Source organism: Shouchella lonarensis (assembly GCF_900096965.1).
Taxonomy (GTDB): Bacteria; Bacillota; Bacilli; order Bacillales; family Bacillaceae_D; genus Shouchella; species Shouchella lonarensis.
The window spans coordinates 1-57,671 of record NZ_FMYM01000013.1 but is presented as its reverse complement, the minus strand read 5'-3'; the positions used below and the strand labels follow the sequence as shown (position 1 = coordinate 57,671).

At 42.0% G+C, this 57,671-nt stretch carries 57 protein-coding genes, 1 tRNA gene, 1 rRNA gene, 1 pseudogene and 1 other annotated feature (1 of these 61 running past the window's edge); of the genes and pseudogenes, 19 read left to right on the top strand and 41 right to left on the bottom strand.

All coding sequences use genetic code 11. From position 1 onward, the window contains the following. The 7 genes from spoIIE to BLT29_RS12270 all read right to left on the bottom strand — a co-directional run. Positions 1-1,837 carry the 5' portion of a stage II sporulation protein E gene (spoIIE, locus tag BLT29_RS12300; RefSeq protein WP_437182651.1) on the bottom strand. 680 nt of this gene lie to the left of the window's left edge, so 1,837 of the gene's 2,517 nt are visible here — the first part of the coding sequence; the start codon lies at positions 1,835-1,837; its stop codon lies beyond the left edge, outside the window. Positions 1,838-2,100: 263 nt separating this feature from the next. Then, positions 2,101-2,174 (bottom strand) — tRNA-Met (locus tag BLT29_RS12295). A gap of 190 nt (positions 2,175-2,364) precedes the next feature. Then, complete coding sequence (locus tag BLT29_RS12290) at positions 2,365-2,811, bottom strand: S1 domain-containing RNA-binding protein (protein ID WP_090776612.1); 447 nt, start codon at positions 2,809-2,811, stop codon at positions 2,365-2,367. 77 nt (positions 2,812-2,888) lie between these two features. Continuing rightward, the gene (locus BLT29_RS13415; protein WP_245701282.1) at positions 2,889-3,266 is read right to left on the bottom strand and encodes a septum formation initiator family protein; all 378 of its coding nucleotides are present in this window, start codon (positions 3,264-3,266) and stop codon (positions 2,889-2,891) included. 14 nt (positions 3,267-3,280) lie between these two features. Then, positions 3,281-3,856 carry a spore cortex biosynthesis protein YabQ gene (gene yabQ / locus BLT29_RS12280; RefSeq protein WP_090776610.1) on the bottom strand — a complete coding sequence of 192 codons (576 nt, stop codon included), beginning with the start codon at positions 3,854-3,856 and terminating at the stop codon, positions 3,281-3,283. Beyond that, on the bottom strand, positions 3,853-4,134 hold the full coding sequence (gene yabP / locus BLT29_RS12275; RefSeq protein WP_437182650.1) for a sporulation protein YabP: 282 nt from the start codon (positions 4,132-4,134) through the stop codon (positions 3,853-3,855). The genes yabQ and yabP overlap by 4 nt, the downstream gene beginning before the upstream one ends. 133 nt (positions 4,135-4,267) lie before the next feature. Next, positions 4,268-4,771 carry a GNAT family N-acetyltransferase gene (locus BLT29_RS12270; protein WP_090776608.1) on the bottom strand — a complete coding sequence of 168 codons (504 nt, stop codon included), beginning with the start codon at positions 4,769-4,771 and terminating at the stop codon, positions 4,268-4,270. A 107-nt stretch (positions 4,772-4,878) separates the two neighbouring features. Between BLT29_RS12270 and BLT29_RS12265 the strand changes: the two genes are divergently transcribed. Then, positions 4,879-5,847, top strand: coding sequence for a 2-hydroxyacid dehydrogenase (locus BLT29_RS12265; RefSeq protein ID WP_090776607.1), 969 nt, complete (start codon positions 4,879-4,881; stop codon positions 5,845-5,847). Positions 5,848-5,869: 22 nt separating this feature from the next. On the opposite strand, the gene BLT29_RS12260 is transcribed toward BLT29_RS12265, so the two are convergent. Then, positions 5,870-6,238, bottom strand: a complete 369-nt coding sequence (locus BLT29_RS12260; protein WP_245701275.1) for a winged helix-turn-helix transcriptional regulator — start codon at positions 6,236-6,238, stop codon at positions 5,870-5,872. Between the two features lie 126 nt (positions 6,239-6,364). Between BLT29_RS12260 and BLT29_RS12255 the strand changes: the two genes are divergently transcribed. Beyond that, complete coding sequence (locus tag BLT29_RS12255; protein ID WP_090776606.1) at positions 6,365-6,967, top strand: nitroreductase family protein; 603 nt, start codon at positions 6,365-6,367, stop codon at positions 6,965-6,967. Between the two features lie 64 nt (positions 6,968-7,031). On the opposite strand, the gene BLT29_RS12250 is transcribed toward BLT29_RS12255, so the two are convergent. The 4 genes from BLT29_RS12250 to BLT29_RS12235 all read right to left on the bottom strand — a co-directional run bounded on the left by BLT29_RS12250 (position 7,032) and on the right by BLT29_RS12235 (position 10,791). Continuing rightward, a complete protein-coding gene (locus BLT29_RS12250; protein ID WP_090776605.1) occupies positions 7,032-8,495 on the bottom strand; it encodes a catalase in 1,464 nt (487 codons plus the stop codon). Positions 8,496-8,623: 128 nt separating this feature from the next. Further along, on the bottom strand, positions 8,624-8,935 hold the full coding sequence (locus tag BLT29_RS12245) for a hypothetical protein (RefSeq protein ID WP_090776604.1): 312 nt from the start codon (positions 8,933-8,935) through the stop codon (positions 8,624-8,626). A gap of 137 nt (positions 8,936-9,072) precedes the next feature. After that, positions 9,073-9,447: a hypothetical protein gene (locus BLT29_RS12240; protein ID WP_090776603.1), complete on the bottom strand. Its 375-nt coding sequence runs from the start codon at positions 9,445-9,447 to the stop codon at positions 9,073-9,075. A gap of 120 nt (positions 9,448-9,567) precedes the next feature. Then, entirely contained in the window at positions 9,568-10,791 is a 1,224-nt protein-coding gene (locus BLT29_RS12235) for an RtcB family protein (protein ID WP_090776602.1), read from the bottom strand. Between the two features lie 164 nt (positions 10,792-10,955). On the opposite strand from BLT29_RS12235, the gene BLT29_RS12230 reads away from it, so the two are divergent. Together BLT29_RS12230 and trpS are read left to right on the top strand one after the other, a co-directional pair. Beyond that, entirely contained in the window at positions 10,956-11,738 is a 783-nt protein-coding gene (locus BLT29_RS12230; protein ID WP_090776601.1) for a nucleoside triphosphate pyrophosphohydrolase family protein, read from the top strand. 119 nt (positions 11,739-11,857) lie between these two features. Then, positions 11,858-12,058: a binding site (T-box leader), on the top strand. A gap of 76 nt (positions 12,059-12,134) precedes the next feature. Then, positions 12,135-13,124 (top strand): tryptophan--tRNA ligase, encoded by a 990-nt coding sequence (trpS, locus tag BLT29_RS12225; RefSeq protein ID WP_090776600.1) that lies wholly within the window; start codon positions 12,135-12,137, stop codon positions 13,122-13,124. 34 nt (positions 13,125-13,158) lie between these two features. On the opposite strand, the gene BLT29_RS12220 is transcribed toward trpS, so the two are convergent. Then, positions 13,159-13,422 (bottom strand): RNA-binding S4 domain-containing protein, encoded by a 264-nt coding sequence (locus BLT29_RS12220; RefSeq protein ID WP_090776599.1) that lies wholly within the window; start codon positions 13,420-13,422, stop codon positions 13,159-13,161. A gap of 46 nt (positions 13,423-13,468) precedes the next feature. After that, positions 13,469-14,761: pseudogene (gene yabN / locus BLT29_RS12215) on the bottom strand (bifunctional methyltransferase/pyrophosphohydrolase YabN); the annotation flags it as partial. Positions 14,762-14,932: 171 nt separating this feature from the next. Between yabN and BLT29_RS12210 the strand changes: the two are divergent. Together BLT29_RS12210 and murG are read left to right on the top strand one after the other, a co-directional pair. Continuing rightward, positions 14,933-15,541, top strand: a complete 609-nt coding sequence (locus BLT29_RS12210) for a YIP1 family protein (protein ID WP_090776597.1) — start codon at positions 14,933-14,935, stop codon at positions 15,539-15,541. Between the two features lie 34 nt (positions 15,542-15,575). Next, the gene (gene murG, locus BLT29_RS12205; RefSeq protein ID WP_090776596.1) at positions 15,576-16,640 is read left to right on the top strand and encodes an undecaprenyldiphospho-muramoylpentapeptide beta-N-acetylglucosaminyltransferase; all 1,065 of its coding nucleotides are present in this window, start codon (positions 15,576-15,578) and stop codon (positions 16,638-16,640) included. Between the two features lie 44 nt (positions 16,641-16,684). On the opposite strand, the gene BLT29_RS12200 is transcribed toward murG, so the two are convergent. The 4 genes from BLT29_RS12200 to BLT29_RS12185 form a co-directional block, all read right to left on the bottom strand. After that, positions 16,685-16,882, bottom strand: a complete 198-nt coding sequence (locus BLT29_RS12200; RefSeq protein ID WP_090776595.1) for a helix-turn-helix transcriptional regulator — start codon at positions 16,880-16,882, stop codon at positions 16,685-16,687. Positions 16,883-16,885: 3 nt separating this feature from the next. Continuing rightward, the gene (locus BLT29_RS12195) at positions 16,886-18,463 is read right to left on the bottom strand and encodes a glutathione ABC transporter substrate-binding protein (protein WP_090776632.1); all 1,578 of its coding nucleotides are present in this window, start codon (positions 18,461-18,463) and stop codon (positions 16,886-16,888) included. A 185-nt stretch (positions 18,464-18,648) separates the two neighbouring features. Further along, entirely contained in the window at positions 18,649-20,253 is a 1,605-nt protein-coding gene (locus BLT29_RS12190) for a glutathione ABC transporter substrate-binding protein (protein ID WP_090776594.1), read from the bottom strand. Between the two features lie 214 nt (positions 20,254-20,467). Next, the gene (locus tag BLT29_RS12185) at positions 20,468-22,069 is read right to left on the bottom strand and encodes a glutathione ABC transporter substrate-binding protein (RefSeq protein WP_090776631.1); all 1,602 of its coding nucleotides are present in this window, start codon (positions 22,067-22,069) and stop codon (positions 20,468-20,470) included. Between the two features lie 342 nt (positions 22,070-22,411). Between BLT29_RS12185 and BLT29_RS12180 the strand changes: the two genes are divergently transcribed. The 4 genes from BLT29_RS12180 to BLT29_RS12165 are packed head-to-tail and all read left to right on the top strand — an operon-like array spanning position 22,412 to position 26,324. Next, positions 22,412-23,305 (top strand): ABC transporter permease, encoded by an 894-nt coding sequence (locus tag BLT29_RS12180; protein WP_090776593.1) that lies wholly within the window; start codon positions 22,412-22,414, stop codon positions 23,303-23,305. A gap of 15 nt (positions 23,306-23,320) precedes the next feature. Next, entirely contained in the window at positions 23,321-24,277 is a 957-nt protein-coding gene (locus BLT29_RS12175; protein WP_090776592.1) for an ABC transporter permease, read from the top strand. 30 nt (positions 24,278-24,307) lie between these two features. Continuing rightward, positions 24,308-25,339: an ABC transporter ATP-binding protein gene (locus BLT29_RS12170; protein ID WP_090776591.1), complete on the top strand. Its 1,032-nt coding sequence runs from the start codon at positions 24,308-24,310 to the stop codon at positions 25,337-25,339. Beyond that, entirely contained in the window at positions 25,308-26,324 is a 1,017-nt protein-coding gene (locus tag BLT29_RS12165) for an ABC transporter ATP-binding protein (protein WP_090776590.1), read from the top strand. Before BLT29_RS12170 ends, BLT29_RS12165 begins: the two co-directional genes overlap by 32 nt. An 86-nt stretch (positions 26,325-26,410) precedes the next feature. On the opposite strand, the gene serS is transcribed toward BLT29_RS12165, so the two are convergent. The 12 genes from serS to BLT29_RS12105 all read right to left on the bottom strand — a co-directional run bounded on the left by serS (position 26,411) and on the right by BLT29_RS12105 (position 36,922). Continuing rightward, entirely contained in the window at positions 26,411-27,694 is a 1,284-nt protein-coding gene (gene serS / locus BLT29_RS12160; protein WP_090776589.1) for a serine--tRNA ligase, read from the bottom strand. A 49-nt stretch (positions 27,695-27,743) separates the two neighbouring features. Continuing rightward, positions 27,744-29,108, bottom strand: coding sequence for a replicative DNA helicase (gene dnaB / locus BLT29_RS12155; protein WP_090776588.1), 1,365 nt, complete (start codon positions 29,106-29,108; stop codon positions 27,744-27,746). Between the two features lie 67 nt (positions 29,109-29,175). Further along, the gene (gene rplI, locus BLT29_RS12150) at positions 29,176-29,619 is read right to left on the bottom strand and encodes a 50S ribosomal protein L9 (RefSeq protein WP_090776587.1); all 444 of its coding nucleotides are present in this window, start codon (positions 29,617-29,619) and stop codon (positions 29,176-29,178) included. Then, positions 29,616-31,583: a DHH family phosphoesterase gene (locus BLT29_RS12145; RefSeq protein ID WP_090776586.1), complete on the bottom strand. Its 1,968-nt coding sequence runs from the start codon at positions 31,581-31,583 to the stop codon at positions 29,616-29,618. The genes rplI and BLT29_RS12145 overlap by 4 nt, the downstream gene beginning before the upstream one ends. A 30-nt stretch (positions 31,584-31,613) precedes the next feature. Then, a complete protein-coding gene (locus BLT29_RS12140; protein ID WP_090776585.1) occupies positions 31,614-32,537 on the bottom strand; it encodes a DUF2232 domain-containing protein in 924 nt (307 codons plus the stop codon). Between the two features lie 216 nt (positions 32,538-32,753). Next, positions 32,754-32,987: a 30S ribosomal protein S18 gene (rpsR, locus tag BLT29_RS12135; protein WP_090776584.1), complete on the bottom strand. Its 234-nt coding sequence runs from the start codon at positions 32,985-32,987 to the stop codon at positions 32,754-32,756. 27 nt (positions 32,988-33,014) lie between these two features. After that, positions 33,015-33,524: a single-stranded DNA-binding protein gene (ssb, locus tag BLT29_RS12130; protein ID WP_090776583.1), complete on the bottom strand. Its 510-nt coding sequence runs from the start codon at positions 33,522-33,524 to the stop codon at positions 33,015-33,017. 28 nt (positions 33,525-33,552) lie between these two features. After that, on the bottom strand, positions 33,553-33,840 hold the full coding sequence (gene rpsF, locus BLT29_RS12125; protein ID WP_090776582.1) for a 30S ribosomal protein S6: 288 nt from the start codon (positions 33,838-33,840) through the stop codon (positions 33,553-33,555). A gap of 257 nt (positions 33,841-34,097) precedes the next feature. After that, positions 34,098-34,418, bottom strand: a complete 321-nt coding sequence (locus BLT29_RS12120; protein ID WP_245701273.1) for a DUF2651 family protein — start codon at positions 34,416-34,418, stop codon at positions 34,098-34,100. 79 nt (positions 34,419-34,497) lie between these two features. Further along, the gene (ychF, locus tag BLT29_RS12115; protein WP_090776581.1) at positions 34,498-35,598 is read right to left on the bottom strand and encodes a redox-regulated ATPase YchF; all 1,101 of its coding nucleotides are present in this window, start codon (positions 35,596-35,598) and stop codon (positions 34,498-34,500) included. A gap of 38 nt (positions 35,599-35,636) precedes the next feature. Next, positions 35,637-35,825 (bottom strand): DUF951 domain-containing protein, encoded by a 189-nt coding sequence (locus BLT29_RS12110; protein ID WP_090776580.1) that lies wholly within the window; start codon positions 35,823-35,825, stop codon positions 35,637-35,639. Positions 35,826-35,893: 68 nt separating this feature from the next. Beyond that, positions 35,894-36,922, bottom strand: a complete 1,029-nt coding sequence (locus BLT29_RS12105) for a YkvI family membrane protein (protein WP_090776579.1) — start codon at positions 36,920-36,922, stop codon at positions 35,894-35,896. 88 nt (positions 36,923-37,010) lie between these two features. On the opposite strand from BLT29_RS12105, the gene yyaC reads away from it, so the two are divergent. After that, positions 37,011-37,658 carry a spore protease YyaC gene (yyaC, locus tag BLT29_RS12100; protein ID WP_090776578.1) on the top strand — a complete coding sequence of 216 codons (648 nt, stop codon included), beginning with the start codon at positions 37,011-37,013 and terminating at the stop codon, positions 37,656-37,658. On the opposite strand, the gene BLT29_RS12095 is transcribed toward yyaC, so the two are convergent. The 11 genes from BLT29_RS12095 to rpmH form a co-directional block, all read right to left on the bottom strand. Next, on the bottom strand, positions 37,655-38,803 hold the full coding sequence (locus BLT29_RS12095; RefSeq protein WP_090776577.1) for an aminotransferase class V-fold PLP-dependent enzyme: 1,149 nt from the start codon (positions 38,801-38,803) through the stop codon (positions 37,655-37,657). The two genes, yyaC and BLT29_RS12095, sit on opposite strands and share 4 nt — an antisense overlap. Before the next feature lie 18 nt (positions 38,804-38,821). Beyond that, complete coding sequence (locus tag BLT29_RS12090; RefSeq protein ID WP_090776576.1) at positions 38,822-39,691, bottom strand: ParB/RepB/Spo0J family partition protein; 870 nt, start codon at positions 39,689-39,691, stop codon at positions 38,822-38,824. Next, positions 39,684-40,445 carry a ParA family protein gene (locus BLT29_RS12085; RefSeq protein WP_090776575.1) on the bottom strand — a complete coding sequence of 254 codons (762 nt, stop codon included), beginning with the start codon at positions 40,443-40,445 and terminating at the stop codon, positions 39,684-39,686. Before BLT29_RS12085 ends, BLT29_RS12090 begins: the two co-directional genes overlap by 8 nt. A gap of 119 nt (positions 40,446-40,564) precedes the next feature. Continuing rightward, positions 40,565-41,419, bottom strand: coding sequence for a nucleoid occlusion protein (gene noc, locus BLT29_RS12080; protein ID WP_090776574.1), 855 nt, complete (start codon positions 41,417-41,419; stop codon positions 40,565-40,567). A gap of 95 nt (positions 41,420-41,514) precedes the next feature. Then, positions 41,515-42,228: a 16S rRNA (guanine(527)-N(7))-methyltransferase RsmG gene (gene rsmG, locus BLT29_RS12075; RefSeq protein ID WP_090776573.1), complete on the bottom strand. Its 714-nt coding sequence runs from the start codon at positions 42,226-42,228 to the stop codon at positions 41,515-41,517. A gap of 30 nt (positions 42,229-42,258) precedes the next feature. Next, positions 42,259-44,169 carry a tRNA uridine-5-carboxymethylaminomethyl(34) synthesis enzyme MnmG gene (gene mnmG / locus BLT29_RS12070; RefSeq protein WP_090776572.1) on the bottom strand — a complete coding sequence of 637 codons (1,911 nt, stop codon included), beginning with the start codon at positions 44,167-44,169 and terminating at the stop codon, positions 42,259-42,261. A gap of 75 nt (positions 44,170-44,244) precedes the next feature. Then, positions 44,245-45,621 carry a tRNA uridine-5-carboxymethylaminomethyl(34) synthesis GTPase MnmE gene (gene mnmE, locus BLT29_RS12065; RefSeq protein ID WP_090776571.1) on the bottom strand — a complete coding sequence of 459 codons (1,377 nt, stop codon included), beginning with the start codon at positions 45,619-45,621 and terminating at the stop codon, positions 44,245-44,247. Positions 45,622-45,779: 158 nt separating this feature from the next. Next, entirely contained in the window at positions 45,780-46,409 is a 630-nt protein-coding gene (gene jag, locus BLT29_RS12060; protein WP_245701271.1) for an RNA-binding cell elongation regulator Jag/EloR, read from the bottom strand. A gap of 17 nt (positions 46,410-46,426) precedes the next feature. Next, entirely contained in the window at positions 46,427-47,248 is an 822-nt protein-coding gene (gene yidC / locus BLT29_RS12055; protein WP_245701269.1) for a membrane protein insertase YidC, read from the bottom strand. Between the two features lie 35 nt (positions 47,249-47,283). Beyond that, positions 47,284-47,622 carry a ribonuclease P protein component gene (gene rnpA / locus BLT29_RS12050; RefSeq protein WP_090776570.1) on the bottom strand — a complete coding sequence of 113 codons (339 nt, stop codon included), beginning with the start codon at positions 47,620-47,622 and terminating at the stop codon, positions 47,284-47,286. A gap of 100 nt (positions 47,623-47,722) precedes the next feature. Continuing rightward, positions 47,723-47,860 (bottom strand): 50S ribosomal protein L34, encoded by a 138-nt coding sequence (gene rpmH, locus BLT29_RS12045; protein WP_090776569.1) that lies wholly within the window; start codon positions 47,858-47,860, stop codon positions 47,723-47,725. Positions 47,861-48,337: 477 nt separating this feature from the next. Here rpmH and dnaA point away from each other — a divergent pair, with 477 nt between their 5' ends. From dnaA to BLT29_RS12005, 8 genes are all read left to right on the top strand, one after another. Then, a complete protein-coding gene (dnaA, locus tag BLT29_RS12040) occupies positions 48,338-49,696 on the top strand; it encodes a chromosomal replication initiator protein DnaA (protein WP_090776568.1) in 1,359 nt (452 codons plus the stop codon). A gap of 211 nt (positions 49,697-49,907) precedes the next feature. Continuing rightward, positions 49,908-51,056, top strand: coding sequence for a DNA polymerase III subunit beta (gene dnaN / locus BLT29_RS12035; RefSeq protein WP_090776567.1), 1,149 nt, complete (start codon positions 49,908-49,910; stop codon positions 51,054-51,056). Between the two features lie 169 nt (positions 51,057-51,225). Then, complete coding sequence (yaaA, locus tag BLT29_RS12030; RefSeq protein ID WP_437182649.1) at positions 51,226-51,444, top strand: S4 domain-containing protein YaaA; 219 nt, start codon at positions 51,226-51,228, stop codon at positions 51,442-51,444. 2 nt (positions 51,445-51,446) lie between these two features. Continuing rightward, positions 51,447-52,571, top strand: a complete 1,125-nt coding sequence (gene recF, locus BLT29_RS12025) for a DNA replication/repair protein RecF (RefSeq protein ID WP_090776566.1) — start codon at positions 51,447-51,449, stop codon at positions 52,569-52,571. A 7-nt stretch (positions 52,572-52,578) separates the two neighbouring features. Next, a complete protein-coding gene (gene remB, locus BLT29_RS12020; protein WP_090776565.1) occupies positions 52,579-52,830 on the top strand; it encodes an extracellular matrix regulator RemB in 252 nt (83 codons plus the stop codon). Positions 52,831-52,892: 62 nt separating this feature from the next. Then, positions 52,893-54,815: a DNA topoisomerase (ATP-hydrolyzing) subunit B gene (gyrB, locus tag BLT29_RS12015; protein WP_090776564.1), complete on the top strand. Its 1,923-nt coding sequence runs from the start codon at positions 52,893-52,895 to the stop codon at positions 54,813-54,815. Between the two features lie 30 nt (positions 54,816-54,845). Then, a complete protein-coding gene (gyrA, locus tag BLT29_RS12010) occupies positions 54,846-57,305 on the top strand; it encodes a DNA gyrase subunit A (protein WP_090776563.1) in 2,460 nt (819 codons plus the stop codon). A gap of 290 nt (positions 57,306-57,595) precedes the next feature. After that, positions 57,596-57,671: ribosomal RNA gene (locus tag BLT29_RS12005) — 16S ribosomal RNA — on the top strand; the annotation flags it as partial.

The following is a 57,671-nucleotide window of genomic DNA, read 5'->3' as shown; positions in this document are numbered from 1 at the left end:
AATTATCACCAGAGAGCCATTCTCCACCTTTCGCCACTTTTGCCACACCTGTTTGCGCAACATAAGGATTGGTCGATCCGAGCGACATATGACTGTAGCCATTTGAATAAAAACCCGGTTCCTCTCTCTTCAACACAATCGTTTCATTCAGTAAGTCTGATAACATCGGCGCAATGATCTTTTCTGCTTGACCTGCCCCAGGCTCACAATACACGCTCATCTCAATCTCAATTCTCCCGCTTGCAACACTACAAACATCGATATGCCCAACCTCTAAACCAGCATCTCGAAGCGCATCGATCATAAACTCTTCTTCTATCACATGTGGCTCTCGTTCTTTCTGGATTTCGCTTGCAAAGTTACCCATGACTTTTGCCACGCCCAGTAACTGATCTGACACTAACCGTCTACTTTCTATTACTTGCCGTTTCAACGTTTGATTTGCTTGGTACTGACCTACCTCTATATTCATTGCGGTAATCACTTGATCCGGTTTCCGACAATAGCTCCGCCACTGTCGCTTCAAACGCATATCGACAACTGCGCCATTGCTCTCAATATCACAAACCATCTTTTGCATCATGTCATAGGTGCGTTCTATATGAGCTACCCAACACTTTTCTTTCATCGGACACGTCTGGCACGTTTTCTCAGTTACATGGCTTAACATCAAATCTATTTCACGTACCTTCTTCTCTTCCTCATCGTCTTGTTCTACTTTAAAACTATGTGCAAGCGTCTGAAATAACGAAGAAAAGCGCTCTACACGCCCAGCCGTCGCATCACGTACTTTTCGCAAATATTGTTGCTGCTCTTGGGCATGGTGGGTCGTTCCAGGAATGTAGCTAGCAACACGAACGAGCCAAGATTTCGGTGTCAACAAAAATATACCAATGGCTAGCACAGATTCGATTACCGTCCCTGCTAATCCCGTTCCTCCCTCTGCATACATTCCAATCAACAACGTACCTACAAGCAACCCTGTTGCAACACCAATTCGCTTTCCTTCCTTCATTAAACCGCCTAGTAAACCAGCAAAAGCTAATAAACTCATTTGATACAAACTAGCCACACTTGCTAAACTTAAGATCAGTCCTGTAACAACACCAACAGTAGCGCCAATTGTAGCTCCACCAACAAAAGCAAAGATCAGTACCAAATACCGCGCAACACTATGTTGTGCGACAACATCGTACATAACCCATCCGACTGTGCCAGTCATGACAGACGCAAGCAAGATAATGAGGCAAATAATCTCTTCATTCTTTAATGCTTGTCCACTACGCTTCCCAGTCACAAGCGGAATGCTTTGCAAAAAAATCATTGTTAATAAGAAACTTAGCCCCGCTTCGACGGTAGCCATCATCCACGCATACTGTCCAAGCTCACCTTCCACTGCAAAAACAATCCCTAAACGCGTCAACATTGTTGCGACAAACACAACATAAGGAAGGGTTGTCATCGACTGCGTCCAAAACCGCTTGGCGACTTTATAGAGTAATAAAAAACAAACCATTCCAATTACAGCAAACATCCATTGCCCATGATAACTAAATAAACTTCCGCCCAACAGTGACAACGCCGCAATGGCTGCATGTGTATGACGCAAAACAAGTACCGCTGCTAAAAAAGGAAGTATAAATGGGGTTAACTCTCCTAAAATCATTGCGCGTCCAAGCAACAAACCAATCACAGCAATGAATACTCCCCAATCATACACGACGGTTTTTATCCCTTTAGAAACTTTAAACGTCCTATGAACGAGTTGCTGCCGTAACCGATGTGGCAACCACCCAACTACTGTGCCATCTGCCGTCTTCGCCATTTTCTTCAACATCATCGTCACCACCCTATTGGTATCGTGACCCCACTATACCAATAGATCAATCTAGCAATTTGTCATAATGTCACATAGGGAGAAAAAAAGATTTCGACCACGTTCGTTGTAAAAAGTAAAAACCACCTACAAAGAGAGTTGAATTTCCACATTGTGGCTGCACATACACAAGTCTTTTCTCTACAATTGACTAATACTGGCTAACGATTTTGTACATAAAAAAAGCACCCTGCTCAAAAAAATTGAACAAAATGCTTGAATGATAGCGGCGGAGGGGATCGAACCCCCGACCTCACGGGTATGAACCGTACGCTCTAGCCAGCTGAGCTACACCGCCCCATGTCCTATTAACACGACCTTCACTAGTATAAACGGCAACAGGCAAGCTGTCAACATATTTTTCCTCGACACGCCGAATCCACTCTATCGGACTACTTTATAGTTGTAATCTACAGAATGCGAAAGAAGGCAGACTGTCTCCTGCCTTCATGATAAACGAACAGAATATACGTTTAGCAAGCAACAAGCTAACCTCGCTTGGCGCCGCGACCACCTCGCTTGGACTCTGTTTGTCTTTTAATCGTCGTCAAGCGTTCTTCACTATCTTTTAAAAACCGATTCATTTTATCTTCAAAAGAGATGGTTGCACGAGGTTTATTACCACCACGATGGCTACCGTTTCCTGAGCGCTGAAACGAACGTGCTCGCTGTGGACGCGCTGTTTCTTCTCGTTCAGGGCGGTCAACCGCCTTTCGGATAGACAAGCCTACTTTTCCATCTTTCTCTACATTGACAACTTTTACTGTGACTTCATCGCCAACTTTTAGTAGCTCGTTAATATCTTTGACATAATGATCGGCAACCTCACTAATATGGACAAGACCAGTTGATCCGCCTGGGAGCTCTACAAATGCTCCGAAATGCGTAATACCAGTTACCTTGCCTTGGAGCTTGCTGCCTGCTTCTATGGACATGAAAACGTACATCCTCCTTAAGTTTGTATAAACAAGTATAGACTCCTATACATTATAACTGATGAGAAATTTCGCTGTCAATCATCAGATTCTTTCGGGACATTTATTCTCGTTTCACCTGGGAAAGTTAAAAAGTAGTCGCGCCTAGCAATCTCTGCAATAAACGCATCGTCCTGATAATTTTCAATTTCTTTTAGTAGATGTTTTTCTTCCTCCAATACAACGCGCTTGTCTTTTTCTAATAAACGTATCGTATCTTCACGCGCACTCATGCTTGTATGTTGCGAAAATAGCGTAATAAGCGCGGAGGATACCAACAACAAAAACACCACTGACAAGAGCGTGAGGCGCCGGTATAAACCTTTTTTATGCTGTTGTTTTTGTATCAATTGCTCAGTGTGCTCCTCAATACGCTTCGGATTTAGTTTTGTGACATTTTGATATTTAGATACCATTCTACTCACCGACATCACTCCTCTCTGTCTTTTTTCAACAGTCGCCTGCAAAAGTCCTTTATAAGATTGTAAAAAGGCAACAATTTTCGCAATTGGGTTGTTAAACCCGTCCGATTCGCAAGCCATAGAAAAGGTGCGCCCGCGATCCGCAAAATAAACACGAGTGTTGTGCGAACGATCGTTATCACTATCATACTCAAGCGGTATAGAATGTGCAACACCCATTTTAGTGGTGTCCCAAGAAATACCTTAATAAAAGACGTACAGAAACGATACAAAGCAGTCATCACTTTGATGGTCCATTCCAATAAAGTTCGGTACAACCGTTTAAATAACGCCTGATAAGCAGCGTAACCGCAAAGGAGCGCAAGAAAAATATATATTCTTATTTCACCATGATTCAATTTCAGCAATACATAAAAAACAATAAGTGCCTGCAAAATCCAGAAAAAGAGGTCACGCACAGCTATCAGCAAGCGGAAGCGATTCTGTTTCACAGTAAACCGCTCATACGTGTCTAGTGATGCACCAAGCCACACCCCCATCCCTATCATTGCTGTCAGCGTATAAAATTGGAGCGTCGCTGTCACTTAAATAACTTCCCTAAAAAACCTTTAGATTTGCCTGCTTGGTTTTGATCGACGTAGACAAGATCATAAATCTTCCCTTCAATTGATACGTCGCCCCGCTCGACATCTAAATTTTTCATATGGAGATTTTGACCACGTACTGCTAAAAAGCCCATATCTGTTTCAAGTAGAAACTCTTCAATGTCAAAGCTCTCCACTTGTTTCACACCGGTAATATCTAGTTGTTTACGACCACGTAACGTAATATTATGATCTTTACCTTTGTCATCTCGTCCCATTGATGCGCCAAATTCATACGGCGTTTGGTCCATATCCAACCCCTCCTCCTCACATCTTCATTCCATCTTATGTCCTTCAGACAAAAGGTAGAACAAGCCATCGTTCCGGAGTAAAGAAATCAAATACCAGAGGTCAGAATGATAGTATTTTCGCCATTGTCCATTCGTCGACACAATTACCGTCAATGCGGAGAGAACATGTCTTTTCTCCTTCAATTTGATACCCAACACTTTTATACAACGCGAGCGCGCGCTTGTTATGCTTCATCACGGTTAATTCCAAACGTAGCAACCCTGCTTGCTTTGCAAATATTTCAGCCTCCTGTAACAGTCGTCTGCCAATCCCTTGTCCATGATAAGCGGCTACTACTCCAATTACAATTTGACCCACATGACGCTTACGTTTTAAAGGAGAACCAAGCACACCGATATACGCTACGAGCTTTCTCATACTTTCAGCACCGAGCATCGCTGAGTTCGACGCTTTATGAATGGTTTGTAACATCTTCTGTTGCTCACTTACAGTCATTGTTCGTTCTCCTGGCTCGTACAACATATAGGATGTTTCTTTGTCTATCTGCTTTTGTAATACTAAGAAAGCAGCTGCATCGACCTCTTTTATCTCACGTATATTCATTTTTCTCCCCCAAATTTAACTTTTTAAATAAGCCGCGCCTCACAACGTGACAAGCATTCCTTTCCTTGATACCATATACATATGCTTGATCTATAGGAGGCTTACCGATGTCAAAACCGTATGTTTTTATTGATGAAGCACTTCCTTTGTCAGTGGAAAAATATCTTACCAAATACTGCACGTACACAATGTGGTCAAAATCGCAGCCCGTTCCCACACATACACTGCAAAACGAACTGAAAAAAGCCGCTGGGGCCATGCTGACCCAATCTCGTCCACGTGCCGCAGACATTGCTCATGCACCCCATTTAAAAGTAATCAGTACCGCTACAGTTGGCTACGATCATTTAGATGTATCTATGCTTGCAGCGCACGGCATTACAGTGACAAATACGCCTTACGTCCTTGATGAAACTGTCGCCGATCTCATTTTCGGTCTCATCCTATCTGGCTGCCGCCGCATCGCCGAACTACATACATGGGTACGTGCCGGCAGTTGGAATCAAGCGGTGCCGCTTGAGCTTTACGGGCAAGACGTTTACAACAAGACGCTTGGTATTATCGGAATGGGGCGCATCGGTGAAAAAATTGCCCACCGCGCCAAACACGGTTTTAACATGTCGATTCTTTACCACAACCGCTCCCGACGCCCCGAGGCAGAAAAATTATACGATGCAAAAAAAGTTGATTTAACCACACTGCTAGAAACAGCTGATGTTGTCGTCATCATGGTTCCACTTACAAAAGAAACGACACACCTCATTGGTGCAAAAGAGCTAGCAAAAATGAAACCGACGGCGGTCCTTGTTAACGGCGCCCGCGGTGCAGTCATTGATGAGGATGCGTTAATTGCGGCGCTCAAACAACAACAAATTTGGGGTGCAGCCCTCGACGTGTTTGAGCAAGAGCCACTGCCGTCAGGGCATCCGTTCCTCACACTAGAAAATGTCACATTGACTCCCCATATTGGCTCTGCTACGGCAGCGACACGTGAGGCAATGGCACAACGCGCGGCGGAAAACCTCGTTGCTGGTCTCAACGGCCAACAGCCGCAAGATATTGTAGAAAACGAATGACGGTGACTCGTGGATGATCACATCAAATCCAGTCATTGCTCTCCGGAGGCCGCTGCACTTGCTTATTCGTATCTCGACTCTGCAAGTACTGAACATGTTTCTCACCCCATTCATGCATCGCAGCTAACACCGGTTGTAAACTTTCACCGTATGCCGTCATCATGTATTCTACCTTTGGCGGCACTTGTGCGTAGACTTTACGATCAACAATCCCGTTTGCTTCTAACTCTCGCAACTGTGAGGTTAACATTTTCTGGGTGATCCCGGGAATCGCGCGTTTTAGCTCACTAAAGCGCATCACGTCATGTTTCATCAGTTGAAATAAAATATGATGCTTCCATTTCCCGACAAGAATTTCAAGTGCTGTATCTACACGACAATCATGGCTCACGGCATTCCGCCTCCTATAGTTTCAAACGTGATACTAACAAACGAAAAAGTGCGTACTATCCAATACGCTTTCTACCGATTATACTAAAAAAGAACAATGAATCATACGAAAAAAGGAGAGATATACATGCGCACCGATTTTTACACTGCAATCGAAAAACGCCGTTCTTATTACGCTTTAGGCAAGGAGGCTGTCACTTCTGACACACGCATTCAAGAAGTGGTAGAGCATGCGGTAAAACACGTCCCTTCGGCTTTTAATTCCCAGTCTACACGCGTATGCATCTTGCTCGGCAGTCAACACGACACGCTGTGGGAAATGACAACCAACATTTTAAAAGAAACCGTTGGACCTGATGCTGACTTTACAGCAACACAACAAAGAATGGATGGATTTAAAGCAGCGTATGGTACGATTCTTTTCTTTGAAGACGAAGAAGTTGTCAAGCAATTGCAAGAAAGATTCCCACTCTATGCCGACAACTTTCCACTCTGGTCTGAACAAACATCTGGTATGCATCAATTCGCCATTTGGACGGGGTTAGAAGCGGAAGGTTACGGGGCATCCTTGCAACACTACAACCCCCTAATTGACGTGGCGGTCGCACAAAAATGGGCGATCCCGAACACATGGAAACTTCGTGCACAAATGCCGTTTGGCAACCCTCTTGCCGAACCAAACGAAAAAACGTTTCAACCACTTGATACACGAGTAAAGATCTATAAATAATTAAAGAAGCGAGACGCCCGCACACCCGCGACGTCTCGCTTCATTTGTTCTCCTCATAAAACTGCTAGTTACTAACTTTTTCTAACTCGTGAATAGCCGCAAGATCAATCGACAACTGTTCTGCTAACCGTTGTCCAAGAGATTGATCTGCCTGATAGAAGTGACATATTGCTCGGAGCACCGTTTCTTTTTCCACTTGCTTTAAATCAGCAACTAAGTTTTTCACAAGCGCATCCTGAACTTCTTTCTCATAGCTACGATAGATCTTTCCTGCCTGACCAAAATGGTTTGTCTTCTCAATTACTTGACGACCCGTTTTACCGGCTAGTGGAGCACGGTAATCGGTATATCCTTCCGCTTCCTTCGGCGTTTGTTGATAACGGTTCGGCTCATAGTTTATTTGATTTGTTTGCTGTCCAACAGGCATCGCACCGTCACGCTGATTGTTGGCTTTTTTTGCAAATGGGCAGTTGACGGGTAAGTCTAAGTAATTGGCACCGACACGATAGCGCTGCGTGTCAGCATAAGAGAAAATTCGCCCTTGCAACAATTTGTCCTCTGAAAGCTCGAATCCAGGAACGAGATTACCAGGATTAAAACTAGCTTGTTCTGTTTCAGCAAAAACATTTTCAGGGTTCCGATTTAATGTCATCGTTCCAACCAATTGGTACGGAACATCTTCTTCTAGCCAGTCTTTTGTTGCATCCAAAGGATGGAAATCAAATTGGTCAAACTCATTCGGGTGGAGGACTTGCACATATAGATCCCACTCTGGGAAATCTCCTCGTTCAATCGCCTCGTACAGATCGCGCGTCGCATGGTTAAAATCTTGCCCTTGTATCTTTGCAGCTTCTTTGGCGGACAAATTTCGAATACCTTGCTTAGGTACCCAGCGTAATTTCACATAAACCATGTCGTTCTCTTCATTAATCCACTTAAAGGCATGTACACTCGATCCTCGCATTTCTCGATAAGAACCAGGAATGCCTTCATCTGTGAACAAATGCATGAGCATATTCGTGGTTTCCGGAGACAGCGACATGAAATCCCAATAACGATCAGGATGTTGAATGTTTGTCCGCGGGTCTGGTTTCAAGGAATGAACCACATCGGGGAACTTAATGGCATCACGAATAAAGAAAACAGGAAGGTTGTTGCCAACAAAATCATAGTTTCCTTCTTCGGTATAAAATTTCACTGCAAAACCACGCGGATCGCGTAGTGTCTCTGGTGAGGTACCACCATGAATCACAGTCGAAAAACGTACAAACACAGGTGTTTCTTTTCCATCTTCGGCCAAAAACGCCGCTCTTGTATATTGTTTCATATTATGTTTTACCTTAAAAACACCGTGTGCCCCTGCACCTCGTGCATGAACGACACGTTCTGGAATACGTTCCCGATCAAAATGAGCCAATTTTTCAATGAGATGGTAATCGTCAAGCAGCGTTGGTCCATCCGCCCCGGCAGTTCGCGAGTTTTGATTATCATAAACTGGATGTCCTTGATTGTCAGTTAATCTTTTCATCATCCGCCCCTCCTTCACTCAATAATAATTACTTATTTATAATTATTATTGATTACTTCAAGTGTAACGAAACCACTTGTTTATGTCAAGCAGAGAGACGCTATGTCTCAATCGTAATCGCAACACATTTATTCTTTATCCACACGTTTTTTTTGGACATCCCCCCACGAATAGCGAATTCGTTCGCCGTTTTTAAGATCTACAGCCACACTATAGTTAAATGGAGGAACACCCGCGTAAGACTTCAACACTTTGATTGTCTCGATCTTCTCTTTATCTAGCGATGGATCGTGACTAATTTGCCACATTGCTTCAGTCAATAACTCTTCTCTAGTCTCGACATCTCCTACACGGTAACTTTCATAATACTGCATGATAGCGATAACGCTGACTATAACGAGCAACACGCTCAAAATAATAATGACGTATTTGCTAGACAAGACTTCCACCTCCAAAAAGTAGACATAGCAACTTACGTAAACAACAGAAATACAACCTTTAATAAAAACAAAAATCGCCCCATTATGTAACCAAGCATTACAACACTTGACTAAAAAGGCGATTTTTTGTGTTACGTTTAATGCATGGCAATGGCAATCGAACCCTTTGCTGAACAGCCATTGCGATAACCTGTGTCACATTTAAGCACAAGCAAATATTCTCCAGGTCCCCATGTTTCTAACCCGCTTGCCTTTGCACCCTTTGCAACCATTTCACTCTTCACTACTCGACCATCTTTAACAATTTCATAAAAAACCGGATAGCGGCTATTTTGGAGGGTTTCAACGTCCCAACCAAAATAAGAGTATTGATCTAAATGATAGGATTGAGAAAAAATTGTCCGGTCTGTTGGTGTTAAACTAAGCTCCGAAAACCCGTATACATCATTTGAGGCAGATAATACAAAGAAAGAAATAAAAATGACTGCGGCAACCTTTTTCAGTGTTTTCATGCTCCAATCGCTCCGTTCTATGTTAATTTTGATGATACATGTTTATATTACCACCAAAATAAACACAAAGGAACTATTTTATTGTTTTTTTATTTATTTATGTTAATAAATTCGTCCAAATTAATCTTTATATGGATCAAATTCTTCTGCTCCAGCCATACATACACCGACAGGGCGCAATACGTGTTCGATGCTCAATGTATTTTTATGCGCGTCTAATACATTTGCTAACTTTTTATAAACAAAAGGACTTTCATCCGTTCCGCCGCCACGTAATTCAACCCCATATGAATCAATGGCCTGTTGCATCTGATCCACCGTCACTTTGCCACCGCTTCTCGTCCGCGTTTTCCAGTTCATTTTCCCCGCAGCTTCTGTTCGACTCATGATTCGGCCAGCACCATGAACCGTACTATAAAATGCCTCTCGGTTTTCCTCGCTCTCAACACCACGTACCACCACGGAAATATCACCCATACTACCACCGATGAATCCCCATTGGCCCGGCGCTGATGGCGTTGCCCCTTTTCTTACAACCACATATTCTTCATCTCCATGCGTTTCTTTCCACGCATAGTTATGATGGTTATGAACCGAAAAAACAGCGTCAGCTTGCAAAACTTGCAACACTTTTCCGATGACATAATCTCGGCCAGCGTAAGCGTATTTCCCTGCTAACTGCATTGCACGGTAGTACATATCACCAATGTCAGAGTCTAAATCTAGCAATGTTGGCGCGTCCTCCATTCGCTCACCCTTTACCTTGTCAGAGAATTTATGCCCCTTTGCTAAATTTAGAAAACCACTTGCCGTTTTATGACCAAAACCACGGCTACCAAAATGATTCGCTACCCAAACATCATCTGTCTCCTCTTCAACAAATATATCAACAAAGTGATTCCCACTGCCAACTGTACCTAACTGTTTTTTAGCTAAGGATTTTAATTTGTCATGCTCTTGCTTACCTATTTCTTTATATACAGCCCAGTCAGGATCATCAAAGAGTTCGTGATCAACTTTTTCTTGGTTGCTCCTCCCAACCCCAAAAGAGACCGTTTTTGCAATGTCATCCATGATCCTAGGCAGGTGAGCCTTCATGTCGGTATACTTTACATTCGTTTTCACTGCCTTATTTCCACAAGCAATATCATATCCAACCCCTGAAGGTGAGATTTGGTTGCGATATACAACCACACCACCGACAGGTTGACTGTATCCTTTATGATGGTCTGCCATTAACAATACTTGCTCCACGTCACCGTGATTCGCACATGTGACCGCTTGGTCCACCGCACTCTCTAGGGGGCTGCCCCATACTTTGACACCTTTTATTTCTTTGTACATTTTTTCTCTCTCCTTCTATCTCTTCTGCAACCTATTATACAGGCCTTTCTTTGTTTAATGCTACCTTCTGCCGCGGTCTCGCACCAATTAAACTGTTTGCAATTTTAATAACAAAGTGTTAGTGTGTAAAGTGTTTAAAACTAATCATTAAAGGAGCTGTTTTTATGTTTAAAAAGGGGCTTGTCTCGTTACTAGCCGTCATCGCTATCTTTATGTCAGGAACTGCCTTAGCAGCAAATCATGCAACAGAAACACTGCCGATTATCACTGGACCAGACATTATCTGTGTAGCAATTGGTGGCGATGCAATCAAAGTCTTAGAAGATAACTTCTCGGCAGTCGACAAAGACGGCAATGACATTACTGATGAAATGTACGTATTTATTGATGAATTTGAAACAAATAAACCCGCTATGTACAAAGCAATTCTTGCAATAGAGCATGAATACGGTGAGTTCATTCAACGTACAATTGATATTGTGGTCGGTTGTACAGAAAAGGCAAAGCCGCTGACATTTAAAAGGTACGTAGCGTTCACGTCTCATGCAGCAGATCCAGAAAGAGATACTGTTGACCACCATCATACCAACCTGTTAGAAGAAGTTAGCGCAGTAAAAGAAATCATTCAAAGAGGGGGCGACCAACATATTGATTTGGACGAACTTGAAGAAAAATTAGGAGACGTTTTATGGCATTTGTCACACGTATATCGCATACTTGGTGCAGATGCGCATAGTAACCCACCTAACTTTGATCCAATCTCTTACATGTTTCACGAAGATGCAGAGAAAGTAAGTATTTTATTAGAAAACGATAGCTCCGATGATCCTAATCAAATTCCTGATACTTATACAAACCGTGTCATGTACGCCTTAAAATGGTTAGCACAAATCTATGATCTAAACATGGTAGATATCGCTAAAAAGAATATTGAAAGACTTAACTAAACTGTTAAAACTCGGATGTAGCAATGCGTGTAAACGACCTTGCTACATCCTATTAATTAATGCTGAAGAAACGCATTTCCTTGCATCTGCTCTTATCTTATGCTAAGATACTAAAAAACGCGTGCGCGATGAAAAAAGAAGAGTATGTATCTTTCCGTCTCATAGAGAGCTTGTGGGTGGTGTAAACAAGTGGCGGCAGATAACAGAATGGACTTTTGAGCGCTTCAGCTTAACGCTGACGGCAATGTGACCCGATATGTCACAGAAAGTGGCCTTGTAAAAGGCAACAAGGGTGGCACCACGGTCGATTCGTCCCTTATGGCGAATGGGCTTTTTTTGTGTTTTACGGCGCGGCCACCCCCCACGATTAACATGCAGATAGAGGAGGATTTATCCATGTCAACAATTTTTTCAGGTGTACAACCTTCAGGTGAAATGACGATTGGCAACTACATCGGTGCCATGCGACGTTTTGTTACTTATCAAGACACACACAATTGCTTGTTTTGCGTTGTGAATCAGCACGCGATTACTGTCCCCCAAAAGCCAGATGAACTAAAACAAAGTGCACGTAAACTTGCTGCACTCTACATGGCAATTGGCATTGATCCAAAGAAAGCAACGATTTTCATTCAATCGGAAGTACGAGCTCATGCTGCACTTGCTTGGATTATGACATGTTTATCTTCAATGGGCGAGCTCGAGCGGATGACCCAGTATAAAGATAAATCACAGCAACACGGTAAAAATGAGACGATTCCAGCCGGACTGTTTGTCTATCCACCGCTTATGGCAGCGGATATTTTGCTCTACCAGACGACACATGTTCCTGTTGGTGACGACCAGAAACAACATCTCGAATTAACACGAGACTTAGCTGCGCGCTTTAACGCCCGCTACGGTGAAACTTTTTCCATTCCTGAACCACTTATCGCAAAAAGTGGCGCCCGAATTATGTCTTTACAAACACCAACGAAAAAAATGAGTAAGTCGGATCCAAACAATGCAGCCACGATCTTTTTACTTGAAGACCTCGCAAAAACAAAGAAAAAAATCATGCGCGCACAAACTGATTCGGATGGGATTGTACGTTTCGATATAGAAAATAAGCCAGGGATTTCAAACTTAATGACGTTGCGCGCAGCACTAACAAACGAAACAATGGATACCATGACCGCTGCTTATGATGGTAAAGGCTACGGTGACTTCAAAAAAGATTTGGCAGAAATCATCACAGAAACACTTGCCCCCCTCCAAGAGGAACATAAGAAATTAATGGATGACCCAATTGTCGATACCGTTTTAAACGAAGGTGCGGAAAAAGCACATGCTCTAGCAGAACAGACGCTCAAAAAGGTAGAGGGAAAAATGGGGTTATCGAGATAGACTGGCACAGCATAAAAAAATCCCAATCTCGTCCTCACTCGGACGAGATTGTTTCTTCTTTTACAATTGTATACATTTCACCCGCTTCCTCTTTTCTTGTATGTTCACGGACGTCATCAATTCGCACGGTCACAAATTTTTGGCCAAAACGAATGACTAGTTCATCCCCTGCCTTTATGACCGTACTTGCTTTTGCAACTTGTCCATTTACAGAAATTCTTCCTTGTTCACTCACTTCTTTTGCTAACGTACGACGTTTAATTAACCGCGATACTTTTAAAAATTTATCTAGTCTCATTTACGTTCTCTCCCTTATTTCAATCTATCAATGCATCTAATGCGTTTTGCAATGCCATTTCCGGGGAAATATTTTCATGTCGGGCAACTTGCACTACAGCAATGAACATTTCTCCAAGAGATTTCTCTAACATACGACTGTCGCTCGTACCTTTTATATCGTGCAGTACTGCAAGCTGCTCTGTTAACTGCGCCCACACACCGGTCTGCACGGCGGTGCGCTTGACGATTTCCTCTGCACGCATGAGCGCTGGCAAACTTTTTGGCACCGTCTTCGCCGCTTTTGTACCTTGTTCTGTCTTCTTAATTTCTTCCCACTGCGCAGCGACCTCGTCTGCTGTCTCAAGTGTATTTTCTGCAAATACATGCGGATGGCGGCGAATCATCTTTTCCGTCAATGTGCCAATCACATCATCAACAGAGAAATAACCCTCGTCCTCACCAATTTGGGCATGGAGCAACACTTGAAGTAATACATCTCCTAATTCTTCAACAAGGTGTTCATCGTCCTCCTCGTCAATCGCCGCAAACACCTCATACGCTTCCTCTAACAAATATTTTTTAAGCGACATATGCGTTTGTTTTCGATCCCAAGGGCAACCATTCGGACCGCGTAACGTGGCAATCACTCGGCGGAGATAAGCAAAGTCTTGATATAAAAGCACCTCTTCTTTCACCGGAGGTACATACACAGCGGTTAAATTGTTCAATGTTGCGTGACGGTCAAGCGCATACAATGGTACACGGGTAAGTGACTCATCGGTGGTGCCGACTGCAGTGGTAATTACAACTTCATAATCATCCGGTAAACGCGCCATTAACGTAAGCTTGACATCAGAAGCAATCAACGTATCATACACTTGTACAATGATGATATGTTGCGTCAATTGCAGCTCATCTTGTTTTAACGCAGTGCCATCAACGATTTGACAACCGTCAATGGGATCTACTGCAAGGGCACTGTACATTGCATCTAAAAATGAGGCACCACCAAGTACCTTTAATGTCACTTGTGCATGAGCCGCTTGTTCATGTAATAACTGAACCGTTCGTTCTGCGACAAACGGGTGCCCTGGTACCGCGTATAAAATATCGCGTTGCTGCGCCTCTTGTAACAATTGACTTGCAATCTCTTTATACACATCTTCAAATTGCTCATGCCTTTCATATATCTCGTCAAAAGATACATACTGCACCCCTTCTGCAGCAAGTTCGATTAATACTGGGTGATCCGCTGTACGCACAAACAATATATCTGCCTGCTTGAGTGTCCGGTACAACCCTAACGGTAATTGTGATAACTCTCCTGCGCCTAAACCGAGAATGGATAACGTCGGCAACTTGATCTCCCCTTTTCATCCTGCTAGCCATTTCAAAATCATCTATCCTTATCATACGCATTATGAGCGATTTTTTCCAGCACTGACAGCAACCAAATAAAGATGGCATTGAGCTCTTTTAGTATAACATGGTATGATAAACAAAATAGCGGAAGAAAAGAAGGTGATCGATTGCACACACCAAACCCGTGGACATACATTTGGCTACGCCCCAGAGCGGTCATTCGTGATGCACTTACGCACGACTTACATAAAAGAGCCGTCGTTATTTTATCATTGATATTTGGGTTTTTAACCACGCTATCCTATCAACGACTTCAAACCTTTACACTCCTCGGGGAAGTTTCGTTGTTCCAGCTTTTCCTTATCGGTATCATAGGTTCATTCTTTGGCCCTATTCTATATTATGGAGCAGGTGCACTTGTTGGCCGCATCGGTTCATTATATGGCGGTAACGGTGATGTGACGGCCACACGGAAATCGTTGTTATTCGCTTTATTTATGCCGGGGATTCTACTTGGTTTTTTTAAAGTCGGTTACTTTACCATCATTGCACTCAATCTCCACTTTTTTAAATCGGCTACACTGACACCAATCTTGCAAGCGTACTCGTTCCTTATCGGCATTGCCGATGTGTGGATAATGGTTGTCTTCCTCATTGCTTTGGCAGAGGCACAACAAGTCAAATTGTGGCGCGCATTTTTAGTGCTCACCGTTTTTATTGGCATAGGTTTTATCTGTGTCATTGCATTAGATTTACTCGTACAACTCTTTGTTTAAATCAACTACTTTTTTTGAAAAGGAAAGGGTCTCTATGAAAAAAGTTATTTTTACCGGTGGTGGTTCTGCGGGGCATGTCACACCGAATCTCGCCATTATGCAGGCACTTGATGAGTCTTGGGACATCGCCTACATCGGCTCACACGAAGGCATCGAAAAAGAACTCATCGAAAAGAACGCCGTTCGTTACTACGGAATTGCGAGCGGTAAATTGCGTCGTTACATGGACAGAAAAAACTTCACTGACCTTTTTCGTGTTGCAAAAGGTTTTTTTCAAGCACGAAAGATTTTAAAACGCGAAAAACCACATGTCGTCTTTTCGAAAGGGGGCTTTGTCACTGTCCCTGTCGTCGCCGCAGCCTCCTCGCTCGGCATTCCTGTCCACTTACATGAGAGTGACTTTACACCAGGGCTAGCTAATCGTCTCGCAAAACATTTTGCCAAAACGTTTTACACATCATTTGCCGAGACTGCCGCATATTTCCCTGAAAGTTCAACAACCGTCGTCGGCTCGCCGATTCGCCCCGACCTATTCACTGGCACTCGTCAACAAGGGTTACATTTGACCCATTTTAGTCGCGAACGTCCTACGCTACTTGTCATGGGTGGCAGCCTTGGCGCTAGTAAAATTAATGAGGCCATCCGCGAAGCGCTCGACTCGCTCACGCAGACGTATCAAGTCATTCATATTTGCGGCAAAGGCAATGTTGATCCTACACTGCAAGGGAAACGTGGATATCAACAGTACGAATATGTACATGAAGACTTGTCACACCTTTTGCAGATGACCGACCTCGTCGTCACGCGTGGTGGCTCTAATGCCATTTTTGAATTTCTTGCTTTACACATCCCAATGTTAATTATCCCATTACCTAAGTCACAAAGTCGTGGCGACCAAATTTTAAACGCACAATCATTTGTAAAAAATGGTTATGCTTCCATGCTTGAAGAAGAGTACTTAACAACGGACTCACTAATGAAAGAAATTCATTCATTATACGACAACCGCCAACTGTTTATTGAAACAATGAACGCGAGCGGAGCTTCTGATGCTGTCAGCCGGATTGTGGAAGACTTGCAAGCACGTGTCCAAACATAAAAAAGTGCCATTTGTCTCGAAGCAGAGAACAAATGGCGCTTTTTTTATGTTTCATGGCCTTTCTCTCGCCAAAACAATTGATCCAATGTTTTATCAAGCACATGACAAATTGATAAACACAACTCTAAACTTGGATTATATTTTCCAGATTCAATTAAACCAATCGTTTGCCTCGTTACGCCAATTTCCCGTGCTAATGCTTCTTGGGTTAAATCTTTCATCCCTAATTGGCCTTTTTCCATTACTTACTCCTCAATATACGTCTCATGCAAAAGGATCTTCCCATCAGCTGAACGATAAAAATCTTTTACTTCCTTCCGCACAGCATTCAAATACTGGGAATACGTCGTATACACAAGCGGCAATTCTTCGATGGCAATTTCCTGCGCCTTTTTATAGAGAGCCAAGCGCTTATTCTCATCTAACTCACGAGCTGCTTCCTCTAGAATTTGATCAAGCTCCTTGTTTGAATAAAACGATCGGTTTCCTGGTGCACCAGCCTTATCTGTATGGTAAAGCGGAGCCATCGCATAATCAGCATCACCAGTGAGTGACGTCCAACCGAGGATAAACATTTCATGCTCGCCATTACCAGTACTTTCAAGATAAGTCGCCCACTCTTGCGACACGACTTCAACATTAACACCAATTTCTCCTAAAGCACTTTGCATATACTCCGCCATTTGCAGTCGGGTCTCATTGTTATCATTTGTCATGATCTTCACCGATAAGTTTTCAACCCCAGCGTCAGCCAATAACTGTTTAGCTGCTTCTGGATCGTATGGAATTGGTTCAATTGATTCATCATAACCGAAGACACCTGGAGGAATCGGACCGCTTGCCATTCGTCCATAACCATCCATAATGTTCTCCAAAATTGCTTCATTGTCAATCGCCATCGCAATCGCTCGCCGAACATCAGGATTATCAAATGGTTCCTTTTCCACGTGAAATCCGTAGTTTGAAGCTGAAATGCCATCTGTGATAAGTAAATCAGCATCACTATTCGCTTCTAATTGTGACACATTTGAAATGTCAACTGGTTCGGCTACATGTGAATCCCCAGTAAAAACCTCAGCGATCCGGGTACCACCTTCTGAAACCGTTTTAAATGTGACTGAATCAAGCTTAGCTTTTTCTCCCCAATAATTTTCATTCCTTTTCAACACAATGGCCGATGTTCCCGGCACGCCAGATTCATATTTAAAATAACCTGTTCCACTCGGATTCTTATTAACGGTTACGAATGGTTGCTCACCATTTTTCATCGCTTCGTAATCTGCATCAATCATCGCTGGGCTAATCATGCTACCACCACTATGAGCAAAACTATAAATGAGTGGCGCAAACGGTTTTTCTGTCACAAATTCAATTTCGTAATTATCAATTATATTTATTTCTTCTATTTCTTCAAACAAGAAGGCGCGCAAGGAAGAAATTTGCTCATCCATAATACGTTCAATATTTTTCTTCACTGCTTCGGCATTAAATGGTTCTCCGTCGTGAAACTTTACTCCTTCACGCAATTGAAACGTTAGTTTATTTTCGTTGACTTCCCATGACTTTGCCAGCACTGGCTCTAGTTCCATCTCGCGGTTAAGCGTCACAAGTGTTTCATAAATCTGGTCTTGTACTTGCGTTGATGGAATGTCATTAATTTGATGCGGATCAAGCCCTGGGATTTCTGATGACATCGCAATAACGAGGCTACCACCCTCAGAACTGTTAGCGTTTTTATCTGTAGAACTACCGCTGCAAGATGCTAAAACGACCGCAAATACAAGCGCCGAGAATGCATACAACCATTTTTTGTTCGTTCCCATTTGTATTTTCCTCCCAAAAATATTTCCAATATTTAAAAATAAATTCCGGTGGTACAAACAGTTACGCGCACTACCTGATTTATATGTGACATATATGAAATACATGACATGAAAACCCCATAAAATAGTACACTAACCACATCAAGTCCAAAAGAAAAACCGCCTCTCAGCGGTTTTTATCTTTCTTATTTCTCAATGTAAGTTTCGTACAAGTTATACTTATCATCAGCATCGACGCGTACATTCTTCACTTCATCACGAATACCTTTCAAGTACTTCGTGTAATTCGTGTAAACAACCGGTGCGTCTTCAATGACGATTTCTTGCGCTTTCTTATACAAGTCTAACCGTACCTTCTCGTCTTCTTCACGAGCTGCTTGATCTAGAATCTCATCAAGTTCTGTATTTGAGTAGAACGAGCGATTTCCTGGTGCACCTTGGCGATCGGTGTGGAACAACGGTTCTAACGCATAGTCGCCATCGCCTGTTGCAGCGCCCCATCCAAGAATGAACATATCGTGCTCACCATTTGCAGTTGCTTCAAGGAAGGTTGCCCATTCTTGCTCCTTCACTTCTACATTGATACCAAGTTTGCCTAACTCACTTTGCATATACTCTGCAGTCGCTTTCCGTTGTGGATTGTCATTTGTTGTGATAGAAAACGATAAGTCCTTAACACCCGCCTTATCTAACAACTCTTTTGCTTTTTCTGGGTCATATGGTAATGGTTGGATACTCTCGTCATATCCAAATACCCCTGGAGGAATTGGCCCAGTCGGTAATATCGCTTGGCCATTCCAAATGTTATCGACAATCACTTTGTTGTCAATCGCCATTGCAATCGCACGTCGCACATCCGGGTTATCAAAAGGCTTTTTCTTCGCATTAAAACCATAATAAGATCCAGCAATACCATCCGTCACACTCAAATGTGCACCTTGCATGTTATCTAGCTGGTTCAATAAAGATACTTCGACACTATCAGCAATATGAGAATTACCAGACTCTACTTCCGCAAGTCGTGTACTCGCTTCTTTCACGTGTTTAAATGTGACTGAATCCAATTTCGGTGGCCCATCACGGTAGTCTTCATTTTTCTTTAACACAATCTCACTGGAACCTGCCACTCCAGAATCATACTTGAAGTAACCTGTCCCCGCTGGTTTTTCACTCACTTTTGTATATGGTTTTGCCCCAGCTTCGATTGCTTCATAGTCCGCATCAATTGAAGCTGGACTAATCATCGATCCACCACTATGCGCAAAACTATAAACTAACGGCACAAACGGCTCTTCTGTCACGAATTCAATTTCATAGTCACCGAGCACATTGATTTCTGAAACTTTTTCGAATAAGAACGCACGCTGAGAAGCCAAATCTTCGTCCTTAATCCGCTCAATATTCTTTTTCACGACTTCGGCATTGAAGTCTTCACCATCATGGAATTTGATTCCTTCTTGCAATTCAAATGTCAATTTGTTTCCTTCTTCTTTCCAATCTTTTGCAAGAACTGGTTCAAGTTCCCGGTTTTCATCAAACTGGATCAAGCGCTCATAGATGAGGTCCTGTATTTGTGAAGACGCTACATCCCCTACACCATGTGGGTCTAGATTTACCGGAGCCGACATCATCGCAATCACAAGATCGCCGCCTTCACCACTGCCAGCAGCACCGTTGCCTTCTCCTTCTTTTTTCTTACCATCATCAGTAGGTTCACTACTACAAGCTGCTAAACCAACAGCAAGCGCCAGTGCACATACACCATAAACCGACTTCTTCAAAGGTTTCATTTCTCTTCTCCCCCTTGTGATTACCTTCTATCATGGATAATGATGCGAGATGATTGAAGCAGTAGGGGCAACTACGCCCCTTATACAATCAATACAAACGATACACATCCATTCTCTTTCACTATAGCCGATTTCAAATACAAGTACAAGCCTTTTATTCGAACATTCACGCCTTACGCGTTATTCTCGCGTGAATGCACGACTTGTACGAAGGTTATTCATTAATCACAACATCACCAAGCATCATACGACGCGTAGGATGTTGCCAAAAACCTTCTACCTCATCACGAATGCCTACTAAATAATTTTGATGCACGAGCGGTTGAATGTATGCTTCTTCAGCAATGATGTTTTGAATGTCTTTATAGAGCGCCAGTCGCTCGTCGCTATCCGTGCTTTTACGTGCTTGATCAAGCTTTTCATCCAACCGCTCGTCCGTCGTAAACGTACGATTGCCCGTTGTCCCGTGGTTATCTGAATGGAACAACGCATACAGACCATAGTCTGCATCTCCTGTCACCGTTGCCCAGCTCAATACAAACATTTCCTGCTCCCCTTCAGCAGTAAATTCAAGAAACGATGCCCATTCTTGTACTTCGATCTTAACGTTAATATTAAGCGGTTCAAGCGCACTTTGGACATACGTTGCAATATCTTGTCGTTCTTTTTCATTGCTCGTGTGAAAGACGATGTCAAAACCATCCGCTAATCCTTCTTGGGCAAGTAACTGCTTTGCTTCCTCAATATTTTGCTCATTTGATGCTACAGACGGATCATAACCAAACACTTTTGGCGCTAGCGGACTGCGCGCTTCAATTCCAACCTCATCATAAATACCTTTGAGCACCTCATTTCGATCAAGTGCAAGTGAAATGGCTTTACGCACATTTTTGTTGCTTAAATACTCATGTTGTGTGTTGAAGCCAACGTACATAATCATGACGCTTTCCTGTGAGTCGGAATGGACACCGTCTGTCGCTTCTATTTGGACGAGTTCATTTGGACTAAGTGGGTCAATAATATGTGCATCACCCGTCTGCAACTCAGCCATCCTCGTTCCACCCTCAGACACAACCCGAACAAACACACTGTCAACCTTTGCTGGCTCGCCCCAATAATCATTATTTTTTACTAAGCGAACCGACTCACCACGTTTCCACTCATCAAACTTGAACATACCGGTTCCAATTGCTTGCTTATTAATAACGAACCCAGGGTCTTTCCCTTTGGCCATCTCCTCATAATCTTCGGCAATCATTTTTGGACTCATGATGGCTGCGCCTGTGTGCGCTAAATGGGACGGGAGTGGCGCAAACGGGTATTCTGTGTGGAAACGCACCGTATGATCATCGATGACCTCTACTTCATCAATCATCGTAAATAAAAACGCACGTTGAGATGCGACAGCAGGGTCTAATACACGATCAAAGTTTGCTTTTACGGCCTCTGCAGTAAACGGGGTGCCGTCATGAAATTTAACGTCTTTCTCTAGTTGAAATTCCCACGTTGTTTCATCGATTTGTTCGTATGACTTTGCAAGTCCTGGTGTAAGCGCAAGATCTTCATCATGGTTTAGTAACGTTTCATAGATTTGCGACGTCATGTTAGAAGAATACGTATCATTGGCACCATGCACGTCCAGCGAAACAATTTCTGATAGCATTGAAATACGAAGTTCTTTTTCGGTCGTGCTTTCTCCTTGCTCTGGCTGCCCGACTTGGCCTGAGTCTGTTGGCTCACTAGAACACGCAGCGAAAACGAATGAAAACAAAGCGACACACATTAAATGAATTAATCGAACATTTTTTAGTTTCATAGCGCCTCTTCCCTTCTCCGTCCAAAATGATTTCTTGTGACCAAACTTTAACACAGACGTGGACAAGTACGCAACACCTTTTTCAGATATTTCTCTAATATGACAAAACTAGTTGTAAATAGACGCATTCACAACATTGCCTCTAACAAGAAACAGGAATAGACAGTTGGTTGCAATGAATCTCACTATTTCGTGTGAAAACTTCTTCACAAGACTATGTTTCACAGACAAGGTAGTGTATAATGAGACAAAATTATGTACAAATCTATACCTTATCACTGTTGTTTGCCTCCGTTATGGATGCGCAAACAATCATGAATTCATTGAGAAAGGGAGTTGAATATGGCTCGGCAAACAGAAATTCAGCCAGCACCGATGGCATCAGAACGACCCTTTGTGAAAAGCTGGAAAGCATTTTTCGGTCGACTGATCACAAATAAGTCAGCGATTGTTGGCGGCTCACTCATTATTTTACTGGGCATTTTAGCAATTATCGGACCATACATTGCGCCTCAAAGTTTAAACGAACAAAATTTTGCCGTGAAATTACAAGGTCCCTCAGCAGAGTTTTGGTTTGGCACAGATGCTTTTGGTCGAGACGTCCTCTCACGTATTTTACACGGGATGAGTATTACTTTCATCATCGGATTCGGTTCTGTTGCACTGGCGGGTATTGTTGGCACAACATTTGGGATCATTTCCGGATATTATGGTGGGAAAACAGATACGATTATCATGCGAATTGTTGATGTATTCCTTGCCTTTCCAGGTATTATTTTGGCTCTTGCCATTGTTGCAACACTTGGACCAGGGTTAGAAAATGTCATTTATGCGATTGCCATTGGCTCCTTCCCTGTCTTTGCTCGTATTGCCCGAGGCTCAACTTTAGCAGTGAAAAAACTTGAATACATTGACGCCGTAAAAGCACTCGGTGCAAGTGATACCCGCATTATTATTAAGCACATTTTACCAAACGTTTTATCACCACTTATTGTACAAACAACGTTATCGATTGCTACCGGCGTACTTGCAGCAGCGGGGCTCTCTTTTCTCGGACTCGGCGCACAACCACCTTCACCTGAATGGGGTGCGATGTTAAATGCTGGTCGTTCTTACATGTACGATGCCCCACATTTAACGTACGCACCAGGTATTGCGATTGCGCTTTTTGTGCTCGCCTTTAATATTTTCGGTGACGGCTTACGTGACGCGTTAGATCCTAAATTGAAAAACTAGAAAAGAGGTGTACCTATGCTAAAATTTCTCGTTCGCCGCTTACTGCAGCTTATTCCTGTTGTTATTGGTGTTACGATTCTCGTATTTGCCCTGATGCATTTTATCCCTGGTGATCCTGCACAAGTTCTGGCTGGAGAATCAGCAACACCTGAACAAATCGAAGCTTTAAATAAGCGGCTTGGTCTTGATCAGCCCTATCCTGTGCAATATTTTCGTTATATGGCAAACCTCATTCAACTTGACTTCGGTACGTCGATTCGGAGCGGACAACCTGTTTCAGATTTAATTTTTCCAAGGCTTGGTATCACCTTCGAACTGGCCTTATATAGTACCATTCTCAGTGTCTTCCTCGGCTTGATTGCTGGTGTCATTTCAGCAACAAAACGTGGGACGTTCACAGACTCAGCCATTATGGTTGCAGCACTGTTTGGAATGTCCATGCCAAATTTCTGGCTCGGACTCATCCTCATTCAATGGTTTGCACTTGGAAATATCCCGATTATCGGTGATCTTCCCTTTATTGATACGACATGGTTCAAACCGTCCGGCTGGGGGTCGATCGATCAGCTTGTCTTACCTGTTGTCATGCTTGGCGTCTCAGGTGCAGCCATTATCGCCCGAATGACGCGATCCAGCATGCTAGAAGTCATTCATCAAGACTATATTCGTACCGCCCGTGCCAAAGGCGTAAAAGAACGTTATGTCATCTATCGACACGCGCTAAAAAATGCCCTTATCCCTGTCATTACCGTTGTTGGTATCAGTTTTGGGGGATTACTTGGTGGCGCCGTTCTTTCAGAAAGTGTCTTTGCGATTAATGGCATGGGGCGCCTCATCCTTGATGCAATTACGACGCGTGACTTCCCGGTTATGCAAGCAGGTATTTTAATTGCTGCCCTCTGCTTCGTGCTTGTCAATTTGCTTGTTGATATTGCTTATCGATTTGTCAATAAACGTGTTGACATAGATTAATATACGTCTCTTTAGCACAAATAGAAAGGTGTGGAACCATTGGCAAACGATGCGATTTTACAAGTTCGGGATTTGCGAACATCGTTTTTCACAAAAGAGTTAGAAGTAAAAGCAGTAGATGGGGTCACATTTGATGTACCAAAAGGAAAAACACTTGGTATCGTTGGTGAATCTGGCTCTGGAAAAAGCATTACTTCTTTATCCATCTTAAATTTACTCTCTCATCCAGGAAAAATTGTCGGTGGAGAAATTCTTTTTCACGGTGAAGACTTAACAAACAAAAAACCAGCTGAAATGCGCCGTATACGTGGAAACCAAATTTCCATGATTTTTCAAGAACCGATGACGTCATTAAATCCTACATTTACTGTCGGGCAACAAATTATTGAGTCATATCTCATCCATGAAAACATTTCTAAAAAAGAAGCACGTCAACGCGCGATTGAAATGTTGGAACTTGTTGGCATCCCATCACCAAAAAAGCGTATTGATCAGTATCCGTTTGAGCTGTCAGGGGGGATGCGTCAACGTGTCATGATTGCGATCGCACTTGCCTGCAATCCTGAGTTACTCATTGCTGATGAACCAACGACAGCACTTGATGTCACCATTCAAGCACAAATTTTAGAGCTTATTAAAGACTTACAAACACGACTCGGCATGTCAGTCATTATGATTACTCATGATCTCGGTGTTGTCGCCGAAACATGTGACCATGTCGCTGTCATGTACGGTGGACAAGTCGTTGAATTTGCAACCGTAGAAGACTTATTTGCGAAACCGAAACACCCTTACACAGTAGGACTGATGAAATCTCTTCCGCGACATGATACAGACATTGAAGGCGATCTGGCCATTATTAAAGGCGCTGTCCCTGCACCAGCAGATATGCCAAACGGTTGTCGTTTTGCACCACGCTGTCCATTTGCGCGCGAAGTTTGTAAGGAACTTCCGTATTTAGAAGTAGAAGACGACCACCGACAAGTCCGTTGTTGGATCTATACAGATAAATGGGACGGCCCGGAGGTGAATGTACGTGACGAATACGCTACTCAAAGTTAAACATTTAAAACAATACTTCCCAATTAAAGGCGGTTTTCTCGGACGCACTGTCAATCACGTCAAAGCAGTTGACGATATTACTTTCTCTATTGATGAAGGGGAAACGGTTTCTATTGTCGGAGAATCTGGCTGTGGGAAATCCACAACTGGTCGCGCAATTTTGCGTCTTGATGAACCAACTAGCGGAGAGATTACCTTTCAAGGCGAAGACTTGCTTTCTCTTAACCGCAGGCAAATGCGGGCAAAAAGAAAAGATTTGCAAATCATTTTCCAAGACCCTTATGCATCAATTAATCCAAGACAAACAGTCCGACAAGTTTTGTCTGAAGCGATGACGATCCAAAATATTGCACCATCAAAAGAGCACGACCGCCGCATTCGAGAACTCATGAAAACCGTTGGGCTTGGTGAACACCAAATTGACCGCTTTCCACATGAGTTTAGTGGTGGACAAAGACAACGGGTCGGCATTGCCCGCGCCCTTGCTGTAGACCCGAAACTCATCATTTGTGATGAAGCGGTGTCAGCACTAGACGTATCCATCCAAGCGCAAGTCATTAACTTGCTTAAAAAGCTCCAGCGCGAGTTAAAATTAACGTACTTGTTTATTTCTCATGATTTAGGGGTCGTACGTCATATTTCTGACCGCGTCATAGTCATGTATCTTGGGCGTATCGTTGAAATGGGCGACAAAAAGTCTGTCTTTGACAACCCACAACACCCATATACAAAAGCATTATTGTCAGCCATTCCAAAGCCAGAACCAGGCGGTGACCGCGGACGTATCATTTTAAAAGGCGACGTCCCTTCGCCAATCGATCCACCAACTGGTTGTCGCTTCCATACACGTTGTCCATTTGCTGGAGAAAAGTGTAAAACTGATACGCCTGTGCTACGCACGACAGAAAGCATGAAAGACGGACATACAGGCGCTTGCCATTACATGGAGGAAATTACTTCTGGTGAGCGAAAGCCTGCATATTGATTTCTTAGGTTAGAATCAGGAGCCTGAAGCGTAAAAAAACCTGGAGAGCATCAGCTTTCCAGGTTTTTTTTACGCAAATATTTACTTTAGCCCTGCATTTGAATGACATCTACATTCCCCATATAAGGACGCAATGCTTCCGGAATAACAACGGATCCATCGGCTTGCTGATAATTCTCCAGAATCGCCACAACCGTTCGTCCCACCGCTAAACCTGAGCCATTTAATGTATGCGCAAACTCTAGTTTACCACCTTGTTCCCGGCGAAATTTAATATTCGCACGCCGAGCTTGGAAGTCTCCCATGTTCGAGCAAGAAGAAATTTCGCGATATTCCCCAGCACTTGGTACCCACACTTCTAGGTCATACGTTTTTGTAGAGCCGAATCCTAAATCGCCGGTACACAATGTCACAATGCGGTACGGCAGTTCCAACCGTTTCAACACGTTTTCGGCATGACTGGTCATCAATTCTAGTTGTTCGTTTGAATCCTCTGGTAAAGAAAAACGCACGAGTTCAACTTTATTGAATTGGTGTTGACGAATGATCCCACGCGTGTCCCGACCAGCTGAACCCGCTTCAGAACGGAAATTTGTGCTATATGCATTATAAGCAATTGGCAGTTGTGCTGCTGTTAAAATTTCATCTCGATGAAAATTGGTGACCGGTACTTCCGCCGTTGGGATTAAAAAATAATCCTCTTCACGAATCATAAAAGAATCCTCGGCGAATTTTGGTAGTTGCCCCGTACCAACCATGCAAGCACGATTCACCATATAAGGAGGAAGCACTTCCTCATAACCATGCTCTGTAGCATGCATGTCCATCATGAGATTGATCAATGCCCGCTCCAGTCGTGCGCCAAGCCCGCGATAAACGATGAAGCGACTACCTGTAATTTTTGCGGCCCGTTCGAAATCTAAAATACCAAGTTCAGTACCAATTTCCCAGTGCGGCTTTGGAGTGAAGTCAAAAGTCGGCACCTCACCCCACTTACGCTCTTCTCGATTTTCTTCTTCAGTGGCACCAACTGGCACAGTGTCTTGAGGGATATTCGGTAACGACAGTAGTAACAATTGTAATGCTTCATCCAATGAACGCAAGCGTGTATCATGCCCTTTAATATCTTCTGATACGTGTTTCATCTCTTGGATCAACGCTGTTGCATCTTGCTTTTCTTTTTTTAACACCGCAATTTGATCTGAAACATCGTTACGTTTTTGTTTTAGTGACTCAACTGTTTGAATAAGTGCGCGCCGCTCTTCATCAAGGGAGCTGAACCGATCCAATCCTTCAATCGTTCCACCGCGCTTTTCTAATGCTACTTTTACTTGCGCAAATTCCGTGCGCAATTTCTTTACGTCTAACATTTACGTACGCCCCCTCATCCTTTTTCACATTGTACCAAAATAGTCACCGTTATGCACCTGATGGCATGCCTTGCTCCTCATGCCGTCGCTCCAAGTTGACAAATTTATTGTATTCCTTAATAAAAGCGAGTTCTACAGTTCCAACTGGACCATTTCGCTGCTTAGCAATAATAATTTCAATGATGTTTTGATTCTCAGTCTCTTTATCATAATAATCATCACGGTACAGGAACGCAACAATATCAGCATCTTGCTCAATACTCCCCGACTCACGAATGTCAGACATCATTGGGCGCTTATCTTGACGAGACTCTACCCCACGTGAAAGCTGAGAAAGCGCAATGACCGGAACGTCTAATTCACGGGCAATCGCCTTTAATGTACGTGAAATCTCAGAGACTTCTTGCTGGCGATTTTCACCGCTTCGCCCGTGCCCTTGTATTAACTGTAAATAATCAATTAAAATGAGCCCTAAACCTTTTTCTTGCTGCAAACGCCGGCATTTTGCCCGAATGTCACTCACTTTCACACCGGGTGAATCATCAATATAAATACCTGCACGCGAAAGCGCCCCCATCGCCATCGTTAGCTTTTGCCAATCCTCTTCTTCGAGGGCGCCTGTACGCATCCGTTGTGCGTCGATATTTCCTTCTGCACAAAGCATCCGCGTCACAAGTTGACTTGCCCCCATCTCCAGTGAAAAAATCGCGATATTTACATCTGATTTTGTCGCAACATTTTGGGCGATGTTTAAAGCAAACGCCGTTTTTCCGACTGATGGACGAGCAGCGACAATAATCAAGTCACTCCGCTGGAACCCGGCGGTCATTGTATCTAATTCGGAAAACCCAGTCGCTAAACCAGTAATGTCGCCACGCGTTTTTTGTAACATTTCAATCCGATCATACGTCTCAACAAGTACATCTTTGATCGAAACAAAACTGCCACTATTTTTACGATGAGACACATCTAAAATGGCTTTTTCAGCTTCGTCTAAAATGGCATCAACTTCTTCTTCACTCGCGTAACCGTTTTTCGCAATATTTGTTGCTGCACGAATGAGGCGACGTAGCAATGACTTTTCTTCTAAAATTTTACTATAGTACTCAACATTTGCTGCCGTCGGAACCGCATTAGCGAGATCTGTTAAATACGTGACACCACCAATTTCATCTAACCACCCTCGATCTTGCAACGTCGATGTAACAGTCACAAGATCAACCGGTTCTCCTCTTTCCGCTAAATCAAGCATTACCTCATAAATCCGTTGATGACTGACCCGGTAAAAATCTTCTGGTAACAGTCGTTCACTTGCTGTTGTCACTGCTTGTCCAGCTAAAAAACATGCACCTAACACCGCTTGCTCTGCTTCTATATTTTGCGGCGGAATACGATCCGAGAGCAAATCACTCATCTAGACACCCCCTTTGCCATTAATAACCGGAAGCTGATCTGTATCTAGACCAGCTTCCGCTTGTGTGCTACATTTCCTTCACGTGTACGTTGACCGTCGCAACCACGTTTGCATGTATTTTGATCGGTACTTTTGTCACACCGAGCACACGAATCGGTTCTGATAGTTGGATTTTACGTTTATCTATTTTTGTGTTTTGCTTTGCTAATTCCTCTGCAATTTGTTTTGTAGAGATTGCACCAAATAAACGACCACCATTGCCCGCTTTCGCTGGAATTTCCAGTGTCATTGCTTCAAGTGTCTCTTTCAATGCTTTTGCTTCAGCCAGCTCTGCATCTGCCTGTTTTTGCTTACTTTTCTCTTTCGCTTGCAAATCTTTTAGGTTACTTGCCGTCGCTGCCATCGCTAACTTTTTTGGTAGTAAATAATTACGGGCATACCCTTCCGATACGTCCTTCACTTCTCCTTTTTTACCTTTTCCTTTTACATCGGCTGTAAAAATCACTTTCATCCCAAAGATCCTCCCCCATATTCATGATCAATCGCTTCTTCAAGTTGTGCTTGTGCCTCATTCAATGTCACACCCTGTAACTGTGTAGCTGCATTGGACAAATGCCCACCACCACCAAGCCGCTCCATTACCGTCTGCACATTAACATCGCCAAACGAACGTGCACTAATACCTACTTGACCATCTGCAAGTCCGCAAATGACGAACGATGCACGTACATCACTAATCGATAGCAATGTGTCCGCAGCCTTCGCGATGACTGGTTGGTCATAGGCATCGCCGTTTGGTGCAACCGCAACTGCATAACCAGCCCGGAAAATATAGGCGTTTTCTACAAGCTTAGCACGTCTTGTGTATGTCGCCAAGTCTTCTTTTAATAATCGTTGTACAAGTGAAGTGTCCGCACCATTTGCCCGCAAAAACGAAGCAGCTGCAAACGTTCTAGCACCTGTTCTTACAGCAAAACGATTGGTGTCTACCATCATTCCCGCTAGCAATGCCGTTGCTTCCAGTCGATCCATCTTCACAGGTGATGGTTGATATTCTAATAACTCCGTAACAAGCTCTGCTGTCGATGACGCATACGGTTCTACATAAACAAGCACCGGATCTTTCACAAACTCTTCACTTCGACGATGATGATCAAGTACAACGACCCGATCAATCATAGACAGTAATTTTGGTTCAATGACAAGTGCCGGTTTATGTGTATCAACAATGACAAGCAATGTGTCTTTGTCAGCCATTTGCACCGCTTCTTGTGGCGTAATGAGTTGCGAACCAATTTGAGGATGTTCATATACTTCTTCTAGCAAACGCCCGACATCCACATTAATGTCTGTCTGATCGAGCACAATCCATCCTTCTCGATCATTTAAATCAGCCATTTTCAACATACCAATTGCTGCACCGACTGCGTCCATATCGGGCCGCTTATGCCCCATAATGATGACACGCTTGCTTTCTTTTACAAAGTCAGTCAGCGCATGAGAAATGACACGCGCACGCACACGCGTCCGTTTTTCCACCGCATTTGTTTTCCCACCATAAAAACGGACACGACCATTTTTCTTTTTTATCGCCACTTGGTCACCACCACGTCCAAGTGCCAAATCAAGGCTCGACTGCGCTAACGCACCTAATTCACGTAACGACGCGTCTTCTGACCCAATGCCAATACTTAACGTAATCGGCACTTTTTCCTTTGCTGTCAACTCACGTATATCATCCAACAATCCAAATCGGTTTTCTTCTAACAAACGTAACGTCTTTTGATTCATGATTGCTAAAAAACGGTCTGATGCCGTTCGACGTAAAAATAGATCATAATCGCACGCCCACCGATTTAACGCCTCTGTTACTTGGGCAAGCAATCGACTTCGAATTTGGTCTTCCATCGCTTGTGTGACTTCATCATAGTTATCTAAATAAATATGGGCAACAACCGGCCGCATATTTGAATAACGTGCGGCTGTTTTTTCTTTTTCTGTCACATCTCTTATATAAATTAAACGCGCATCACGTTCAAACACAAATTCATAATAAACAGCACCGAGTTGCACAACCGCCTCGCTCATCCCATCTTGTAACCATTCAGGAATCTTTTCTTCAATCACCGATAGAGGCTGACCGACAAGGTCTGGCGCAACATATTTATGAATGAAAGGATTGACCCATTCAATGTCGCCATGCTCATTATACAAAACCATCCCTATAGGTAGCTTCGCTAAAGCTAACTCCCCCGCTCGATGGACGCGATAAGACAACGTCTGAATATATGCCTGCGTATGCGCTTCCTGACGTTTATAAGACCGTCTATAAGAAATGATCCAAATCACAAAAATAAGTGCGGTTAATACACCGAGTTCCCAATAAGTAAGGGAAAAGATGGTGACAATAGCAACCATCATGATTGTCAGCCCGATCATATGAATCATTTGTCCACGCTTCTTTTCATCACGCATGCCTCGTCACCTGCCCTTATTTCGCTATACTTACGACTGTAAACGCTCGCGCAGTTTGAAAATCATGTCTAGCATACCGATAATCTTTAGCACGTAAAATGCAATGGGTAACAATAATATACCGAGTACAATACCAACAATGCACACGATTTTTCGTTGCGGTGATGAACGTCGGGACTGCACGTATTTTACTAAAAAGGATGTCCCTTGTAATGCTAGAAAAACACTTACAATCGCTATACCACTATGATAAACAATAAACAGCAATGTCCCAGAATCTGGTTCAAAGAGCCCAATAAGTAACAATATCATATAATAAATTAACAACAAACGAGGAAATGTCCAATTAATGAAAGCAGGCAAACGCTTGTAGGATATGCCTTTCCATCTAAACATCATTGCAGAAAAAACATACACAATCCATGCATAAATACAGGAAAAAAGCAGTAACAGAAATGTCGTCAATCCTTCTAAGGTGGATAAATACGTTTCAATCATGTTTTCGTCAAAAGAATTTACACCAGCTGCCTCTAGCATACGTACTGATTGATCGAACGATTCACGAAATAACGTTCCTAATGAAAAATCCGTTGCTGCCAACAAAAACAAATATGCCCCCATGAGAAAGAAGAACACAGTCATCCCTGTATAAACAAAACGATCCGTTCCCGAAACTTGTTTGTATGTAAGTGCGCCAAGTACATAACCAATAACAACAAAAAATGTTGCAATGAACACGTGCCATATGAGCAATAACCCTATAGCTACACATATGATGACGAATAGGAAGCCATTCCTTAGTCCATATTTTGCCGTATAATATACAAATGGTAATGGTAAAACACACATCGCCAATATGTCTACAATCGGTAGTCCAGTCAAAAACATGAAAAGCAAAGCAATGTAAATAAGAACAATCAAAAACCCATCAACCCATTGTTTCTGCGTTGACACACCCTTCACCTCTTTTGCCAAACAATTGTTATCTACACATTTTAAAGCCACATCACCAACATTTATTCATCTCATCCCAAATTTATTTGCTTCATTTATACATTTTAGCGCAATTACATCTGAATGAAAAGCGCACGAAGGAACTAGCAAATAAAAGAGGATCGCCTCCCACAAACTCATTTAAAGCTTGGGTAGCCATCCTCTCTCAACTTTCAATTAAGAAAGTTCATTTACATAAGGTAGTAACGCAACTTGACGTGCGCGTTTAATCGCAACTGTCAATCGACGCTGATACTTTGCTGATGTTCCCGTCACACGGCGTGGAAGGATTTTCCCACGCTCTGAAACGAAACGTTTTAGTAAATCAACATCTTTGTAATCGATATGTTTAATTTTATTGGCAGTAAAGAAACAAACCTTTCTGCGCTTCGGACGACCTCGACGTGCCATTACACATGCACTCCTTTCTGTTTATCTTTAAAACGGTAGATCATCATCAGAAATATCGATGGAACCTTCTTGTGAGAATGGATCGTTGGCATATCCAGCTGAGCGCGTACCATTTGCATTTGGCGTGCCCCCTTGGTTACTATGACCATATCCATCTGCAGGCGCTCCACCATAAGTTTCATTGCTCGCACCTACACCTTGGTTCACTCTCTGACTGTTTTTCGGTTCTAAAAACTGTACATTTTCAGCAACAATTTCTGTAACAAACACACGCTTACCTTCATTGTTATCATAACTACGCGTCTGCACACGACCATCGACGCCAGCTAAACTACCCTTTTTTAAGTAATTCGCCACGTTTTCTGCCTGCTTACGCCAAACGATACAATTAATAAAGTCAGCCTCTCGCTCACCTTGCTGATTCGTAAACGTTCGATTCACTGCAAGGGTAAAGTTTGCTACAGCGACGCCACTCGGTGTAAATCTCAATTCAGGGTCTCGCGTCAAACGTCCAACAAGAACAACACGGTTTAACAAAACGATCCCTCCAGACTATGGAAATGGTTTACTGTTCGTCTTTGACCACAAGTACACGCATCACATTTTCATTGATTTTGATCAAACGATTAAATTCGTTAATCGCTGCTGTCTCAGCTTGTACATTTAAAAGAACATAGAAACCATCTTTAAAATCATTGATCTCATATGCCAAACGCTTTTTACCGACTCCTTTTGCCTGTAAGATCTCAGCACCATTATCAGTGAGCACTTTATTGTAACGCTCAATGATCTCTTTCGTTGCTGATTCTTCTAGGTTCGGTGCGATAATGTACATGATTTCATACTTACGCATTCGAATCACCTCCTCTTGGTCTAAGCGGCTCCATAAATAGGGAGCAAGGAGCAAAAATAAATTTACTCACATTCAATTAGTATACCAGACTTAGAAATTTGGTTCAAGTAATTTTTATCACCTACTTTTCTGTCGCCATATTTCATTTACTAAAACAAATGAATGGGATTTTCTGTGAGAGGGAGAAACGGGGCATGTTACTAAATTACGACACAACCAGCCATCTCTCCTTCTTTTTTTATCATTTTTTCCGAAACTTACTTACTCTTTCTCGCCCGCACAAACATCCAAGGTAATACACTCGCAACAAGAGACAACAATGTATAGATCACAACCCATATTAAAAACGTGGTGTTGAACACCGTAAACATATAGAAAGTGAACATCATGCATGTGACAACAGGCATCACGTACCAATAATTCAGTAATAACGTCACGACAATTGATATGATGACGATAAGCATTGGGAAAAGCAACAACACCATTGTCATTTCTCCACCAGCAAATGGATAATGAACCATAACAGACATCAACATAATAAAAGAAACCAGTAAGAGCATGCCGCCTACACGTCTCATAAACCACTCCTCCCCCTCTCACTCCTATCTACAGTAATGAAAGTGAGGGATGTCAACTCCTATGACATCCCTCACTTTATTACACATTAAAACGGAAATGAATCACATCACCATCTTGAACGATATATTCTTTTCCTTCTAGCCGGACTTGTCCACGCTCTTTGGCAATTGTCATACTACCTGCAGCAAGCAAGTGATCATATGACACTGTTTCTGCGCGAATAAAGCCACGTTCGAAATCGGTATGGATAATACCGGCAGCTTGCGGTGCTTTCGTGCCACATTGGTACGTCCACGCACGCACTTCTTGTTCTCCGGCTGTAAAATACGTTTCTAAACCAAGAAGCATATATGCCGCACGTATTAATTGATCAAGCCCTGATTCAGCAATCCCTAACTCATCTAAAAATAACGCTTTTTCTTCTCCCTCAAGTTCTGCAATTTCTGCCTCGACTTTCGCACAAATAACAACCACATTGCTATGTTCAGACTTTGCAAACTGACGCACTTGTGTAACATATGGATTATCATCTTTTTTCAACAAGTCTTCTTCAGATACATTCGCCACGTATAAAACCGGTTTACTTGTCAACAAATGAAGTTGTTTGACAATTTTTTGTTCCTCTTCAGTAAACTCAACACTACGGGCTGAATGTTCTCCTTCAAATGCTGCTTGCAAACGTTTTAATACAGCCAATTCGGCTACCGCTTCTTTATCCTTCGTTTTTGCCAGTTTTGCGACGCGTGTCAAACGTTTTTCCACTGAGTCTAAATCGGACAAAATCAATTCCAAATTAATAACTTCAATATCACGTAACGGCGCAACACCACCTGATACATGAGTAATATTTTCATCATCAAAACAACGAACAACATGCACAATCGCATCCACTTGGCGAATGTGTGATAGAAATTTGTTTCCTAATCCTTCGCCTTTACTTGCACCTTCAACAATACCTGCAATGTCTGTAAATTCAAATGTCGTTGGCACCGTTTTTTTCGGTTTGACCAACGCTGTTAAATTCGCTAAACGTTCGTCAGGTACTTCAACAACGCCGACATTCGGATCGATTGTACAAAATGGATAATTTGCCGATTCCGCTCCGGCTTGCGTAATTGCATTAAACAATGTTGATTTTCCAACATTTGGCAAACCAACAATTCCTGTCGTTAACGCCAAAACCGCTCACTTCCTTTATCATAGACGTTTACTAATACTTAACTAGAAACGATGATTTTTTTTAGTTTCTTTGAAAATTGCCGACGCGGGAGCAGGACACTATGATCACAGCCTAGGCACTTAATTCGCACGTCCATGCCCATGCGAATAATTTTCCAACGGTTTTCGCCACATGGATGCGGTTTTTTCATTTCTACCACATCATTTAACGCAAACGTCTTCTCCACTTTTGTCGACCTCCTCAACTGTACTGCTTGTATTATACACGATTTACACAGTAGTTTGAAGCCTGAGCTTACTCCTTTCGCCTCGTTGCTGGATGCTTTAAAATTGGATACAGCACTAAAGAGACCAAAACATACAAATTGAGCACACCATATAGCGGATACAACACCGAAATTAGCGTTGAAAAACCAAACATCGTAAGCGGTGCCATACATGCAACCAAAAAAAGTGCCAAAAGCCATCCAGGACCATCTATAAAAGCACGTAACCGTGTAATTAATCCAAACACACCCGCTGTTGCTGTCGTATAAATGGCTAACCACAGTAATAACGAAATTGCAAAAACCATATACGAAGGGAAAGTTTGTAATATAGCGAATAAAGGAATCTCATAAAAACGAATTTCATGTGCGATCGACAACAATGACTCATTATATAAATATGAGATTACGCCCAATATGAACGCACTCCCGATGCTCGCAATGTGTATTTCTCCTTTATGCTTAATTTGACCACCGATTGCCCCTAATACAGCAATGATCGGCAAAATATTTAACGAGGTGAATGTTAACGCTGACGACCAATTTTGTTGGCGAGACCAATCGAACGTGATTGGAAATCCTATTGACGTTTGATATACATATAAAACGGCTATCAAACACAGAATTAAAACCGGAATTAAATAGGCATTCATTTTCGCCATACCACTTGTATCTCTTAAGAACATAACAACAACAAGCCCGCTATTCATCACAATCCCCAACCAATATGGGATGTGATACACTTCTAGTGTCACACCACTCCCTGCCAACATAATGATTGTCACGGAAAATAAATATAACATCACCATAAAATCATACAATGTTGCAAGCCGCTTTCCAAGGAGGGTTTTTAGTACTGGGAGATAATGGCTTGTCTTTTCTTTTTTCGCGATGTGCAAAATGACATAGCTACTAACCATAAACAAAACTGCAAATAAAATGATCGCAACACCACTTTGATCACCAAAAAAAGCCCATATTTCTCGACCTGATGCATATCCAGCACCAATAATCGTGCCAACGATCAAAAACATCCATTTTAAACCACGACCCCACACTTCGCTCCACCCTCAACTTTGCTTTGACATGTATAGATCGACGAAAAATCTACTATACTAATACTACTATGGCAAAGGAGCTGCGCTTATGAGTCCAAACCTATGGCCTTTTAGAAAAAGAACAAATGGAAAAATCCGTCTACATTCAGAAGATCACGCAGGTACACCAACATTTACAGAAGCGCTATTCTCTTGTTGTAGTACGCAAAAAACAAAAGAACATGTACTTATTTGTATTGGTACGGACCGTTCTACAGGAGATGCTTTTGGTCCAATCGTTGGAAATATGCTAGAACAAAAAACACTGCAAACATTTCACTTATATGGCACACTCGCTCAGCCAATTCATGCGACAAACATGGAGGAAAAATTGCAACTCATTTACGAAGCACATCCAAACGCCCACGTCATTGCCATTGATGCTTGTCTTGGTCACACAGAAAATATAGGTTTCCTTACGCTACATCATGGTCCTTTAAAGCCTGGCGCAGCAATGGGAAAAAATTTACCTGATGTTGGAGACATCTGTCTTACAGGGATTGTTAATGTAGGTGGCATCATGGATTTCTATATGCTTCAAAGCACGAGGCTCCATACAGTCATGACAATGGCAACGAAATTAAGCGACATTATTTATGCTGTTGACACAACACTTACACATCATTTTTCAAAAAAACGAGAGAAAAATTCCATTCATCTTGCAACGAATTTTTCTCCGCCACCTTCCCACATTTAAAAAGCAGCTGAAATTTCTTGCAATGCATTTAACAAAACAAGCACATCGTTTTCAGTCGTATAAAGCCCAAAACTGACCCTTACAAGCCCTGTTTGAGTTGTACCAAATCGTTGGTGCAACTCAGGCGCACAATGTAAGCCTGCGCGCACAGCAATTTGATAGTGTTGGTCTAATATAAGCGCCACTTCTTGACTCATTACATTTTCAATAAAAAAAGACACAACTGCGACCCGCTGCTCACGCGGAGCCAGTCCCACAACTTTGATTTTAGGTATATCTTTGAGACCATTAAGAAACTGCTCCATCATCGCACTTTCATGCGTAAAAATATGTTTGATGCCAATGTTTTTTATTTCCTTTAATGCGGCACCTAATCCAGCAATACCTGGTGTATTTAATGTCCCTGCTTCATATCTGTCTGGCCATTCAAGTGGTTGGTATAACCCTTCTGAGTCATGACCTGTCCCCCCATAAACAAACGGCTCCAATCCCACATCACGCCCGGAAACGAGCATCCCGACACCTTGTGGACCTAATAACCCCTTGTGGCCTGGGCAAGCTAACAGATCAATTTCTTCTTGCTCTATGTTAATATCTATCACACCAGCTGTTTGCGCAGCGTCAACAAGCAATACAGCGCCAACCTGTTTTACTTTCTGGCTCACATCATGTAATGGAAAAAGTGCACCTGTTACATTTGAGGCATGACTGACAATCACCATTTTCGTTTTTTCATTTATCGCTTTCACCACAGTCTCTTGACAAATGCTTCCTTCATTCAATGTAGACACGATATGCACCTTAATTCCTTTATTTTTAATGAGCATTTGCAAAGGACGGCGCACAGCATTATGTTGAAATGACATTGTCACCACTTCATCGCCAGGTACAAATGGAAACCCTCCAATCGCTTGATTGAGGGCGTAAGTTGCATTAGGATAAAACCATACGTGACAAGGAGATGGCGCCCGAAACAACGCTGCCACCTCGTTTCTAGTATCACTAACAATTTGAGCCGCTTGCCGCGCTAGCTGATGTTGTCCTCTTCCTGGATTGGCGCCATAGTGGCGCAATGATTGTTCGACAGCGCGGACAACAGCAGCAGGTTTTGGAAAGGAGGAAGCAGCTTGATCAAAATAGTACACATAATCCTCCCCTTCTATTTATACGTCACTCGGTTGCACGAGTAATGTTAAAATCCTTTCCAAATCACTCTCCGAAAAGTAATCAATTTCGATTTTCCCTTTCTTCTTTCCTGGCTTAATTGTGACAGCTGTACCTAACGCATCACGTAATTGTGCTTGTTGTTCTTGAATTGCAAGCGATAGATTGACAGTTACCTTTTTTGTTTCACGTGAAACATGTTCATTTACTCGCTGAACCAATTGCTCTACTTCACGTACACTTAGTGACTGCTGCAAAATTTGTTCTAGCACCATTGATAATTTTTCTTTATCAGACAAACCAAGTAAAGCACGACCATGTCCCATAGAAAGTTTCCCTACAGAAATAAACTCCTGTACAACCTGAGGCAATTGTAACAATCTCAAATGGTTGGCAATATGGGGTCTGCTTTTTCCTAGCCGTTTCGCTAACTGTTCTTGTGTCACTGTAGTATTCGCTAACAGCTTTTCATACGCAATCGCTTCCTCAATAGGGTTTAAATCTTCACGCTGCAAATTTTCAATCAGTGCAATTTCCATCATTTCTGTTTCTGCCAACGTTTGAATAATGACTGGTACTTCGGTGAGTCCAGCTTGCTTTGCAGCCCGAACACGACGTTCTCCCATCACAATTTCATAACCTTTAATACTTTCCCTTACTGTAACAGGTTGTAAAACTCCATGCACACGAATGGAATCGCGCAGCTCTGCTAAAGCAGCTTCTGAAAATGTCTTTCGTGGCTGATACGGGTTAGGACGCAGCTCATTAATTGGCACATATTTTACTTGTTCAGATATTACCTCTTCCTGTTCAGGAAAAAAAGCTTCCAACCCTTTCCCTAAACCTTTTTTTCCTAATGCTTTACCCATTTGCCACCACTTCCTTTGCTAAGTCTACATATACTTCTGCACCGCGTGACCTCGCATCATAGGCAATAATTGGTTTCCCGTGACTTGGCGCCTCTCCCAGACGAATTGTTCGTGGAATAATCGTGTCAAACACCTTATCACGAAAATATTTTTTCACTTCATCAATGACTTGAATACCCAAATTTGTACGCGCATCTAACATCGTTAATAAGACACCTTCAATTGCAAGTGACGTATTCAAGTGCTTTTGCACAAGCCGAATTGTATTCAATAATTGACTCAAACCTTCCAGTGCATAATATTCACATTGAACAGGCACAACAACAGAGTCTGCTGCTGTTAACGCATTTAATGTTAACAGCCCAAGCGACGGAGGGCAATCAATGAAAATATAGTCATATTTATCTTTTACAGGCGTAAGTGCTTTTTTCAACCGTACCTCTCTTGAAATTGTCGGGACTAACTCAATTTCAGCACCTGATAGTTGAATGGTTGCTGGGATCACATCTAGATTCTCAACAGATGATGTCCGAATCACTTTTTTTACATCCATATCATCTACAAGCAAATCATACACACACTCATCCACATCACCTTTTTCAACCCCAACGCCACTCGTTGCATTTCCTTGGGGATCAATGTCAACGAGCAAAACCCTTTTTCCTAAGAAAGCTAAACATGCACTTAAATTCACAGACGTTGTGGTCTTTCCTACGCCGCCCTTTTGATTTGCGACAGCGATAATTTTCGACACATTGACACCTACTTTCTTACAATTACTGGTCGTATATATTTTGAGCAAAGGGACACGCGTACCACAACCTATCACTCATATACTTGGCGATAAAAAGACCTATCTTTTGAAGAGATAGATCATTTCTTCGGGATGCGAATCGTAAATTGATAAAACTCCTCGTTATCTTCTTCATCTGTGTCCACATTCAAACCACTTTTTAACACCATATCAACTGATTGTCGAATTGTGTTCATAGCAATTCTCATGTCTTTTGGATAAGATTTACGAAGCGCTTTTTTCTTCTTTACTGGGGCTTCTTCTTCCTCTTTCAATAAAAAAGAATCTTGAATCCATGCTTCCGTTTCTTTGACATTTAAATGTTCAGATACAATTTTATTCAAAAGTTCTTTCTGAGCAGATAGATCTTTTAACCTCAATAATGCACGTGCATGCCTTTCCGAAATATCTCGCTTCAAAATCGCCTCTTGTACTTCTTCTGGTAATTGTAACAACCGCAATTTGTTGGCAATCGTTGATTGGGCCTTTCCAAGTCGTTGTGCCAAGCTTTCTTGGGTTAAATCATGCATTTTAATCAATTTTGCATACGCCACCGCTTCCTCAATTGCTGTCAAACCTTCACGCTGCAAGTTCTCAATTAAAGCAATCGAGGCCGTTTGTCTGTCATTAAACGTCTTTACAATCGCTGGAATCGTTTCCCATTCAAGTGAAGTGACCGCTCGCCAACGCCGTTCTCCCGCAATAATTTCATATTTGTCCTCGTGTTTTCGCACAACGATTGGTTGAATAACACCGTGCGTTCGGATCGTTTGCGCAAGTTCCTCAATCCGATCTGGATCAAACATTGTCCGTGGTTGAAAGCGGTTTGGAATCAAGTCTTTTACTGCAAGTTGTTGCACCTCTTCGTTTTCAGTTAGCTGCGCATCATCGTTCTTATCTTGGAAGCCAAATAGGCGTGAAAACGATTGCTTCATCGCTTCGAACACCACCTTTTCGTTTGTTTCGACATGAACGTAGAAAAATCCTCTTTTTGTCGATCATTCTTCACAATGTTTCACGTGAAACATTATTATTGGATTGGTTGTTTATTTGGGATCCCAGCTTTTCTTGGATATTTCTTCGGTGTCAACTTGACTTTTTTTATTTGAACAATGTGGCGTTCACTTCCCTCCACAGGTAATCGTAACTGGTGATCCTGTACAAGCTTGCCACCTACCATCGCAATCGCTTTTTCTGCCTCTTTTAATTCTAAAACTGTCTCTGCTCCTTTTAAAGCAATAAAATTTCCACCTTGACGCACAAACGGCAAACATAGCTCGCTCAATACAGACATGCGTGCCACTGCTCGCGCCATAACGACATCATACTTCTCTCGATGAGTCGCCGATTGACCAGCATTTTCTGCGCGATCGTGACAAAAAGATACCCCTACTAATTGTAATTCCTCTGCTAACTCCGTTAAAAATTTAATTCGTTTGTTAAGAGAGTCAATGATGGTTACTTGTAAGTCCGGATACATGATTTTGAGTGGGATACTTGGAAATCCCGCGCCAGCCCCTATATCAACGATGTTTTGCGTTGAAAAATCATAATAAAAACCCGCTGTCAAACAATCATAAAAGTGCTTCACATAGACATCATCTTCCGCAGTAATTGCGGTGAGATTTATTTTTTCATTCCAAGAGACGAGTAGCTTAAAATAACGGGCAAACTGCGCCTCTTGTTTTCCTGATAACATCATCCCTGCGCTTTCTAACCATGAAGGGAACTCGACTTTACTCAAACGTTTCCACTCCTTAAAACGATACAACCCTTACGTACAAGGTTCATTCGCGTCACTTGATGTTTTTGCAAATCTACCTTGCTCCAAATAAACAAGCAAAATCGACACATCAGCTGGGTTTACTCCTGCTACACGTGAGGCTTGACCAACAGAAAGTGGTCGAACTTGTTGCAACTTCTGCCTTGCTTCTGTTGCTAATCCTTGGATTGCTTCGTAATCAAGGTCTTCCGGAATATACTTTTGCTCCATCTTCTGCAACCGTTCCACTTGTTGTTGTTGTTTGTCAATATAGCCCTCGTACTTCACTTGAATCTCAACTTGTTCACATACATCCTCACTTACCGGCACTGGTGGTGGCGGAATCATTTGTGACAACAACGCATATGACATTTCTGGCCGTTTTAGCACTGCAGTTGCCAGGGCAGCTTCTGTCATTGGACTTGAACCGTGTGCTTGTAATAGTTCATTTCCAGCTACAGTTGGTTTCACCACTAACCGAGAAAGACGCGCTTTTTCTTCAGCAATAGCGTGCTTTTTAGCTATAAACTGATCGTAGCGTGATTGAGAGATCAAACCAATTTCATGTCCTGTTTCTGTTAAACGTAAGTCTGCATTATCATGACGCAATAGTAAACGAAATTCCGCTCGCGAAGTTAGGAGCCGATAAGGTTCATTGGTTCCTTTTGTGACGAGGTCATCAATCAGCACACCGATGTATGCCTCCGACCGATCGAGAATAAGGCCTTCTTTTCCAAATACTTTTTGTGCGGCATTAATACCTGCCATCAATCCTTGACCAGCAGCTTCTTCATAACCAGATGTCCCGTTAATTTGTCCTGCAGTAAACAGCCCACTAATTTTTTTCGTTTCTAGTGTTGGCCATAGTTGCGTCGGCACAATTGCATCATATTCAATTGCATAACCAGGACGCATCATCCGTACTTGTTCTAAACCAGGGATTGTTTTTAACATCTCTAATTGCACATCTTCTGGTAAACTTGTTGACAATCCTTGGACATACACTTCTGTCGTATCTCTTCCTTCTGGTTCAAGAAAAATTTGATGACGGGGTTTATCATGGAAACGAACAATTTTATCTTCAATCGAAGGACAATATCTTGGACCTGTCCCTTCTATCATACCAGAATACATTGGTGAACGTTTTAAATTTGTTGAAATAATATTATGCGTATTCGCTCCTGTGTACGTGAGCCAACAAGGCAACTGTTTAAGCATCGGCGCGACAGTTTCAAAAGAAAATGCGCGCGGAACATCGTCGCCTGGTTGGATTTCTGTCTTTGTATAATCAATTGTTTCCCCATTTACACGGGGTGGCGTGCCCGTTTTAAAACGAACCATCTCAAATCCTAGTTCCTTTAGATGGTCAGACAATTTAATGGACGGTTGCATATTATTTGGCCCTGACTCATACGCGAGTTCACCTAAAATAATTTTCCCTCGTAAATAAGTGCCGGTCGTCACAACAACAGCCTTTGCACGATAGTGGGCGCCCGTGTTTGTAATCACACCACGACACTCATTGTCTTCAATGATCAATCGGTCAACCATTCCTTGACGAAGCAACAAGTTTTCCTGCATTTCAATCGTCTTTTTCATCTCATGTTGGTAACGAAACTTATCTGCTTGTGCCCGCAACGCTCGCACCGCTGGGCCTTTCCCTGTATTCAACATTCTCATTTGAATGTATGTCTTATCTATATTGCGTCCCATTTCTCCACCAAGCGCATCAATCTCACGGACAACAATACCTTTTGCCGGTCCACCAACAGAGGGATTGCAAGGCATATAAGCTACCGCATCTAAATTAAGTGTAAGCATCAACGTCTTTGCGCCCATACGCGCTGCTGCTAACCCTGCCTCTACACCTGCATGACCGGCACCAATGACGATGACATCAAATGTACCGCCTTCATAACTCATGTTCTTCGACTACTTGCGTTCATTGCTCGTCACAAGCAGTGCACCCTTCCTTTCGCACACGCGAGCCTCGCGTTGTTATTTTCCTAAGCAAAATTGCGCAAATAACTGATCAATCAAATGTTCGTGTACGTCTTGTCCAATAATTTCTCCAAGTAGTTCCCACGTTCGCGTGACATCAATTTGAATCAAATCTACTGGTACACCTTCCGTACTGGCATTAATTGCTTCGGTTGTATGGTGATACGCCTGTTCAAGCAACGCAATGTGACGAGTATTCGACACATATGTCAGGTCGCCCCCTTCAATACCTCCAGCAAAAAATAATGACTGAATTGCTTCTTCCAGTACTGTAGTTCCTTCATCATGTAACAAAGACATGCTCACAATTGGGCGGTCGTTTGCCAATTGTTGTACACGGTTCATGTCGATTTCTCTATATTGATCCGTTTTATTGACAATGACAATGACGTCCATATCACGTGTTGCTTCAAATAAAGCTTCATCCTCAACAGTGAGTTTCTCTGCATAGTTTAAAACAAGTAAGACAAGGTCAGCTTCCTGCAACACTTGCCTCGATCGTGCCACTCCAATTCGCTCAACTTGGTCGTCCGTCTCACGAATACCGGCTGTATCAATTAACCGTAATGGAACACCCCGCACATTCACATATTCTTCAAGCACATCTCTTGTTGTCCCAGGAATATTCGTGACAATGGCTTTTGCCTCTTGCACAAGGCTATTCATTAACGATGATTTACCCACATTCGGTCGACCAATAATCGCCGTAGCTAAACCTTCTCGCAACACTTTTCCTTGCTTTGCTGTTTGTAGTAAATCCTCTATCTCTGAATGTACCACCGTCATTTTTTCATAAATGACCTGTGCCGTGATTGTTTCTGCATCGTATTCAGGATAATCAATATTTACTTCAACAGCAGCAACTGTTTCTAATACCTTTTGTCTTAACTGCTGAATCTTTTTTGATAGTCGTCCTTCGACCTGTCTGAGCGCAGTACGCATCGCTCGATCTGTTTTGGAACGAATTAAATCCATTACACCCTCTGCTTGTGACAAGTCAATTCGTCCATTCAAAAAAGCACGCTTTGTAAATTCTCCCGGCTCAGCCAATCGAGCGCCTTGCTTTAACACTGCCTGTAATACACGGTTCACTGACACGAGCCCACCGTGACAATTCAGTTCAATGACATCTTCGCGCGTGTATGTGCGTGGTGCGCGCATCACCGTCACCATGACTTCTTCCATCATTTCCTCTTCATCAACATCCCTTAAATGTCCGTAAACAATTGTATGGCTAGCAACACTTTCCAATGGTTGACGTCCACGAAAAAGTTTATCCGCAATCGCAATCGCTTGATCTCCGCTCAGCCGGACAATTCCAATCGCACCTTCTCCTAGTGCTGTGGATATCGCCGCAATCGTATCTGTTTTCATTTGTTCACCCCCTACCTTCACATTATCCACAAGGGTATTCTCAACATATAAGAATAACACATGCGAAATGAAAAATCCAATTATTTATCCACATGTTTATCATCGCTTTCGATGACAATTAAAAAAAGACCAGCTATGCTGATCTTTAAAAAGAACCTTTACTTTGGTTCCACAACGACATGGCGCCGACTACCTTCTCCTTCAGACCGGGTTTTTACATACGCTTCATTCGCTAAAGTCATATGAATTACTTTTCTCTCACGAGCTGGCATCGGCTCCAGTACAACCGGTTGTTGAACCGTTTGTACTTTTTTACTTACACGGAAAGCCAAATATTTTAATGCCTCTTCTCGCTTTAAGCGATACTCTCCAGCATCTAAATCAACACGCACTGGGTTCACACCATCTGCGTGCCCAGTTGCCAAATTCGTTAACAACTCCAATCCATCAAGTGTCTGACCTTTTTTACCAATGAGCCGACCTTGATCTGCTTCATTGCTTGCATCCAATATCATCTGTAAGCGGCGTCCTGATTGATTTACGTTAATTTTTGCTTCAATATTCATCTGTTTTAGCGTTTTTACTAGGAAAGAATGGGCAACATCAGCTGACTGCGGTCTCACTTCAACCTCAATGACCGCTTGTTTTGGACGAAACAAACGAAGCAAACCTTTTTGCGGTTGTGAAATCACCTTGTACATCAGTTGTTCCTTAGGGACAGACAGTTCTTCTAATGCTTTGGAGACAGCCTCTTCAATGGTCCGACCTGTAACCGTATGCTTCACCATGCCACTTTCCCCTTTCATTATTTACGTTTTTTCGGTCGTTTCTTTTTCTTTTTGGATTTTGATTGCTGGTTGCTACGTTTCACCGGTTGTTCAATCATTTGTCCAGAAATCGCTACGTTTGCTGATCGGTTCATAAAGTATGTTTGCAAAATCATAAATACATTTCCAGCGATCCAATATAAAACGACAGCTGCTGGTAACACGACCCCTATGACAAGAATCATGATTGGCATCGCATAAAGCAAGATTTTCATTTGCGGGCTATTTTGCACCATCATCATTTTTTGTTGCAAAAATGTCAGCACGCACGCTAAGACAGGTAAGATAAAATAAGGATCTGCATTCGTTAATGCAAACCAAGCAAACGTTTCGCCTTCAAAATGATCTGTTCGCATAATTGCATGATAAATCGCCAAAAAAATTGGCATTTGAATGACTAATGGTAAACAACCAGAAAAAGGATTCACCTTATGTTTGGAAAATAAAGCTTGCATTTCCTGATTCAATTTCATCGTCGTATTACGGTCTTTCGCACTATATGTCTCTTTTAATGCCTGCATTTTCGGTTGCAACTGCTGCATGGCCCGCATACTTTTTGTTTGCTTTATCGTTAGTGGTAACAACAATATACGAAAAAGTACTGTTACTATAATAATAGCAAACCCATAACTCTTTATCCAGTTCGCAATCCATATCATTAGCTGTGAAAGCGGATAAACAAAAAAGTTGTTCCAAATCCCCTCACTTTCAGCAGTAATGGGCTCATTTATACTGAAACATCCTGATAAAAATAGCAACATCGACATGACAAAGATGAGCCAGCCAGTCTTCCTTTTCAATGACGTACATCCTCTCTCATCCTCATTTTATGTCACTACTGAATCACATTGGCTTTCTTCATGACGTGACATAAACTTGATTTCGTTTCTAAAAAATTTAAATTACTTGAAGGCTTGCGTGCAATCACAACATAGTCATAATTGAATCGTAATCGTAACCCTAACTCCTGAAAAGCCGCGCGAATCAAACGTTTAATCCGATTTCTGCATACTGCATGACCAACACGCTTTGAGACAGATAATCCGACCCGAAACTGTGTTTGTCCTTCTTTCGGCAATACATATAAAACAAATTGACGATTGGCAAAAGACTTTCCATGTGTGAATACAGCCGAAAACTCACTATTTTTCTTTATTCGTTGTTCTTTTTTCATCCATCACACAACCTTTCACATCGTCGTGTCTTTTTTATCCGCAATAACAAATGAAGTGATGACACTCCTAACGCGTAAAAAGACCACTGGTGTCAGTGGTCTACGCAGTCAATACTTTTCTTCCTTTTTTCCGACGATTTGCAATGACTTTACGACCATTTTTTGTCGCCATACGTGCACGGAAGCCATGATTCTTTTTCCGCTTTCGGTTGTTTGGTTGGAACGTTGGTTTACCCAATGTATGCCACCTCCCTCGAGGATTGTATCATAATAGACACTCCAAAAAATTATATAAAAAGACTGCTATTTTGTCAACCCTTCCGCCTATTGTGGATAATCTTTTCTTGTCCACAACATTTATCGACAGGCCTTTCGACAAGTTATACACATATCTAGTGTCGTGTATATGTTCATCCTACTATATACAGAAGTTTGTGGATAAATCTTTTCAAACGTTGCGGTTTCTTCTATTTTTTGCTATGATTATATTGTTTTCACTTGAGGATACCGATGAGCGTTGAAAAAGTTATTCACACCTTGTGGGTAATTCTGTGGACATTTTTCCAAGCATGTTCAAAACGCTATCCACAACCATATTAATTGTGTGATTATCCCTTTTACAATTTTCATTCCAAGACAGCGCAACTTTGACATACATTCCACGACAAGCAACGCAATATTTTTTAACGAATACATATAAAAAGGAGGAGCATTTTTGGAAAACATCCATGATTTATGGGATCAAGTGTTAAATGAAATGAAAAAAAAAGTAAGCAAACCTAGTTATGAAACGTGGTTGAAAACGACCATTGCACAATCAATTCAAGAAGATACCATCATTGTTGTGGCTCCGAACGCATTTGCACGTGATTGGCTGGAAAAACATTATACAGTGCTCGCTTCTACGATGGTTGAACAACTTACAGGGACAAAACTCATACCGAAGTTTGTTATTCCGCAACATGAACAAAATACCATGACAGAAACTGCTGCAGAACAAGCTGCACCAACCGCTCCTCCAAAAGATTCCCCTGTTGAAACAACAGGCTCACACACCATGTTGAATGACAAATATACGTTCAACACTTTTGTCATTGGTTCAGGAAATCGTTTTGCACACGCTGCCTCTTTAGCTGTAGCTGAAGCGCCAGCTAAAGCATATAACCCTTTATTTATATATGGTGGGGTTGGGTTAGGCAAAACACATTTAATGCATGCCATTGGTCACTACGTCATGGAACATAACCCGCAAGCAAAAGTCGTTTATTTGTCGTCTGAAAAATTCACGAATGAATTTATTAATGCCATTCGTGATAACAAAGCTGTTCATTTTCGCAACAAATACCGCAATGTTGATGTGTTACTAATTGACGATATCCAGTTTATTGCTGGGAAAATCCAGACACAAGAAGAGTTTTTTCATACCTTTAACGCATTACATGAAGAATGCAAACAAATTGTCATTTCAAGTGATCGACCACCCAAAGAAATTCCTACTTTAGAAGATCGACTTCGCTCTCGATTTGAATGGGGATTAATTACTGACATTACACCCCCTGATTTAGAAACAAGGATTGCCATTTTACGCAAAAAGGCAAAAGCAGAGAAGCTTGATATTCCAAACGAAGTAATGCTTTATATTGCCAACCAAATTGATACAAACATTCGTGAACTAGAAGGTGCACTTATTCGTGTTGTTGCATATTCATCGCTTGTGAATCAAGACATGAATGCTGATTTAGCCGCTGAAGCACTAAAAGACATTATTCCAAATGCACTGCCAAAAACACTTTCAATCGTTGACATCCAAAAACTTGTTGGTGACCACTATCAAGTGAAATTAGAAGATTTTAAAGCAAAAAAACGCACAAAGTCAGTTGCATTCCCAAGACAAATTGCGATGTATTTGTCACGAGAGTTAACCGATGCTTCTTTACCGAAGATCGGGAGTGAATTTGGGGGCCGTGATCATACAACGGTCATACATGCACATGAAAAAATCACAAAATTGCTCTCGACAGATCCTGAACTACAGCAAAAAATACAACTGATCAGTGAACAATTACGACAATAGCAAGTGTGTATGTGTATAAAGAAGTCGTAGCTATGCACAACTTGTCCACATGTGCATAGCTACGACTTATAAAGGGCGTACTCGGTTATCCACAAATACACAGCCCCTATTACTATTACTACGGTTTTAAAAGATTAAGATATATACCTCAGTCTCTTTATGAGACGTGTAAATATCTTATTTCTATACATATGAAAAGGAGTTTGCATTCATGCATATTTTAGTGAATAGTCATCGAATGATTCAAGAAGTTCAGCACGTTGTCAAAGCTGTTTCTTCACGAACGACGATCCCCATCTTGTCAGGAATTAAATTGGATGTATCTGCTGCAGGTTTAACATTAATTGGGAGTGATGCAAATATTTCCATTGAATCGTTTATCCCGACAGTTGAAAACGAGCAAGAGATTGTGACCATTCATCAAACAGGTGCAATCGTGTTGCCCGCTAAATATTTAGCAGAAATTGTCAAGAAGTTACCTGGAGAAGAAATGGACATACATGTGCAACAACCATTTTCTGTTACAATTCAGTCTGGCGCGTCTATCTTTACTTTAAATGGATTTGATCCAGAAGAGTACCCGCGCTTACCTGTTGTACAAAATGATGCACAATTTTCACTCCCGCAACAAGTATTTAAAAATGTGATTCGCCAAACGGCTTTTGCTGTGTCTACACAAGAAACCCGTCCTGTTTTAACAGGTGTGCACCTATGTATCGTAGGAAAAAAACTGACATGTACTGCAACGGATAGTCACCGACTTGCTTTACGAACAGTTGAAGTCGACCTGAATGAAAATGATGGGAACGTAAACAATGTCGTTATACCAGGTAGAAGTCTTCAAGAACTAAACAAAATTTTAGAAGATGTGTCTGATGATGTAGAAATTGTTGTCACAGACAATCAAATTTTGTTTAAGGTAGGGAATCTTTTATTCTTTTCACGTCTACTAGAAGGGAAATATCCTGTCACGACAGAGATGATTCCCGCAAAAGCACAAGCGAAAACAACTTTCGAATTAAAGACAAAGTCATTATTGCAAACATTGGAGCGTGCATTACTGTTATCACGTGAAGGAAAAAACAATGTTGTTCACCTAAAAGTGATTGATCAAACGCAAATTGAACTGACGTCTACTTCACAAGAAATTGGGAAAGTGACAGAACAATTGCACGTTGAAAAACTTCAGGGAGAGCACATGCACATTTCTTTCAATGGCAAAAATGTCATTGATGCGTTACGTGTTGTTGATAGTGAAAATATTTATATGATGTTTACAGGCACAATGAATGCATTTCTTGTTCGTCCAAGTGAGAGTGATCATACGATACACTTATTTTCCCCTGTACGAACGTACTAAAAGTTGTTGAATCTCTTGAAAAAAGCTTGGCTAGATGCATTTCATTTAGTACAATAGAGAATGAACAAATGAGCGATCTATGTAAAAAAATAGATAAGCTAGAGAAGTAAGGCAGCAATCGTGATCGATGTGCTGTCTTGCTACTTCATAGCTGATTGTGGGGTATACGTTGAAACAAATAATGATCAAAGATGATACGATCACCCTAGGACAATTATTAAAAGAAATAGGTGTTATACAAACCGGTGGGATGGCGAAATGGTATTTGGCGGAGTATGTATTGCTTGTGAATGGTGAAAAAGAGACACGGCGCGGTAAGAAATTGTGCAATGCTGATGTCGTCACACTTGAAGACGGTCAGCAATTTCAAGTTGTACAAAGGGGATAAAAATGTACATTCGTTCACTTGCATTAGCGTCTTATCGAAACTATTCCCAGCTCTCTGTTTCTTTTGATCCAGGAATAAACATTTTACAAGGGGAAAATGCGCAAGGGAAAACGAATATATTAGAAGCCATCTTTGTTGCTGCATTAGCGAAGTCACACCGTGTTGTAAAGGATAAGCAACTTATTCAAATAGACAAAACGTTTGCCCGTGTCAATGTCAAAGTTTCAAAACGAACCCAGGATGTTGAACTTGATTTTATTCTTTCTCATAAAGGAAAACACGGGAAAATAAATGGGCTGCAGCAAAGACGATTGAGTGAGTATGTTGGGAATTTAAATGTGGTCATGTTTGCCCCCGAAGATTTAGCTTTAGTAAAGGGGAGTCCACAAGTGAGGCGGCGTTTTATTGATATGGAACTCGGTCAAATGAGCCCGATATATTTACAACATTTGACTCAATACAGCCAAGTATTAAAACAGCGTAATGTGCTATTAAAAAAGTTACAAGTTCAAACAACAAGTTCATCTCTTATGATGATGCTAGACGTATTGACAGAACAATTGATCATAGAAGCAGCGGTCATTATGCACAAGAGAGCCCAATTTTTACAACAACTTCAGCAATGGGCGCAGGTGATTCATGAAAAAATGAGCCGTAAGCAAGAAATGTTGAAGTTACGCTATCTCCCTTCAGTAGAGGTATCAGATAAAGAAAACTTGTCGAAAATAAAAGAAGAACTTTACAGTGCATACAAACAAAAAAAAATGATAGAAGTAAAGCGTGGCATCACACTTTTTGGGCCACATCGAGATGATATGGCTATTTCTGTCAATGAAATGGATGTGCATACGTATGGTTCACAAGGACAGCAGCGAACAGCGGCACTATCTATCAAGTTAGCTGAAATTGATTTAATTTACGCTGAAACAGGAGAATTTCCTGTGTTATTGTTAGACGATGTTTTATCAGAACTAGATCGCCATAGACAATCGCAGTTGTTAGAGACGATTGACAATCGGGTACAAACGTTTGTAACGACAACGACCACAAATGAATTACATCAAACGGTGTTAGAGCAGGCGCAAACATTTTATATAAATCAAGGAACACTTGAAGTAACGGGGTGAATAAACGATGTACCTTCATATTGGCGGAGAGGTCATTCTCAACACAAACAGTATTATTGGTTTTTTTCCATATGAAGATTCACCTCTTCCACAACAGACAGTGCCTGTGAAATATACTGCTTATACCGAAGATGAATCCATTAAAACAGTTGTGGTAACAGATACATGTATTTATTACTCTCCTATCTCAACACAAACGCTTGCACGTAGATCTTACGTGGGAAGTTTAGAAAATGTGTTGGAAGATAGAGAGATGTAGTTTTCGTATAGATGAGCGTGTCACTAAATGCATGTAGATAGTAACGGGGAAGGTGAAATCGATTGAAAAATGATCAAAAACAAACATATGATGAAAGTCAAATTCAAGTATTAGAAGGCCTTGAAGCAGTCCGGAAACGTCCAGGAATGTATATTGGGTCTACTAGTAGCCGTGGTCTTCATCATTTAGTTTGGGAAATCGTTGATAATAGTATTGATGAAGCGATGGCTGGATTTTGTGATGAAATTATCGTGACAATTGAAGAAGGCAATGCAATTACTGTACAAGATAATGGACGCGGGATTCCTGTTGGCATTCATGAGAAGATGGGTCGCCCTGCAGTAGAAGTCATTATGACAGTGCTCCATGCTGGTGGGAAGTTTGGCGGTGGTGGTTATAAAGTGTCTGGTGGCTTGCATGGTGTGGGCGCATCTGTTGTGAACGCATTATCAACATTACTAGTCGTTAATGTTCATCTCGATGGCAAAATTCATCAGCAGCAATTCGAACGAGGTGTACCAAAAAACGATTTGATAGTGGTCGGTACAACAGAGAAGACGGGCACAGCGATTACATTTCAGCCGGACCCTGAGATTTTTCAAGAAACGACTGAATTTGAGTATGACATTTTAACAAGTCGTTTGCGCGAGCTTGCCTTTTTAAATAAAGGATTAACGATTAAGATACAAGATTTACGTACGGATGAAAATAAAAGCGCGACTTACTTTTATGAAGGTGGCATTGCCTCTTTTGTTGCTCATTTGAATCGAACAAAAGAAGTGTTGTATGATTCTCCGATCTATATTGAAGGAGAAAAAGAAGGCGTCGCTGTTGAGATTTCAGTACAACATAATAACGGTTATGCAAGCAACATTTACTCGTTTGCTAATAACATTCATACACACGAGGGGGGTACACATGAAGCTGGTTTTAAAACTGGTTTGACTCGTGTAATTAATGATTATGCAAGACGCCATCAGTTTTTCAAAGAGAGTGATCCAAATTTAACTGGAGAAGATGTGCGTGAAGGTTTAACAGCAATTATCTCTGTGAAAATTCCTGATCCTCAATTTGAAGGACAGACAAAAACGAAACTCGGCAATAGTGAAGCACGAACGATTACAGATTCACTTTTCTCAGAGCATTTTGCTCGTTTTTTAGCAGAAAATCCAGCGATTGCCCGAAAAATCGTTGATAAAGGATTAATGGCGTCCCGTGCACGAGAAGCGGCGAAGAAAGCGCGTGAATTGACGCGGCGAAAATCAGCGTTAGAAGTAAGCTCCTTGCCTGGTAAATTGACAGACTGTTCATCAAAAGATGCATCGCAAAGTGAATTGTTTATTGTCGAGGGAGACTCTGCCGGTGGCTCAGCTAAAGGGGGACGAGATCCACAATTCCAAGCGATTTTACCATTGCGAGGCAAAATTTTAAACGTTGAAAAAGCCCGTCTTGATAAGATTTTGGCAAATAACGAGATTCGTATGATGATCACGGCTATTGGTGCAGGAATTAGTGATGAATTTGATATTGAGAAAGCGAGATATCATAAAATTATTATCATGACGGATGCTGATGTTGATGGTGCGCACATCCGGACGTTAATTTTAACGTTTTTTTATCGCTATATGCGAGAGTTGATTGAGAAGGGCTATGTGTATATCGCGCAACCTCCTTTGTATAAGATTCATCAAGGAAAACAACATCTCCAATATGTATACTCTGACAAAGAGCTTGAAAAGTATTTGGAAACAGTACCAGATCGTCAAAAAGTCGAGTTACAGCGGTATAAAGGGCTCGGTGAGATGAATGCGACACAGCTCTGGGAAACAACAATGGATCCTTCTGTTAGAACGATGCTGCAAGTGACATTATCCGATGCAATGAAAGCAGATGAAATATTTGAGATTTTAATGGGCGACCGTGTGGAACCGCGACGAGACTTTATTCAAGAGAACGCGCAATATGTGACAAATTTGGATATTTGAATGCATACGCCTACCTGGAGGTGAACATGAATGGCAGAAGAAGTATCAAAGCTAAAGGAAATACAGATTGATCATGAAATGAAAAATTCATTTATGGATTATGCGATGAGTGTCATTGTGAGTCGGGCGTTGCCAGATGTTCGCGATGGCATGAAACCTGTTCATCGTCGGATCCTGTACGCCATGTTTGAACTGGGAATGACCCCAGATAAACAGTATAAAAAATCGGCTCGGATTGTCGGTGAAGTACTAGGCAAATATCATCCTCACAGTGATGCAGCGGTATACGATACAATGGTTCGTATGGCTCAAGACTTTAGCTATCGCTACATGCTTGTGGACGGTCACGGTAATTTCGGTTCGATTGATGGGGATTCAGCGGCGGCGATGCGTTATACTGAATCGAAAATGTCGAAAATTTCTATGGAGCTCGTCCGGGATTTAAATAAGAATACAGTTGATTTCCAAGAAAACTATGATGGAAATGAGAAAGAGCCAGTCGTTTTACCGGCGCGATTCCCTCACTTGCTTGTAAATGGTACATCAGGGATTGCTGTTGGGATGGCAACAAACATTCCACCACATCAGCTTGGCGAAGTCATTGATGGTGTACTAGCTTTATCTAAAAATGAGGATATGACAGTCGAAGAGCTGATGAATTATATTCCAGGTCCGGATTTTCCGACTGGAGGGGAGATTTTAGGACGTTCAGGTATTCGAAAAGCGTATTTAACAGGACGCGGTTCTATTATTTTACGGGCAAAAACAGAAATTGTTGAAACAAACGGTAAGTCTACAATTTATGTTACGGAATTGCCTTATCAAGTGAACAAAGCGCGTCTGATCGAGAAAATTGCAGAACTCGTTCGTGATAAGAAAATCGACGGTATTACCGAATTAAGAGACTCATCTGACCGTAATGGTATGAAGATTGTCATTGAATTACGGCGTGACGCCAATCCAAATGTCATTTTAAATAATTTGTACAAACAAACAGCCTTACAAACAAGTTTTGGTATTAATATGTTAGCGCTTGTGAATGGAAGACCGGAAGTGCTCAATTTAAAAGAAGCGTTGAGGCATTATTTAACGCATCAAGTGTCTGTGATTCGTCGTCGTACGCAATTTGATTTAAATAAGGCCGAGGCGCGCGCGCATATTTTAGAAGGATTGCGGATTGCACTTGACCATATTGATGAAATTATCGCGTTGATTCGTGGTTCACAAACAACCGATACTGCGCGCGCTAGTTTAATTGAACGTTTTTCATTGAGCTATGAACAAGCGCAAGCCATTTTAGATATGCGCCTGCAACGTTTGACAGGTTTGGAGCGCGGAAAGATTGAAGAAGAATACACGACACTTGTTGCACGGATCGCGGAGTTACGTGCAATTTTAGCTGACGACGAAAAAGTCCTTGCTGTCATCAGGGAAGAGCTACTGGTCATTAAAGAAAAGTACAATGATGAGCGGCGCACAATTTTATCAACAAGTGAAGATCAGCTTGAAGATGAGGATTTAATTCCTCAGCAAAATATCGTTGTCACGATTACTCATAATGGCTATATTAAGAGGCTACCTGTTTCCACATACCGTGCGCAAAGACGCGGTGGAAAAGGCATTCAAGGAATGGGAACAAATGAAGATGACTTTGTCCAACATTTGTTTACGACAAACACGCACCACACAATTTTGTTCTTTACAAACAAAGGCAAAGTTTATCGCTTAAAGGGGTATGAAATTCCTGAATTAGGAAGAACTGCTAAAGGCATTCCAGCGATTAATTTGTTACAAATTGATCCGGGTGAATCGATTAGTACGGTGATTCCAATCGAAACTTTTGATGAGGAAAGGTATTTATTTTTCTTAACTGAAATGGGTATTGCAAAACGAACGCCACTTTCGGCTTTTGTTCATTTACACAAAGGTGGCTTGTTTGCAATTCGTCTTCAAGAGGGTGATTCGCTCCATGCAGTTCGATTAACGGATGGAAACCAAGAAATGATTATCGGAACGAAGCAAGGGATGGCAATTCGTTTTCGTGAGTCTGATGTACGTCTCATGGGGCGGCCCGCACGTGGTGTTAGAGGGATTCGTCTTTCCGAAAATGATGGTGTCGTTGGTGTAGATGTTATTTCCGCGGACCAAGAAGTATTGGTTGTTACAGAGAATGGCTATGGCAAACGCACAAAAATTGATGAGTATCGGGTGCAAAGTCGTGGTGGTAAAGGGATTAAAACATGTCACATTACACAACGTAATGGACCGCTCGTATCGCTATCGATGGTAGGGACAACAGATGACATCATGATTGTCACAGTGGATGGGATTATTATTCGTACGCATGTCGATGGAATTTCAACGACTGGGAGAACGACGCAAGGCGTTAAGCTAATCCGGGTAGATGAAGGAGAAGGTGTTGCAACAGTTGCACGTGTGAACATTAATGATGAGCTTGATGAGGAAGACGAGGAAAATATTGTTGAGTAATCATCCATGAAGTTGTACTGGGTAACCGGTGCAACTTTTTTAGTGCTTTAAAAATAGTTATATAAAAGATGAATGCATGATAAGTTTATTTTTGTCGCTATAAAGATGTACAAAAAAGAACGAAAAAACACTTGACGGTACTACAGGGAAATGGTATATTAATTAAGTCGCCAACAAACAGCGACACAAGCTCATTGAAAACTAAACAATAGCCAAGCGTAAAAAGAGATCAATAGATCTCAACATGTAAGCCACAAAGAAATTTGTGCAAAATGAGCAAATCAAACACTTTAATGGAGAGTTTGATCCTGGCTCAGGACGAACGCTGGCGGCGTGCCTAATACATGCAAGTCGAGCGCACAGAAG

Excerpts from the sequence above, each read along its gene's own strand:
- BLT29_RS12290 (WP_090776612.1), bottom strand. The coding sequence starts at position 2,811 with ATGTCCATAGAAGCAGGCAGCAAGCTCCAAGGCAAGGTAACTGGTATT.
- BLT29_RS13415 (WP_245701282.1), bottom strand. The coding sequence starts at position 3,266 with ATGGTATCTAAATATCAAAATGTCACAAAACTAAATCCGAAGCGTATT.
- yabP (WP_437182650.1), bottom strand. The coding sequence starts at position 4,134 with ATGGGACGAGATGACAAAGGTAAAGATCATAATATTACGTTACGTGGT.
- BLT29_RS12270 (WP_090776608.1), bottom strand. The coding sequence starts at position 4,771 with ATGAATATACGTGAGATAAAAGAGGTCGATGCAGCTGCTTTCTTAGTA.
- BLT29_RS12265 (WP_090776607.1), top strand. The coding sequence starts at position 4,879 with ATGTCAAAACCGTATGTTTTTATTGATGAAGCACTTCCTTTGTCAGTG.
- BLT29_RS12255 (WP_090776606.1), top strand. The coding sequence starts at position 6,365 with ATGCGCACCGATTTTTACACTGCAATCGAAAAACGCCGTTCTTATTAC.
- BLT29_RS12250 (WP_090776605.1), bottom strand. The coding sequence starts at position 8,495 with ATGAAAAGATTAACTGACAATCAAGGACATCCAGTTTATGATAATCAA.
- BLT29_RS12240 (WP_090776603.1), bottom strand. The coding sequence starts at position 9,447 with ATGAAAACACTGAAAAAGGTTGCCGCAGTCATTTTTATTTCTTTCTTT.
- BLT29_RS12235 (WP_090776602.1), bottom strand. The coding sequence starts at position 10,791 with ATGTACAAAGAAATAAAAGGTGTCAAAGTATGGGGCAGCCCCCTAGAG.
- BLT29_RS12230 (WP_090776601.1), top strand. The coding sequence starts at position 10,956 with ATGTTTAAAAAGGGGCTTGTCTCGTTACTAGCCGTCATCGCTATCTTT.
- trpS (WP_090776600.1), top strand. The coding sequence starts at position 12,135 with ATGTCAACAATTTTTTCAGGTGTACAACCTTCAGGTGAAATGACGATT.
- BLT29_RS12220 (WP_090776599.1), bottom strand. The coding sequence starts at position 13,422 with ATGAGACTAGATAAATTTTTAAAAGTATCGCGGTTAATTAAACGTCGT.
- murG (WP_090776596.1), top strand. The coding sequence starts at position 15,576 with ATGAAAAAAGTTATTTTTACCGGTGGTGGTTCTGCGGGGCATGTCACA.
- BLT29_RS12200 (WP_090776595.1), bottom strand. The coding sequence starts at position 16,882 with ATGGAAAAAGGCCAATTAGGGATGAAAGATTTAACCCAAGAAGCATTA.
- BLT29_RS12195 (WP_090776632.1), bottom strand. The coding sequence starts at position 18,463 with ATGGGAACGAACAAAAAATGGTTGTATGCATTCTCGGCGCTTGTATTT.
- BLT29_RS12190 (WP_090776594.1), bottom strand. The coding sequence starts at position 20,253 with ATGAAACCTTTGAAGAAGTCGGTTTATGGTGTATGTGCACTGGCGCTT.
- BLT29_RS12185 (WP_090776631.1), bottom strand. The coding sequence starts at position 22,069 with ATGAAACTAAAAAATGTTCGATTAATTCATTTAATGTGTGTCGCTTTG.
- BLT29_RS12180 (WP_090776593.1), top strand. The coding sequence starts at position 22,412 with ATGGCTCGGCAAACAGAAATTCAGCCAGCACCGATGGCATCAGAACGA.
- BLT29_RS12175 (WP_090776592.1), top strand. The coding sequence starts at position 23,321 with ATGCTAAAATTTCTCGTTCGCCGCTTACTGCAGCTTATTCCTGTTGTT.
- BLT29_RS12165 (WP_090776590.1), top strand. The coding sequence starts at position 25,308 with ATGTACGTGACGAATACGCTACTCAAAGTTAAACATTTAAAACAATAC.
- serS (WP_090776589.1), bottom strand. The coding sequence starts at position 27,694 with ATGTTAGACGTAAAGAAATTGCGCACGGAATTTGCGCAAGTAAAAGTA.
- dnaB (WP_090776588.1), bottom strand. The coding sequence starts at position 29,108 with ATGAGTGATTTGCTCTCGGATCGTATTCCGCCGCAAAATATAGAAGCA.
- rplI (WP_090776587.1), bottom strand. The coding sequence starts at position 29,619 with ATGAAAGTGATTTTTACAGCCGATGTAAAAGGAAAAGGTAAAAAAGGA.
- BLT29_RS12145 (WP_090776586.1), bottom strand. The coding sequence starts at position 31,583 with ATGCGTGATGAAAAGAAGCGTGGACAAATGATTCATATGATCGGGCTG.
- rpsR (WP_090776584.1), bottom strand. The coding sequence starts at position 32,987 with ATGGCACGTCGAGGTCGTCCGAAGCGCAGAAAGGTTTGTTTCTTTACT.
- rpsF (WP_090776582.1), bottom strand. The coding sequence starts at position 33,840 with ATGCGTAAGTATGAAATCATGTACATTATCGCACCGAACCTAGAAGAA.
- BLT29_RS12120 (WP_245701273.1), bottom strand. The coding sequence starts at position 34,418 with ATGAGACGTGTAGGCGGCATGCTCTTACTGGTTTCTTTTATTATGTTG.
- yyaC (WP_090776578.1), top strand. The coding sequence starts at position 37,011 with ATGAGTCCAAACCTATGGCCTTTTAGAAAAAGAACAAATGGAAAAATC.
- BLT29_RS12090 (WP_090776576.1), bottom strand. The coding sequence starts at position 39,691 with ATGGGTAAAGCATTAGGAAAAAAAGGTTTAGGGAAAGGGTTGGAAGCT.
- noc (WP_090776574.1), bottom strand. The coding sequence starts at position 41,419 with ATGAAGCAATCGTTTTCACGCCTATTTGGCTTCCAAGATAAGAACGAT.
- mnmG (WP_090776572.1), bottom strand. The coding sequence starts at position 44,169 with ATGAGTTATGAAGGCGGTACATTTGATGTCATCGTCATTGGTGCCGGT.
- mnmE (WP_090776571.1), bottom strand. The coding sequence starts at position 45,621 with ATGAAAACAGATACGATTGCGGCGATATCCACAGCACTAGGAGAAGGT.
- jag (WP_245701271.1), bottom strand. The coding sequence starts at position 46,409 with ATGGTGAAGCATACGGTTACAGGTCGGACCATTGAAGAGGCTGTCTCC.
- rnpA (WP_090776570.1), bottom strand. The coding sequence starts at position 47,622 with ATGAAAAAAGAACAACGAATAAAGAAAAATAGTGAGTTTTCGGCTGTA.
- dnaN (WP_090776567.1), top strand. The coding sequence starts at position 49,908 with ATGCATATTTTAGTGAATAGTCATCGAATGATTCAAGAAGTTCAGCAC.
- recF (WP_090776566.1), top strand. The coding sequence starts at position 51,447 with ATGTACATTCGTTCACTTGCATTAGCGTCTTATCGAAACTATTCCCAG.
- remB (WP_090776565.1), top strand. The coding sequence starts at position 52,579 with ATGTACCTTCATATTGGCGGAGAGGTCATTCTCAACACAAACAGTATT.
- gyrA (WP_090776563.1), top strand. The coding sequence starts at position 54,846 with ATGGCAGAAGAAGTATCAAAGCTAAAGGAAATACAGATTGATCATGAA.